At 60.0% G+C, this 57,671-nt stretch carries 49 protein-coding genes and 2 pseudogenes (1 of these 51 running past the window's edge); 31 read left to right on the top strand and 20 right to left on the bottom strand.

The features are described from left to right. The 7 genes in view from C6558_RS35850 to C6558_RS35820 are tightly spaced (at most 19 nt apart) and all read right to left on the bottom strand, a layout consistent with a single transcriptional unit that may run on beyond the window. Positions 1 to 554, bottom strand: partial view of an NtaA/DmoA family FMN-dependent monooxygenase gene (locus C6558_RS35850; RefSeq protein ID WP_107028550.1) — the 5' end (the start) only. It extends 754 nt beyond the left edge of the window; the window shows 554 of its 1,308 coding nt (coding positions 1–554); the start codon lies at positions 552 to 554; its stop codon lies off the left edge, out of view. 15 nt (positions 555 to 569) lie between these two features. Beyond that, positions 570 to 1,220, bottom strand: coding sequence for an NAD(P)-dependent oxidoreductase (locus C6558_RS35845; RefSeq protein ID WP_107028549.1), 651 nt, complete (start codon positions 1,218 to 1,220; stop codon positions 570 to 572). A 19-nt stretch (positions 1,221 to 1,239) separates the two neighbouring features. Then, positions 1,240 to 2,490: an NAD(P)/FAD-dependent oxidoreductase gene (locus C6558_RS35840; protein ID WP_107028548.1), complete on the bottom strand. Its 1,251-nt coding sequence runs from the start codon at positions 2,488 to 2,490 to the stop codon at positions 1,240 to 1,242. Between the two features lie 5 nt (positions 2,491 to 2,495). Next, positions 2,496 to 3,386: an NmrA family NAD(P)-binding protein gene (locus tag C6558_RS35835; protein WP_107028547.1), complete on the bottom strand. Its 891-nt coding sequence runs from the start codon at positions 3,384 to 3,386 to the stop codon at positions 2,496 to 2,498. Beyond that, on the bottom strand, positions 3,383 to 4,417 hold the full coding sequence (locus C6558_RS35830) for an ABC transporter substrate-binding protein (protein WP_057209634.1): 1,035 nt from the start codon (positions 4,415 to 4,417) through the stop codon (positions 3,383 to 3,385). The genes C6558_RS35835 and C6558_RS35830 overlap by 4 nt, the downstream gene beginning before the upstream one ends. A 10-nt stretch (positions 4,418 to 4,427) precedes the next feature. Beyond that, positions 4,428 to 5,660, bottom strand: coding sequence for an acyl-CoA dehydrogenase family protein (locus C6558_RS35825; RefSeq protein ID WP_057209636.1), 1,233 nt, complete (start codon positions 5,658 to 5,660; stop codon positions 4,428 to 4,430). A gap of 12 nt (positions 5,661 to 5,672) precedes the next feature. After that, entirely contained in the window at positions 5,673 to 6,713 is a 1,041-nt protein-coding gene (locus C6558_RS35820) for an ABC transporter substrate-binding protein (RefSeq protein WP_107028546.1), read from the bottom strand. Between the two features lie 293 nt (positions 6,714 to 7,006). On the opposite strand from C6558_RS35820, the gene C6558_RS35815 reads away from it, so the two are divergent. The 5 genes from C6558_RS35815 to C6558_RS35795 are packed head-to-tail and all read left to right on the top strand — an operon-like array spanning position 7,007 to position 12,000. Then, positions 7,007 to 7,993, top strand: coding sequence for an ABC transporter permease (locus C6558_RS35815; protein WP_107028545.1), 987 nt, complete (start codon positions 7,007 to 7,009; stop codon positions 7,991 to 7,993). Continuing rightward, complete coding sequence (locus C6558_RS35810) at positions 7,993 to 9,000, top strand: ABC transporter permease (protein WP_107028544.1); 1,008 nt, start codon at positions 7,993 to 7,995, stop codon at positions 8,998 to 9,000. Before C6558_RS35815 ends, C6558_RS35810 begins: the two co-directional genes overlap by 1 nt. Positions 9,001 to 9,002: 2 nt before the next feature. After that, positions 9,003 to 10,001 carry an ABC transporter ATP-binding protein gene (locus C6558_RS35805; RefSeq protein ID WP_107028543.1) on the top strand — a complete coding sequence of 333 codons (999 nt, stop codon included), beginning with the start codon at positions 9,003 to 9,005 and terminating at the stop codon, positions 9,999 to 10,001. Beyond that, positions 9,979 to 10,923, top strand: a complete 945-nt coding sequence (locus C6558_RS35800; RefSeq protein WP_107028542.1) for an ABC transporter ATP-binding protein — start codon at positions 9,979 to 9,981, stop codon at positions 10,921 to 10,923. Before C6558_RS35805 ends, C6558_RS35800 begins: the two co-directional genes overlap by 23 nt. 15 nt (positions 10,924 to 10,938) lie before the next feature. Continuing rightward, the gene (locus tag C6558_RS35795; RefSeq protein ID WP_057209644.1) at positions 10,939 to 12,000 is read left to right on the top strand and encodes an aldo/keto reductase; all 1,062 of its coding nucleotides are present in this window, start codon (positions 10,939 to 10,941) and stop codon (positions 11,998 to 12,000) included. Positions 12,001 to 12,087: 87 nt separating this feature from the next. On the opposite strand, the gene C6558_RS35790 is transcribed toward C6558_RS35795, so the two are convergent. Genes C6558_RS35790 through C6558_RS35780 form a run of 3 tightly spaced genes read right to left on the bottom strand, consistent with a single transcriptional unit; the run spans position 12,088 to position 14,136 of the window. After that, a complete protein-coding gene (locus C6558_RS35790; protein WP_107028541.1) occupies positions 12,088 to 12,759 on the bottom strand; it encodes an amidohydrolase family protein in 672 nt (223 codons plus the stop codon). Continuing rightward, on the bottom strand, positions 12,704 to 13,039 hold the full coding sequence (locus C6558_RS35785; RefSeq protein WP_107028540.1) for a hypothetical protein: 336 nt from the start codon (positions 13,037 to 13,039) through the stop codon (positions 12,704 to 12,706). Before C6558_RS35785 ends, C6558_RS35790 begins: the two co-directional genes overlap by 56 nt. Further along, positions 13,036 to 14,136 (bottom strand): LLM class flavin-dependent oxidoreductase, encoded by a 1,101-nt coding sequence (locus C6558_RS35780; RefSeq protein WP_107028557.1) that lies wholly within the window; start codon positions 14,134 to 14,136, stop codon positions 13,036 to 13,038. The genes C6558_RS35785 and C6558_RS35780 overlap by 4 nt, the downstream gene beginning before the upstream one ends. A gap of 436 nt (positions 14,137 to 14,572) precedes the next feature. Between C6558_RS35780 and C6558_RS35775 the strand changes: the two genes are divergently transcribed. Then, a complete protein-coding gene (locus tag C6558_RS35775; RefSeq protein WP_107028556.1) occupies positions 14,573 to 16,198 on the top strand; it encodes an ABC transporter substrate-binding protein in 1,626 nt (541 codons plus the stop codon). A gap of 66 nt (positions 16,199 to 16,264) precedes the next feature. Then, the gene (locus tag C6558_RS35770; protein ID WP_107028539.1) at positions 16,265 to 17,488 is read left to right on the top strand and encodes an acyl-CoA dehydrogenase family protein; all 1,224 of its coding nucleotides are present in this window, start codon (positions 16,265 to 16,267) and stop codon (positions 17,486 to 17,488) included. A 563-nt stretch (positions 17,489 to 18,051) separates the two neighbouring features. Here C6558_RS35770 and C6558_RS35765 read toward each other — a convergent pair. The 4 genes and pseudogenes from C6558_RS35765 to C6558_RS35750 form a co-directional block, all read right to left on the bottom strand. Next, complete coding sequence (locus C6558_RS35765; protein WP_107028538.1) at positions 18,052 to 20,385, bottom strand: glycosyltransferase; 2,334 nt, start codon at positions 20,383 to 20,385, stop codon at positions 18,052 to 18,054. After that, a pseudogene (locus C6558_RS35760) lies at positions 20,382 to 23,504 on the bottom strand (glycosyltransferase). Before C6558_RS35760 ends, C6558_RS35765 begins: the two are co-directional and overlap by 4 nt. Positions 23,505 to 23,563: 59 nt before the next feature. Then, the gene (gene glf, locus C6558_RS35755; protein ID WP_107028537.1) at positions 23,564 to 25,798 is read right to left on the bottom strand and encodes a UDP-galactopyranose mutase; all 2,235 of its coding nucleotides are present in this window, start codon (positions 25,796 to 25,798) and stop codon (positions 23,564 to 23,566) included. A gap of 147 nt (positions 25,799 to 25,945) precedes the next feature. Then, entirely contained in the window at positions 25,946 to 27,022 is a 1,077-nt protein-coding gene (locus tag C6558_RS35750) for a glycosyltransferase (RefSeq protein ID WP_245449301.1), read from the bottom strand. A gap of 855 nt (positions 27,023 to 27,877) precedes the next feature. Between C6558_RS35750 and C6558_RS35740 the strand changes: the two genes are divergently transcribed. Continuing rightward, positions 27,878 to 28,525 carry an MOSC domain-containing protein gene (locus C6558_RS35740; protein WP_245449299.1) on the top strand — a complete coding sequence of 216 codons (648 nt, stop codon included), beginning with the start codon at positions 27,878 to 27,880 and terminating at the stop codon, positions 28,523 to 28,525. A 157-nt stretch (positions 28,526 to 28,682) separates the two neighbouring features. Here C6558_RS35740 and C6558_RS41850 read toward each other — a convergent pair whose 3' ends face one another. Next, on the bottom strand, positions 28,683 to 29,006 hold the full coding sequence (locus C6558_RS41850) for a DNA-3-methyladenine glycosylase (RefSeq protein ID WP_199197112.1): 324 nt from the start codon (positions 29,004 to 29,006) through the stop codon (positions 28,683 to 28,685). A 348-nt stretch (positions 29,007 to 29,354) separates the two neighbouring features. Between C6558_RS41850 and C6558_RS35730 the strand changes: the two genes are divergently transcribed. Continuing rightward, on the top strand, positions 29,355 to 29,618 hold the full coding sequence (locus C6558_RS35730; protein ID WP_146160952.1) for a hypothetical protein: 264 nt from the start codon (positions 29,355 to 29,357) through the stop codon (positions 29,616 to 29,618). A 265-nt stretch (positions 29,619 to 29,883) separates the two neighbouring features. Here the strand turns inward: C6558_RS35730 and C6558_RS35725 are convergent, their stop codons facing one another. Continuing rightward, the gene (locus tag C6558_RS35725) at positions 29,884 to 31,122 is read right to left on the bottom strand and encodes an FAD-binding oxidoreductase (RefSeq protein ID WP_107028532.1); all 1,239 of its coding nucleotides are present in this window, start codon (positions 31,120 to 31,122) and stop codon (positions 29,884 to 29,886) included. 24 nt (positions 31,123 to 31,146) lie between these two features. Next, positions 31,147 to 31,971: a M55 family metallopeptidase gene (locus C6558_RS35720; protein ID WP_107028531.1), complete on the bottom strand. Its 825-nt coding sequence runs from the start codon at positions 31,969 to 31,971 to the stop codon at positions 31,147 to 31,149. A 111-nt stretch (positions 31,972 to 32,082) separates the two neighbouring features. Here C6558_RS35720 and C6558_RS35715 point away from each other — a divergent pair, with 111 nt between their 5' ends. From C6558_RS35715 to C6558_RS35675, 11 genes and pseudogenes are all read left to right on the top strand, one after another. Further along, positions 32,083 to 33,540 (top strand): M81 family metallopeptidase, encoded by a 1,458-nt coding sequence (locus C6558_RS35715; RefSeq protein WP_057220885.1) that lies wholly within the window; start codon positions 32,083 to 32,085, stop codon positions 33,538 to 33,540. A gap of 315 nt (positions 33,541 to 33,855) precedes the next feature. Further along, positions 33,856 to 34,488 (top strand): helix-turn-helix domain-containing protein, encoded by a 633-nt coding sequence (locus C6558_RS35710; RefSeq protein WP_107028530.1) that lies wholly within the window; start codon positions 33,856 to 33,858, stop codon positions 34,486 to 34,488. Positions 34,489 to 34,579: 91 nt separating this feature from the next. After that, positions 34,580 to 36,151 (top strand): ABC transporter substrate-binding protein, encoded by a 1,572-nt coding sequence (locus tag C6558_RS35705; protein ID WP_245449297.1) that lies wholly within the window; start codon positions 34,580 to 34,582, stop codon positions 36,149 to 36,151. Between the two features lie 142 nt (positions 36,152 to 36,293). Continuing rightward, a pseudogene (locus C6558_RS41845) lies at positions 36,294 to 36,515 on the top strand (ABC transporter permease); the annotation flags it as partial. Beyond that, a complete protein-coding gene (locus tag C6558_RS41840; RefSeq protein WP_371412333.1) occupies positions 36,448 to 36,753 on the top strand; it encodes an armadillo/beta-catenin-like repeat-containing protein in 306 nt (101 codons plus the stop codon). The pseudogene C6558_RS41845 and the gene C6558_RS41840, both read left to right, overlap by 68 nt. Next, positions 36,639 to 37,307, top strand: a complete 669-nt coding sequence (locus tag C6558_RS35700; protein WP_371412332.1) for an ABC transporter permease — start codon at positions 36,639 to 36,641, stop codon at positions 37,305 to 37,307. The genes C6558_RS41840 and C6558_RS35700 overlap by 115 nt, the downstream gene beginning before the upstream one ends. 2 nt (positions 37,308 to 37,309) lie before the next feature. Beyond that, a complete protein-coding gene (gene ddpC, locus C6558_RS35695) occupies positions 37,310 to 38,218 on the top strand; it encodes a D,D-dipeptide ABC transporter permease (RefSeq protein WP_245449295.1) in 909 nt (302 codons plus the stop codon). Further along, on the top strand, positions 38,218 to 39,240 hold the full coding sequence (locus tag C6558_RS35690) for an ABC transporter ATP-binding protein (protein WP_245449293.1): 1,023 nt from the start codon (positions 38,218 to 38,220) through the stop codon (positions 39,238 to 39,240). The genes ddpC and C6558_RS35690 overlap by 1 nt, the downstream gene beginning before the upstream one ends. Further along, positions 39,237 to 40,229 carry an oligopeptide/dipeptide ABC transporter ATP-binding protein gene (locus C6558_RS35685; RefSeq protein ID WP_107028526.1) on the top strand — a complete coding sequence of 331 codons (993 nt, stop codon included), beginning with the start codon at positions 39,237 to 39,239 and terminating at the stop codon, positions 40,227 to 40,229. Before C6558_RS35690 ends, C6558_RS35685 begins: the two co-directional genes overlap by 4 nt. Before the next feature lie 356 nt (positions 40,230 to 40,585). Further along, complete coding sequence (locus tag C6558_RS35680; protein WP_107028525.1) at positions 40,586 to 41,410, top strand: creatininase family protein; 825 nt, start codon at positions 40,586 to 40,588, stop codon at positions 41,408 to 41,410. A gap of 61 nt (positions 41,411 to 41,471) precedes the next feature. After that, entirely contained in the window at positions 41,472 to 43,091 is a 1,620-nt protein-coding gene (locus tag C6558_RS35675) for an ABC transporter substrate-binding protein (protein ID WP_107028524.1), read from the top strand. A gap of 115 nt (positions 43,092 to 43,206) precedes the next feature. Here C6558_RS35675 and C6558_RS35670 read toward each other — a convergent pair whose 3' ends face one another. Further along, a complete protein-coding gene (locus C6558_RS35670; RefSeq protein ID WP_107028523.1) occupies positions 43,207 to 43,596 on the bottom strand; it encodes a nuclear transport factor 2 family protein in 390 nt (129 codons plus the stop codon). Position 43,597: 1 nt separating this feature from the next. Beyond that, positions 43,598 to 44,683, bottom strand: coding sequence for an aldehyde reductase (locus C6558_RS35665; RefSeq protein WP_107028522.1), 1,086 nt, complete (start codon positions 44,681 to 44,683; stop codon positions 43,598 to 43,600). 98 nt (positions 44,684 to 44,781) lie between these two features. On the opposite strand from C6558_RS35665, the gene C6558_RS35660 reads away from it, so the two are divergent. Beyond that, positions 44,782 to 45,393: a TetR/AcrR family transcriptional regulator gene (locus tag C6558_RS35660; protein WP_107028521.1), complete on the top strand. Its 612-nt coding sequence runs from the start codon at positions 44,782 to 44,784 to the stop codon at positions 45,391 to 45,393. Positions 45,394 to 46,026: 633 nt separating this feature from the next. Here the strand turns inward: C6558_RS35660 and C6558_RS35655 are convergent. Further along, a complete protein-coding gene (locus C6558_RS35655) occupies positions 46,027 to 46,773 on the bottom strand; it encodes a FadR/GntR family transcriptional regulator (protein WP_107028520.1) in 747 nt (248 codons plus the stop codon). A 471-nt stretch (positions 46,774 to 47,244) separates the two neighbouring features. On the opposite strand from C6558_RS35655, the gene C6558_RS35650 reads away from it, so the two are divergent. The 10 genes from C6558_RS35650 to C6558_RS35605 all read left to right on the top strand — a co-directional run. Continuing rightward, a complete protein-coding gene (locus tag C6558_RS35650; protein WP_107028519.1) occupies positions 47,245 to 47,718 on the top strand; it encodes a RidA family protein in 474 nt (157 codons plus the stop codon). Positions 47,719 to 47,742: 24 nt separating this feature from the next. Then, positions 47,743 to 48,498 (top strand): amino acid ABC transporter ATP-binding protein, encoded by a 756-nt coding sequence (locus C6558_RS35645; protein WP_057209677.1) that lies wholly within the window; start codon positions 47,743 to 47,745, stop codon positions 48,496 to 48,498. 15 nt (positions 48,499 to 48,513) lie between these two features. After that, positions 48,514 to 49,182 (top strand): amino acid ABC transporter permease, encoded by a 669-nt coding sequence (locus C6558_RS35640; protein WP_057209675.1) that lies wholly within the window; start codon positions 48,514 to 48,516, stop codon positions 49,180 to 49,182. A 10-nt stretch (positions 49,183 to 49,192) separates the two neighbouring features. Next, the gene (locus C6558_RS35635) at positions 49,193 to 49,843 is read left to right on the top strand and encodes an amino acid ABC transporter permease (protein ID WP_107028518.1); all 651 of its coding nucleotides are present in this window, start codon (positions 49,193 to 49,195) and stop codon (positions 49,841 to 49,843) included. Between the two features lie 41 nt (positions 49,844 to 49,884). Continuing rightward, on the top strand, positions 49,885 to 50,730 hold the full coding sequence (locus tag C6558_RS35630; RefSeq protein WP_057209672.1) for a transporter substrate-binding domain-containing protein: 846 nt from the start codon (positions 49,885 to 49,887) through the stop codon (positions 50,728 to 50,730). Between the two features lie 176 nt (positions 50,731 to 50,906). Next, positions 50,907 to 52,997, top strand: a complete 2,091-nt coding sequence (locus C6558_RS35625; RefSeq protein WP_057209670.1) for a hydantoinase/oxoprolinase family protein — start codon at positions 50,907 to 50,909, stop codon at positions 52,995 to 52,997. Between the two features lie 14 nt (positions 52,998 to 53,011). Continuing rightward, positions 53,012 to 54,649, top strand: a complete 1,638-nt coding sequence (locus tag C6558_RS35620; RefSeq protein ID WP_057209669.1) for a hydantoinase B/oxoprolinase family protein — start codon at positions 53,012 to 53,014, stop codon at positions 54,647 to 54,649. Between the two features lie 71 nt (positions 54,650 to 54,720). Continuing rightward, complete coding sequence (locus C6558_RS35615) at positions 54,721 to 55,923, top strand: pyridoxal phosphate-dependent aminotransferase (RefSeq protein ID WP_107028517.1); 1,203 nt, start codon at positions 54,721 to 54,723, stop codon at positions 55,921 to 55,923. Between the two features lie 82 nt (positions 55,924 to 56,005). Further along, the gene (gene kdgD / locus C6558_RS35610; protein ID WP_107028516.1) at positions 56,006 to 56,911 is read left to right on the top strand and encodes a 5-dehydro-4-deoxyglucarate dehydratase; all 906 of its coding nucleotides are present in this window, start codon (positions 56,006 to 56,008) and stop codon (positions 56,909 to 56,911) included. A 78-nt stretch (positions 56,912 to 56,989) separates the two neighbouring features. Next, a partial coding sequence (locus C6558_RS35605) for an aldehyde dehydrogenase family protein (protein ID WP_146160951.1) occupies positions 56,990 to 57,671 on the top strand: 682 nt, incomplete at its 3' end.

The following is a 57,671-nucleotide window of genomic DNA, read 5'->3' as shown; positions in this document are numbered from 1 at the left end:
CTTGCCGCATCCCAGAACCGATCGTTGGGGACGCTGCCCTCGCGGGCAGGATCCCAGCTTGCCCAGAGTTTCTTGGCGACATCGAGAAACTCGGAAGCCTTGGCGTAGCGCTCGTTGCGCGGTGGCAGGGGTGCCGAGCCGAAATTGGCGGCGACATTCGGGTTAAAGGACGAGACGATGTTGATGATCAGCCGGCCGCCGGAAGTGATATCCGTCGACTGGGTGCGGCGAGCCAGATTGTAGGGTGAGTTGTAGGTGGACGACATCGTCGCCACGAAGCCGATGTCGGGCACCTGTGCCGCCAGGGCCGTACAAAGGATCAGCGGGTCGATCGTGTGGAACGGCCGGCTGTTCGGGTCGGTCATCATCGCCGGATGGTCGGAGAAGAACACGGCGTCGAACAGCCCCCTGTGCGCGAGCTCGGTCAGGCGGCGGTAATAGTCCGGATCGTAGATGTCGTGACGGTCGCCAGTGCGGTATTTCCAGGCGGCCGGCAAATAGCCTGTCGTGTTGATGCCGACATTGAGGTTGAGCTTGCGCGTCTTGCGGGACATGCCAATCACTGTCCTTCAATAGGCTGCGGTGAAGCGGCGGCGGATGAACTGTCCTTGGTCCAGCTCATCGAGAATGGCGATGGCGAAGTCGGCCTCCGAAATGCGACTTTCGCCCGCTTCGTCGCGCAACAGCCAGTCTTCGCCAAGCCTGTAGGTGCCGGTTCTCTCGCCGGCCTTGATCGAAAGCGGCGGAGAGACATAGGTCCAGTCGAGATCGTGTTCGCCGCGCTTCAAGCTGCGCAGGATCTCGCGGTTGCGCAACGTATGGGCCTTGTGTTCGACGGGATAAAAGTCGCTGTCGACAACGTCGACACCGGGGCTCGCCTCCAGGCTGCCCACGCCGCCGACGATGATGATGCGGCGGACGCCCGCTTGCTTCACGCCGACAAATAGCGCCGCGTGGGCATCTCGGATCAGTTCCGCGGCCTCTTCTGCGGAATGACGGCGCAAACCTGGGCTATAGGCACTGATGACGGCATCGTGTCCTTTGACGATGCTTGCGACCGCGCTCGCGTCGGCGATATCGGCCTTGCGCAGGGTGAGGCGCTCTTCGGGTTCGATGTCGGTAGACCGGGTGACGGCTGTCACACGACGGCCACGCGACAGCGCCTCCCTGCGGATATTGCTGCCGATGTTTCCGGAGGCGCCGAAGACGACGATGGACATGATCAGAACTTTCCTGGGATTAGAGTGCGGGCACCGACTTTAGCGGCCGGTTTGCCCCGACATTGCGTTGCATGGCTGAGAGCGAGGAGCGGACGGCCTCGTAGCCGTGTTCCCGCATAGCGTTCTCATAGTCATGAACGGCTGCGATCAGCGGCTTGCCATGGCGCCGCGCAGCGACCAGCTCGCGAACCAGCAGACCGGTGTCGTAGAGCGCGGTGTTGCCGCCGAGAGCGCGGAAATAGGTCATCGCGTGGATCGCATCGCCGAGCAGCGTGACCGGGCCGGGTTGCCATTTCGCGCCGGGCGTCGAGCTTTTGACCTTGAGGAAGGCGACCGTCGACGGATCGCTGTGGAGGATGAGCTTCAGGATGCGCTCGTCCCAATGGCCGATACGTTGAAGTAGCGCTTGCAGCAGGCCGGCGCCATCGAGCGTTTCAAGGAGTTCGTCCGGTCCCAGTTCGTCCGTATCGTAAGCGGTGTTCCACCAGGTGTAGCTGGTGGTGTTGTTGAAATGGAAACCGGGGATGTTGCGATGATCGGGGTCTTCGGCGCCAATGAAATCGTGCCGGGCATAGGCGGCTGGATCGACTCGGTGGCTGGTGATCATCAGGCCACGGCCGTCGCTCGGGCGGATATTGGTGTTGAACTCGGTAAGAAGCGGTGAGATGCCATGGTGCGCAGCCGCTTCAAGGCTGATCTTGCCCGCCAGGCGCCGAACACCGGTATCGATGCTCTTCAGATCCGGCAGCAGTTGGCGGCGAACGGCCGACCCCGCACCGTCGGCACCGACCAGAAGGTTGGCGCGGACAGTCGAGCCGTCAGCAAAATGCCCGATAACCGTGCCGTCTGGGAGCGGTTCATAGCGCTCGAAGCGTTTGCCCGTATGGAACCTGCCCTTCAGCCCGGAAAGAAGGATCTGCCGCAGCGTGATCCTGCTCACAGACTTTTCGATATGCGTGTCTTCGGTCTCCCGACTTGCGGGCCCGGCATTATCGAGACGCTCGAAGCCCTCGTCGAGGGTCAGGTTCTCGGTCGGGGCAAGCCCGAGCGTGTCCAGAAAGACCTGGAAGAGATGCGTCGGCAGATTGGCCTGAAGTGCGTCGATGCCACGCTGGCGGATGCGCATGCGAAAGCCTTGCACGTAGTCGGCCCGGCCCGGATCGCGTTCGAACACGGCGGCATCGATGCCGTTCTTCTTCAGACCCTGGGCCAGCGCAAGGCCGCCTGGGCCCCCGCCGATAATGGCGATGTCAACAAAAGAGATGCTCATGACTGTTACTCGGTGAGCGCTGCCTCTGCGGCTGCATGTTCGGAGATGAAGGCTGCGACACTGCGCGGTGGTCGGCCCAGCAGCGATTTCACGACATCGGTCGTCGTGGCCGCACGACCGGCAGCGATCAACCTCGCGAATTGCGCTATGGCACGGTGTTCGAAGTCGGCATCGCCTGATGCCGCCAAAGGGGGCTTCTCGACGACGGCAAACCGCCGCTTCAAAGTCGTCGAGAGCAGATCGGCGAGCTGGCGCGCGCTGACGATGTCAGGACCGGTGAGATTGAGGGTTCGCCCAGTGACGGTGTCGGCGAGAAGCTGATCGACGGCGACATCGGCGATATCTCGTGCATCGATGTAGCCGACACCGGCGTCGGGATTGGCCGCTGCCACCTTATCGGTAGCGATTGCCTGGCGGACGGTGTTGGCGAGCGAGACCTGCATCCAAGCGTTCGGTCGAAGCGAAACGGTATCCAGTGCAAGACTGTTGAGGTGCCGCTCGACAGCGGCGTGGGCATCGCCGGAGATGGAATGACCGGGCGGGTCGATGGTCCAGTCGGAACCTGAGATCTTGACGATGCGCCGGACGCCGGCCGCTACGGCGGCATCGACTGCGCTGATCTGATCGGTGACGAGCCTGGCGCTGATGGGTGACAGGAGCAGGAGCCGTGCGCCGTCGCGTACCGCGGTATCGAGCGAAGTACGATCGCCGAAGTCGCCGACGGCAATCTGTACGCTTTCGCCAAACAGGCGGCGTGCGGCATCGGGCCGGCGCGTAAGGATGCGAACCGGTTGTTTCAGAGCGGCCAGCCTCCGAACGATGAGCTGGCCGAGCTTGCCGGTGGCGCCGGCGATGATGGTTGTCGCACCGGTGACAGGAACTGCTGCTTTGCTCATGCGGCCGCCCGCCGTGATGCGGCCTCCAGCGGCCGGTGATCGATCCAGCCAAACACGTCGAAGTCGGCCGGAAGGAAGCCCCATTCGAGCAGGAAGCGTTTGAAGTGGTCGAAGGCAGCCAACTGCTCATCGTCGAGTGTCAGCTTGAGATGGCTGTGGACATCCGGACCATTCGCAGCCCGGATCGCGTCTTCGCCCACGCCGATTTCATTGGCGATGAAGCGCACCGCTTCATTCGGGTTCGCCTCCGCCCATTCGGCAACACGTGCGACCGTTGCGACAAGGCCCGTGACAAGGTCGAAATGCTCGTCGAGAAATTTGAGGTCGACGGTCAAGGGCCTCGGCGTACCGTTGTTGATGCGGATCTTTGCATCAGAGTGGAAGCCGAATTCCGAGACGACGACGGCGCCGATCTGATTGGCTAGCACCAAACCTTCGGCACCCTTGACGAAGAAGGCATCGATCTTGCCGCCCGCCAGCGCCAGAAGCTCGTCGCCGTAGGGATAGCGGCGCTTCAACCCGAGAAACGCGGCATTGCCCCTTTCGATCAGGTTTGCCTCGCTGCTGTCGAGATAGACCAGTTCGACATCGCGATGGGTGAGCCCCTCAAGCTCCAATGCGGACACGATGCCTTTCAACGCGGTGGCGCGCTGGAAGTCGACGATGGCTTCATTCGGTTTGCGCGGCACCCCGATGCGCCGGCCCTTCAGATCCGAGCCTTTGGCGATGCCTGAGCCGGGAAGCGCGATGATCGCCTGGAATTCGTCCGTGGTCGTAATGCCGACCACTCGGGTCTGCCGTCCGCCCGATCGTGCCCAAAGGGGCGGGATGTTGCCACCCTGGCGGAACGAGTGGTCCAGCGTATGGGTGAAATGGCTCTCGCGGACGGTCTGATCCTTGCTGTCGCGGATCGATCGAACCGCGACACCGGTGGCTTCGAACTGCCGATCGACCCAGCCGAGTTGGTGGGCGATCGACAGGGGCGTGGGGGCCGGGCAACGGGTGTACCAGACGGAATTGAGTGATGACATCGCGAGGCTCCTAGCTGCGGCCGACAACGGCAAGGCGGGGTTGTTGATGGGTGCGAACCGGCACCGGCTCCAGCGGCAGCGCCGGGGCAGCGGCGTGCCGGCTGAGTGCCGCCTTGGCGAGCATCGTGCGGATCAGGTTGTTCTGCGGCGCATGGGCCTTGCCGGACAGCGCATCGCGGTGGTGACGCTCCAGCGGGTTGTCGCGGCTGATGCCGGGATTGCCGCCGAGTTCCAGTGCAAGCGTGGTTGCGGCGATCGCATTCTCGATGACGGTGTGCTTGACCGCCGCCGCATCCGGGCCGAATGGCCGACCGGCGTCGAAATCCTCGGCAATAGACCGGAGCAGCCGGCGATTGACCGTCAGCAGGACCTCGATCTGGCCGAGCCCGTCCTGGATGCGCGGCACGGTGGAGAGCGGTGCGCCGAGGCTTGTGGGTGCCCGCGTGGTGGTGAACTCGATCAGCCAGTCGCGGGCGCCGCGCGCAGCACCGTCGTAGATCGCTGGCACAAGGCTGAAGTACCAGGCGCCCATGCGTTCGTCGCGTTTCAGGCCTTCGCTCGCGGGCGCTATATCAAGCACATCCTCCACCGGAACGGCGACGTCGTCGAGGATCAGATCGTCGCTGTTGGTGGCGCGCATGCCGGTGGCGTTCCAGGTCTTTTCGACGCGAATGCCGTCGGCGGACGTCGGCACGAGAAACGACCCGAGGCGCGGCACCGGCTCGTCGGTGACGGCGAGCACGGCGACCCAACGCAACAGCGGAATGCCAGTCGCATAGGTCTTGTGGCCAGTAATCCGCCAGTGATCGCCGACCCGGCGCGCGATGGTCTCCGGTAAAGAGCCGTGTGACGGAGATCCGACACGCGGTTCGACCTGCGCAGCATTGATCAGCGCCACGCCCTCGCGGTTGGCCTTGATCACCCGTTCGACAAGATGCTCCGGCCATTTGCCCGAGGTGCGCAGCGAATAATGCTGGTTGTAATGCATCGACAGAACGAGCGCTGTGGACGGCTCGCCGCGGGCAATCGCCGAGACGACCGAGAGTGCTTCGGTCAATCCGCCGCCCAGACCGCCTTGCTCCGTCGCGGTCACGAGGCCGAGCAGCCCGGCTTCGTGAAGCGCATCGAAATTGGCGAAGGGAAATTCGCCGGTTTCGTCATAATGCCGGGCGGTCAGCGCAAAGCGCTTTCCCAAGTCCTCGGCCCTTTCAATCGCCAACTCGATTTCAGTTGCGGCGGTCATCGGCTTCTCCGGTCAGGCAACGGCGCGTGTTTCGAGATCGGCCCAGGGACGACGATCAACCCAGGCTTCGATGTCGAAGTTCTGGGCAAGGAAGCCCCACTCGTGCAGGAAGTCCTTGTAGTGACCGATCGCGTCCACCAGCTCAGGCTCGAGACCGATCCCAAGATGGCGATGCAGGTCCGGGCCGTTGGCGGCGGCGACGACCTCTTCGGATGCGCCGACTTCGCGGGCAACGAAGCGGCGCACGTCATCCGGATGCGCTTCGGCCCAGGCGCTTGCGCGCTTGAGGGTCTCGATCAGCTTTGTCACCAGATCGGGCCGGTCCTCTGCCAGCCGCTCGTCGACCGTCAGGATGCGTGGTGAGCCTGAATTGATGCGGATTTTGGGGTCGGGGTGGAAACCGAACTCGGTCACGGTATGGGTGGCAAAAAGGTTGGCGACGCTGATGCCGGGCGTGCCCTTGACATAGATTGCATCGACATCGCCGCGAAGGAGCGCTGCGATTTCAGGGCCATAGGCCTGCCGGTTGCGCAGGCCGTAGAGCTGAGGTCCGTCTCGATTGTCGAGCACGGTATCTTCAAGCGGGATGTCGACGATTTCGACATCCGTATGCGTCAGCTCTTCGAGCGACAAAGCAGAGACAAGGCCCTTCAGAGCGGTAGCCGCCATGAAGTCGACGATGCCGGGAGGGCGCCGGGCAATGCCGAAGCGACGGCCGACAAGTTCCCGCGTCGTCTTGATGCCCGTTGCCGGCAAGGTGATGATGGCCTGGAACTCATCGGTCCAGGTAATGCCGACGAGCCGCGTCGGATTTCCTTCCGAACGGGCGCGGATTGGCGGGACGTTGCCGCCGTGGCGAAACGAGTAATCCAGATGATGGTTGAAGTGGCTGGACCGGATCGTCCGGTCCTTGCTGTCGATGATGGAGTTGAGGGTGATGCCCTCGCTGGCAAAGGCTTCGTCGAGCAGACCCAGCTGGGTCGCAAGGCCGACCGGGGTCGGGACCGAGCAGCGGGTATACCAGATTTGTGAGATAGTGTTCTTGCGCGTCATGGATCCTCTGCCGTCCTCAAGATGATATCAGGAAGCCTTTTCCGCTCAGGGCGCGCTTTGTAGTGAGCTGTTGCCGAGCGGTTCGCATTTTGAGAATAATCCACCGAAATCAGTGTCTTTTGAGAGCTGTATGGAAAACTGGTTCTCGCAGATCGCCGTTGTCGGGTCGAATTTACCAAAACAGGTTTGACAAAGCCTATAGAGTTAGTCAACAATAAAATCATCGGCGTGGGAAATCCGGGGCCGACGACACGTTTCGCCTTGTGCGAATTTTCAAGTGAGAGACGACAGGCATGCCGGCTTTGGTCAGAATTGTCAGAACGCTGCGACGCACGCTGGTCCAGGCAATTCCGACGCTGCTCGGGATCATCATCCTCAACTTCTTCCTGCTGCAGCTGGCGCCGGGAGATGCTGCCGACGTGCTTGCCGGCGAGGCGGGTTCGGCAACCGAGGAAAGCGTGGCAGCGCTCAGGGCCCGCTTCGGGCTGGACAGCCCGGTGCTGGAGCAACTGGCAACATATCTCAACAATCTCGCGCATTTCAGGCTGGGATTTTCGCCGCGCTACGGCATGCCAGTCGCCGACCTGATCGCCCAGCGCCTACCGGGCACCTTGACTCTGATGGCGGTGGCGCTCGTCATCGCGATCTTCCTCGGCGTCGTTCTAGGATCCTTGATGGCGACATTTGCCGGACGTCTTCCCGATCGGCTGCTCTCGGTCTTCTCATTGCTGTTCTACTCGATCCCGAGCTTCTGGATCGGCCTGATGCTGATCGTCTTCTTCTCGGTCAAACTCGGCTGGCTGCCAAGCGGCGGCTCAGGCACCATCGGCTCGCGGCTCACAGGCTGGCCGGCACTGCTCGACACGGCGCGCTATATGGTGCTGCCGGCGACGTCGCTCGCGCTTTTCTACGTGGCGATCTATGCCAGGCTGACGCGGGCCTCCATGCTCGAAGTCAAAAACCAGGATTTCGTCCGCACCGCCTATGCCAAGGGACTGACGCCGTTCGGCGTTACTGCCAGGCATGTGCTGCGCAATGCCCTGATCCCGATCACCACCATGGCCGGCATGCACATCGGCGGCATGCTTGGCGGTGCCGTTGTGGTCGAGACGGTTTACAGCTGGCCGGGGCTCGGCAGGCTCGCCTTCGAAGCGGTCATGGGCCGTGATTTCACGGTGCTGCTCGGCATCCTCCTGTTGTCCTCGCTTCTCGTCATCATCGCAAACGCCGCCGTGGACCTCGTTCACGCCTGGCTCGATCCTCGAATTGGAGCACGCTGATGTCCTCGACCGGTGTCGGAGCACTCCGCAATATTCCAGGCGCCACCTATGCGCCTGCGACAGAAAATGAGCAGCCTGCCGGGGTTGCGCCGACGGAGGGCCCGGCCTGGTCCAACGTGAAGGCGCCGGACGCGCGCTCCCAGCAAAGTGCGACGATCGCAATCACCAACGGGCGACGCGCCCTGAGGGTTTTCTTCGCCAATCCGAACGCGCTGTTCGGTACTGGCTTTCTCGGCCTCGTCATCGCCGTCGCGCTTCTGGCGCCCGTGTTTTTCCCCGACGACCCGCTTTCGATGGTGGGGCGGCCGTTCCTGTGGCCGGGACAGGATCCGGCCTTTCCTCTCGGCACGGATTCGCTGGGACGCGACGTGCTATCAGGCATCCTGCACGGCTCGCGCATTTCGCTGTTTGTCGGGCTGACGGCGACCGCGCTGGGGCTGACGTTCGGGGTTCTGGTTGGCGCAGTTGCCGGCTATTTCGGCGGCTGGGTCGACGATATTCTCGTCAGGCTCGTCGAGATCTTCCAGACGCTGCCGAGCTTTGTCCTTCTTGTCGTCCTGGTGGCGATCGCCCAGCCCTCGGCGACCACCGTGACGCTCGCGATCGCCGTCATCTCCTGGCCGACCGTGGCACGGTTGACCCGCGCCGAGTTCCGCGCAATCCGCGAGAAGGACTTCGTCATGGCTGCCCGCAGCCTTGGTTTCGGCCATTCCCGCATCATTTTCCGCGAGATCCTGCCGAACGCCTTGCCGCCGATCATCGTCACGTCGTCGGTCATGGTCGCGACCGCCATCCTGATGGAATCGGCGCTGTCCTTCATGGGGCTCGGCGATCCGAATGTGGTCAGTTGGGGCTCGATGATCGGGACCGGCCGAGAGCTGGTCAGAACCGCCTGGTATCTGACGGCACTGCCTGGGTTTGCGATTGTCTTCACGGTGCTGGCGCTCAACCTCATCGGTGACGGATTGAACGACGCCCTCAATCCCCGCTTTTCGCAGGATCGTTGACGATGGCTCCCTTGCTTCGGGTCGAAAACCTCACCATCGGCTTCCCACGTGCAGAACCGGTTCGCAACCTCTCCTTCGAGGTTGCTCAGGGCGAGACGCTTGCGATCGTCGGGGAATCCGGATCCGGAAAATCCCTGACCGCGCTGGCTTTGATGCAGCTGCTGCCGCGCGCGGCAAGGGTGACGAGCGGCCGTATCACGTTCGGCGACCGCGACCTGCTGGCACTCGATGCGCGCGAGTTGCGGCGCCTGCGCGGGCGCGAGATCGCCATGATCTTTCAGGAACCGATGACCAGCCTCAATCCGGTGATGACGATTGGCGGTCAGATCGGCGAAGTGCTGAAGGTTCACGAAAGGCTTTCGGGAAAAGCGGCGCGGGCGCGCACTATCGAACTCCTGCAGCTGGTCCGTATTCCGGGAGCCGACAAACGGGTCGACGACTATCCGCACCAGCTGTCCGGCGGCATGCGCCAGAGGGTGATGATCGCGATGGGGGTCGCCTGTCGGCCGAAGCTACTGATCGCCGACGAGCCGACCACCGCCCTTGACGTCACGATCCAGGCGCAAGTGCTCGATCTGCTCGACACGCTCAGGCGCGAGCTACAGATGGCCGTTGTGCTCATCACTCATGATCTGGGTGTGGTTGCGCAATGGGCCGACAGGGTAGTGGTGATGTATGCAGGCCGTAAGGTGGAGCAGGCACTGCCGGCAGACCTCTTCAAGGATCCGCTGCACCCCTACACGCGCGGGCTGCTTGCCGCTTCGCCGCGGTTGAAGAACGATTTCCACTATCGCAACGGCGCTTTGACCGAAATTCCAGGATCGATCGTCTCGGCGGTGGGCGAGGCGGGCTGTCCCTTCAGGCCGCGCTGCGCCCAGGCGCGGGCGAGCTGCGGCCACCATCTCCCGCCCTTGACCGTCCCGGCACCCGATCGCCTCGTTGCTTGCCCCTTCACCTCGTCCATCAAGGCCGTGCCCGATGCCCTTGCTCTCAGCCACTGACCTCAAGACCCACTACCAGAGCCGTGATGGGCTTCTGCGCTCTGTCGATGGCGTCGATCTCCGCGTCGAGCGTGGGGAGACGGTGGGGCTGGTGGGTGAAAGCGGCTGCGGCAAGTCGACCCTCGGCAAGACCCTGCTTCGGCTGGTTGATCCGACCGAGGGGCGGATCGAATTCAAGGGCGAGGACATCACGCTCATCGACCAGCGGCGATTGAGGAGCGTGCGCAAGTCGATCCAGATGATTTTCCAGGATCCGTTCGCGTCGCTCAATCCGCGCCACACGATCGGTGAAATTCTCGAAGCGCCGCTGGTGGTGCACAGGGCAGGCGGGAGCATGGAGCGACGGCGGATCGTCGCCGGCATCGTATCGAAAGTCGGGTTGCCGGCCGATGCCATCAACCGATATCCGCACGAGTTTTCCGGCGGCCAGCGACAAAGGATCGGCATCGCCCGCGCGCTGTTGCTCAATCCGGAGCTGATCGTCTGTGACGAACCTGTCTCGGCCCTCGATCTCTCGATCCAGGCTCAGATCCTCAATCTTCTGGTCGAGATGAAGAAGGAATTCGGCCTTTCCTACATCTTCATCAGCCACGACCTTTCAGTGGTGCGCTACTTCTGCGACCGGGTGATGGTCATGTATCTCGGCAGGATCGTCGAAAGCGCAGACAACGAGACGCTGTGGTCCGATCCGCGCCATCCCTATACGCGTGCTTTGATGGAGGCGGTGCCCGATCCATCGCGCCCGCGCCACGCTGCCCCGCTTGGCGGTGATCTGCCGAGCCCCAGCAACATTCCTTCCGGCTGTCGGTTCCACACCCGATGCCCATTGGCGGCGGATCTGTGCCGCACCGCCGAACCCGAATTCCGCTTCATAGCACCGGGCCACGAGGTGGCCTGCCATTTTGCGGACAGCATCAACTGAAATGGAGATTTTTAAATGGTTGAGTATCGTTATCTCGGGCGCAGTGCCCTCAAGGTGTCACCGCTGACACTCGGGTCCATGATGTTCGGTAACCAGACGCCTGATGATGTCGCCTTCCGCATCATCGACAAGGCACGCGAACAGGGCATCAACTTCATCGATACGGCCGACGTCTATCACGACGGCAAGTCGGAAGAGGTGGTCGGGCGTGGCATCAAGGCCGACAGGGATCACTGGGTGTTGGCGACCAAATTCGTCAATTCGCACAAGAAGGGACCCAACCTCGGCGGCTACTCGCGCAAATGGGTTTACCAGACGGTCGAGAACTCACTGCGCAATCTCGGTACCGATTACATCGACATCCTCTATTTCCATCGCGCCGTGTTCGACGCGCCGCTGGAGGAGCCGGTCAGGGCCATCGCCGATCTGATCAAGGCCGGCAAGTTGCGGTATTTCGGCGTCTCGAACTTCCGCGGCTGGCGCATTGCCGAGATCGCGCAGCTCGCCGATGAACTCGGCATCGACAGACCGGTCGCAAGCCAGCCGCTCTACAACATCGTCAACCGCACGGCGGAGGCAGAGCAACTGCCGGCCGCTGCCGCCTATGGGCTCGGCGTCGTCACCTACAGCCCGCTGGCGCGCGGCGTTTTGACCGGCAAATACAATGTGGGCGAGGCACCTGGCGCTGATACGCGGGCGGGCCGCGGCGACAAGCGCATGCATGACGTCGAATTCCGCGACGAATCCATCGCGATTGCCAAGCAAATCGCTGCACACGCTCAGGCGAAAGGCATTCCCGCCGCGGATTTTGCGCTCGCCTGGGTCCTGAACAACCGTCTCGTCACCTCGACCATCGGCGGACCGCGGACCGAAGAGCAATGGGACGGCTATGTCCGTGCGCTAGACGTGAAGATCGATGCCGATGACGAAGCCCTGGTCGACCGGCTGGTCGCTGCTGGCCACCCGTCGACCCCCGGTTTCACCGACCCTGGCCATCCGCTCGAAGGCCGGCTGCCGCGCTTTGGCGCGGCGGAGGCAGAGATCATTCCGCTCACACGGGCGCAGCGCGTCGCCTGAGGCGGCTTGCCCGGCTGTCTGCCGGGCAAGCTCCGCTCAAAAAAGGAAGCCCCGGAAGAAAATCCGGGGCTTTTTGTTGTCGGGTGTCTATTCGGCGGCGGCAGCTCTTGTCTCTCGAAGGCCGAGGAGGCGCCTGGCATTGCCGCCGGCGACAAGTCGGGAATCCCTATCGTTTAGTCCGGATTCCGCTAGGCTCTCGGTCAGGCTCTTGCCGTCGAGTGCGGCAAGGATCGGCCAGTCCGTTCCGGCCAGCACCCGCTCTGCGCCGAGGAAGCCGGTCAGGCTGCGAATGATCTCGGGATCGTGCCCCATTGTGTCGAAATAGATGTTGGGGCGTTTGCCGGCCGCGCGCTCGGTCCGGCTGTAGATGCCGCCGCGTGCTGCCTGCACGATCGCGCCGAGGCCGAGTGTCGCGAAAATCAGGTGCAGGTCCGTAAGCTCTTCGAGCAGTCTCGACTGGGTGACCGACAGGAAGGCGACGCCATTCATCAGACCGCGGCCCAGCGAATTGCCGAGCGTGCCTGCGCCGTCGATCAGCATTTGCGAATTGGGGTGGGCAACCGGATGGACGAAAACCGGAACCTTGTAGTGCGCAGCGACTTCGAGCGTCGGACGCACCGCGGGATCGGCGAGGAACTTTCCATTCCGTGCGGAATCGATGACGAGGCCGGAGAGCCCGAGTTCGACAATCGCGCGCTCGGCCTCACGCGCGCCTTCCTCGCCTGCAAAGGCGTCGACGACGCCAAAACCGGCCAGCATCGGATGATCGCGCGACAGGGCCGCCAGCCAGTCGTTGGCTTCCCGTAACGCGGAGTGGCACGGTGCCTTCAAGGCCGAACAGGCTCTCGATCGTCGCGGTGACGACCGCAAGCGATATGCCGGCAGCCGCAAATTCGTCAACCAGCGCATGCGGAGTGGTGATCTTGCGATAGATCTCCGGTGAGAAGCCGCCGGCGGGCTTGGTGTATCTTCCGCCCGGTCCCCAGGCCGGCGGCCAGAGATGGACATGGATGTCGACGATATCGAGCGGTGCGGTCATTCGGCGGCTACCTTTCTGGCTTCGCGCTCGGCAATGCCGGCTTTGACGAGCGGCACTACGTCCCGTCCGTAGGTCACGGTGTCCTCGGTCGGGTAGAAGCCGCGCACGAGGAAGTTGGAAACGCCAGCGTCGTAATAGTCGAGGATGGCGTCTGCCACCTGTTCCGGCGTCCCGACCAGAGCGGTCGAGTTGCCACCCGCCCCGCTTGCGTCGGCGACCTCGGTCCACAGCCGCTTGTCCAGCACCTTGCCGCGTTTGGCAGCCTCGCGCAGGCGCACGGAGCCGACGTTCGAGGGTAGCTTCTCACCGTTGCCGCCGGCCGAACGCGCTATCTGCGACTTCACCTTCTCAAGGATATCGCCGGCCTTTGCCCATGCGGCATGTTCCGTCTCGGCCACGACGGTGCGGAAGGCGAGGGTGAAGCGGACGTCACTGGCCGACCGGCCATTGGCAATAGCGGCTGCACGCACCTTGGCGATTGTCTCTTTCGCTCCGTCCAGCGGTTCCCCCCAGAGCGCATAGATATCGGCGTGTTTGCCGGCGACCGCGATCGCGGCATCCGACGAGCCGCCAAAGGAGATCGGAATGCGCGGCTTCTGATAGGGCTTGACCTGGCTGAACGCGCCCTTGAACCTGTAGAAGTGTCCTTCGTGGTCGAAGGGCTCGTCGCTCTCCCAGGTCTTCTTCAGCACCGACAGATATTCGTCGGTGCGGGCATATCGGGTGTCATGATCCTCGAAATCGCCATCGCGAGCCTGGTCGCTGTCGGAACCGCCGGTGATGATGTGCACCCATAGGCGACCCTCGGAGAACTGGTCGAGCGTTGCGAGCTGCCGGGCGCCGAGCGTCGGAGCCATCAGGCCAGGCCGATGGGCAAGTAGCGCCCCGAGCCGCTGTGTCTGGCCGAAGACGAAGGCGGCGATCTGGTTGTTATCTGGCCACTGTGCGAACTGGCCGATCAACAGCCGGTCTATGCCGGCGGCTTCCGCTGCCTGCACGTGACTGCGAATATACGCCTTGTCGATGATCGGTCCGGTCGCCGGAACGATATCGGATCCCTCCCTGTTGGACGTGTGGCCGATGAATTCTGATGACATCGAAAACTCCTTGAAACTCACAGTCAGCGTGCTCCTTAGTCTATTTAATAGATCGATAATGTCGATTGCGTTTTGGGTGCCGATCTTGGGATGAGTTTTCAACGGCTTGCCAATGTCGGGATTTTTCGTTCAACCTCCTGCCCCGGGACGGTGGCCCATGCATCTGGTACCAGGAAGGAGATGGACATGCCCGCCGATGACCGTCGCCGCCATTCATCAGAGGATGTCCAAACCTCGTAAATTTGAGAGAGCATGGCTCCGACGTGAGATATTCCGTCGCGGTGTCCGCGGCCGTGCAGCATTTTCCAAAAGCCAGCGTGACTTTAGAAATCTATTATCACCATAAATTTGATAGATTATATATCGTGAAACGGATCACCCAATGATGGGTGCACGAAAACAAACCAGCGCTCTGCGTCTGCTTGGGGATATCCAGATGACATCAACACCTATCAGCCCACCGAAACCGACACGCCGCGCCTTTCTGCTCTCGTCCGTTGCGTTGGCGGCCGTCGTCGTCGTCGGGGCTAATCCGGTGATCTCGTTTGCCGCGGAAGAGCCGACACGCGGCGGTAGCGTTTCGATCAACATCGGCACCGAGCCGCCCGTGCTCGTGCTCATCGCCCATAGCGCCGGCGCCGCCTACTATATCAGCGGCAAGGCGACTGAGAGCCTGCTGACCTATGACAAGGACTTCAATGCTCAGCCGTTGCTGGCGACCGAATGGACGGTGAGCGAAGACGGTCTGCGCTACTGGTTCAAGCTGCGCCAGGGTGTTCGCTGGCACGACGGCAAGGATTTCACCGCCGAGGATGTCGCATTCTCTATTTTGGCGCTCAAAGAGAACCATCCACGCGGGCGAGCGACGTTCGCACATATTCAGAAGGCAAACGTCCTCAATGCCCATGAAGTGGAACTGATCCTTTCCAAGCCTGCTCCCTATCTGCTCACCGCCTTTGCGAGCTTCGAGGCGCCAATCGTGCCGAAGCACCTCTACGAAGGCACGAAGATCGCGGAGAACCCGCACAATGTCGCGCCGGTTGGCACCGGACCCTACAAGTTCGTCGAATGGGTGCGCGGCAGCCACGCGCTCTTCACACGCAACGAGGACTATTGGGGATCTCCGAAACCCTATCTCGACCAGATCATCTTTCGCTTCATCATCGACCCGGCGGCAGCGGTTGCCGCGATCGAGACTGGCGAAGTACAGGTCTCGACAGCCAACCTGCCGCTGACCGATATCGAACGGCTGAAGGCGAACCCCAATCTCGTCGTCGACACCGATCCGGCGCCCTATTCGCCGAGCATCGCCCGAGCCGAGTTCAATCTCGAGAACAAGTATCTGGCCGATATCAAGGTGCGTCACGCGATCGCCCATGCAGTCGATAAGGACTTCATCGTCAACACCGTCTATCTCGGCTATGCGACGCGACTGGACGGTCCCGTCAGCGCCGACCTTGCGAAATTCTACACGCCGGACCTCCCGAAGTACGAGTTCGATCCTGCCAAGGCGGAGAAGCTCTTGGACGAGGCCGGCTACGCGCGAGGCGCCGACGGTTTCCGCTTCAAGCTGTTCATCGATCCCACTCAGCCCTCCGGCCCACCCAAGCAGACGGCGGAGTATATTGCCCAGGCGCTTGCCAAGGTCGGCATCAAGGTTGAACTGCGCACACAGGACTTTGCGACCTTCGTGAAGCGGGTCTTCACCGATCGCGATTTCGATATCGCCATCGAAGGCATGAGCAATCTTTACGATCCGACCGTCGGCGTGCAGCGCTTATACTGGTCGAAGAACTTCAAACCGGGCGTGCCGTTCACCAACGGGTCTAAATATTCCAACCCTGAAGTCGACCGGCTCCTCGAGACCGCCGCCGTCGAAATCGATACCAGGAAACGGGTGGAGCTCTTCAACGCGTTCCAGAAACTGGTCGTGGAAGATCTGCCCACGCTCGACATCGTCACCCCGGCGGTGATCACCGTCTACGACAAGCGGGTGAAAAACCTCAAGCTGGGTGTCGAGCATCTCTGGGCCAACGGTTCCGACATCTATCTCGACGAGTGATCGATGGCGCGGTGCAGTCTGCGGGAGATCCGGCTGCACCGGTTTCTTCAGTCTCGGAGTTGACGAGTGACACTAACCAAAGTGCAGACTGCTTCACGCCCGACACGTGCGGAACTTCTTGCGCGCGTTCCTGGGTTCGCGGCGGAAGTCGCCACGGGCGCGGCCGAGCGCGACCTGTCGCGTGAACTTCCTTTCAAAGCCTTCGAGCGCTTTCGCCAGCTGGAACTTGGAACCCTGCGGATTCCGGTGGCGCTCGGGGGGCCAGGCGGTTCGGTTGCCGACTATATCGAGATGATCGCGGCGATCGGCGCTGCCGATTCCAATGTTGCGCATGCGCTCCGGTCGCACTTCAACTATGTCGAAAACGTCATTCTGAGTGAACCGCGGGAGAGGGATGCGGGTGCGATCGAGCTGATCCTCTCGGGAAAGCTCTTCGGCGGCGCCCACACCGAACAGGGTACCGCTCGGCCCGGCCAGGTGACGACCACGATCGTCAGGCAGGGCGATACCTATAGGCTCAATGGCCGCAAGTGGTATGCAACGGGAACGGCATTCTCCGATTTTGCCTCGTTCAGTGCGCTGGACGAGCACGGGCAGGCGGTCGGCGTTCTCTTGCCCGTCGATAGACACGGCATCACCATTCTCGACGATTGGGACGGAATGGGTCAGCGGCTGACCGCCAGCGGTGGCGTGATCCTCGAAAATGTCGAGGTGTTCCCGCACGAGTTTACCCGGCGCTCGCTCGACAATCTTGTCGGCCGCCATTGCTCGACATTGCGCCAGTTGCATCTCGCGGCAAGCGCTGCCGGTGCCGTCCGCAATGTTCTTTCCGACGGGCTTAGCTACGTCAGCCGCCAGGCGCGTTCCGCCGCCCACAGCATGGCGGAAACCGCGACCCAGGACCCCTTCGTCCAGCAGGTCATCGGCGAAATCGCCGCCAATTCGTTTGCCATCGACACTGCGGTGGCTGCGGCCGCCAGCGCCCTGGATCGGACGGTTGCGGTTTTAAACCGGGGCAACGAAGCGGAGATCGAAGATGCCCTCATCGCAAGTGCGCTTTCAACCGCCCGCGCTCAGCTTGTCCTTGGCCAGCTTGGTCTGCGAAGCGCCGAGCGCTTGTTCGATCTGGGTGGCGGGTCAGCGACGTCCCGTAACAACAACTTCGACCGGCATTGGCGCAATATTCGCACGGTGCTCAATCACAATCCGCTGCTGCACAAGGCGCGCGTCGTCGGCGACTATCTCCTCAATGGTACGACCATCCATCTGAAGGAAGGGAAGGTCTTCTGAGGGGATTACTCCAATTGACCGCCACACCGGACATCAGCTGGAGGGGCAGTGCATCGCGCGCGGCAGTCGACGCCGGTTAGGCCCCGAAGGCTAGGCAGAAGAGCCCATAATGTGGGGGTATGCAAAAAATCCGAGCGAGGGAATTGCCGTCATCGATACGCAGCTTCAGTAGCAGGTGCGGATGATCGAAAGATTGCCGTTTGGATGCGGATACCGGACAGCGCGTCAATGTCGTGGCCATCTCCGGAGGAAAAGTAGGTCTAAATTCTGCGGCCGAATGGAGCGCGGCGTTTGACGATCGTTCCAAAGCGTTCAACCAGAGTGGCGCATTGTCGCCAAGGCGGCCTATTTGGGCAAACAAGACTTTGCTTTTGGCTGCTGTGGCGGAGTTCGAGCAGACCGTAGCGGCGATCCGAATCGAAGACCGCAGGCAGCATAGCGCGGACCTTTTTGGACCGAAGACTGCCCGAGAGCTTTGGAGTACTTCTTTATATTGAATTCTCAACTGAACCGACACGCCTCTTCCGGCAGTTCGGGACTACTGGAAGAGGTCCAGCGTGGCGTCAAATTGCCAATGGTCCCTTCGTGTGGCTAATGTCTTCCAGGCGGGCCCGTTTCATTGAATCCCCAGGTATGCGTTCGATAAAGGCCTCGGTCACCTTTATTTCATGCCCAATCTGGCGCGCCAGGGGAGAGTAAAGCGTGCGTCCCGTAGCCGTCGGTTCCATCGACAGCAATCCGTTCTCGCATGGCCGATCGTCGTCCCATCCCAAATGGTCCAGGATTGGGTAAAGACACACGCCTTCTACAGGTACTCCCGCCTTTATTGCGGCTCGTGTCTCTTCCGCCACATATTCGAGCCAATCCGGACGACGCTCACCCTCAATGCCGGTTTCAGCAATCAGCATCGGTCTTCCGTAACGGGCATAAGTTTCGACAAGGATTTTCCGGAGCGGCTTGTGGAGCGGGTGGTCGACGTCAATGTGAGAGCCGCCGTGGATCCATTGATTGTTGTGATAGTAGTTGACGCCGATGATATCGAGGTATCGTTCTGCGCCGCCGAGCTGCGGCCACAGGCGGCCGGCGATCATGTCCCACCCCTGGAATTGAGAGAGCCGATGCCCCTCGGCAGCGCCGCGGTCCTGCGGTCGATCAGGTGCTGCGACAATATTGATGACGGGGTCGCAATGGACGAATCGCGCGCGAGGGTCAACGCCCAAAATGGCTTTCATAGAAGCAAGAGATGACCGTGCGAGTTGCGCCTTCAACTCAAAACCCCTGCGCGTTGCCCACGGGTTGAGGTAGCCAACCTCGCCGCCAGCCCAGGACAAGAATGAGATTTCGTTAACTGGCGCATAATATGGGGGAGCTTCGATTTCCTCTCGCATTACTTTGGCGACGGCGCCGGCAAAGAGGGCAAAACGTTCGACGAAAGCGGGCGACCAGATGTCGATATGATCCGGCCAACCGTAGTGGAGTAGATCCCATACGACCTGGGTGCCAGTGCGCCGGTTGGCCCGAATCATCGGCAACGCACTGTCCCACTCGTATCGTCCCGGCGATGGCTCGATGAGATGCCACCGCAATCCATCACGGACAGTGCGCATTCCGAGCGCATGCAGTTGGCGATAGTCGTTCTCCACGTAAAGGTCGTGTTTCGTTGATGCAATTACGTCGAGCCTTCTGTCGGGCTGCCCCTTGCTCTTGGCTCGTATTCGATGCGTCGAGCATTCGAAACCGGCTTGGAAAAAAGACGAAAACAAACCGGTTGGCCCGCGTGCAATTCTATCGTCGAGTACGTCGGCGAGCAATTTTTCCCACTGGGGAATGACCGCCTCCACGCTATAAAACTCTTCGACATGGGCGCGAAGCCGACGGCCGAGCCGGGTGCGCAGGGCGGGCGAGGTCGCGAGAAGCATGATCTTTTCGGCGACCGCCTGCGGATCATCGTGCGGCACGAAGTACCCGGTGACGCCATGTTCGATTTGCTGGATCGAGCCATTATCCGCCGTTGCGACGACCGGGAGGCATGCGGCGCCTGCTTCTGCGAGGACATGAGGCATGCCTTCGCCACTAGAAAGCCAGACCAACATGTCGATCGAGACCAAGATGTCCGACACATCGGCTCGATCGCCGAGGAATGTCAAAGCGGAATCCAGCGCAAGTCCGTGGGTTAGGGCGCGCAATCGCTGCGCATATTGCGGAAAGAATGCATCCGGGCCGCCAACGATCAGGAAGCGAACATGAGGGCAATGGTCACGAACGATCGAGGCTGCACGTATGAACGTCTCGACGTTTTTCTTCGGATCGAGGCGTCCCACCCACCCGACGAGGATCTCGTCATCCGAAAATCCAAGCTGACGACGCATTGCGGATCGCCTCACCGGATTGAACTCCTTCAAATCGACCATGGATGGGATTTCAATGGCGTGATGTTCTCGTCCAGGCATTCTGGAGGCTGCTGCCTCGCGGATGGTGCGACATACCCCTACATACCGGCTGGTGAAATGCTTCGGACCACCCAATGCTTCTGAAACCAGCCCGCCATGCTCGATCAAGGGCGGACGCAAGTGAAGGCGTTCAAGAGCTGGGTAAAGGTCGGCAACGTTTTGACAGGAGACGACGATATCGTAGGACGGGATCTTGTCGGCGAGGTAGACGACGGTATCCTCCAACGAAAGCCCGTAGGGCGTCGTGTCCACTTCGACGCCCATGGCACGAAGCTGCTCGTGCGTTTGCTCGGGCATGTCGTCCTTTCGCAGACATGCAACAACTTCGATCTTGTAGAGGGAATGGTCGAGGTTGGCGGCAAGCAGGCGGACCTCCGTCTCTTCCCCGCCAACGACAAGCCATCCAAAGACGAAAAGCACGGTTTTCGGGCGCTCGGGCTCCTTCATTTCTGCACCTCGAATACAATCTGCAGGAACTCGAACTGCCGCGCCAAAACGCTTGAAAGAAATGCTGGAGCATCGTTGAATGGCACCACGTGAGTAATCAGATGTTCCTTGATCAGGGCGCCTTCATTGCGCAATAGCTTGATCGTCTCTTCGGCGAGACGACGCCGATCCCAGTGAGGAGAAAGCCCGCGAGGAACACGATTGATTTGCGCGCAAAGGATGTTCAGTCCGTTATGGTGGAATTCCTCGCCCAACCGCAGCGCGTCTGCGCCCGACTGGTAAAATGCGAGATCAATCACGCTTGCCTGCGGCCTTAGAGCTTTCAAGGCGACGTTGAGGCTTTCCGAATGCGCCCGTGTCTGGAAGACCAAATCGGCGCCCCGGTCACCACCGCCGTTGTGCCATCGTGCTTTTGCATACTGCCAAGCGTGATCCTCACTCATCCCACGAATGCCTAAGGCCTCCGCTTTGCCGCGACGAAACTTCGACGGGTCGGCGATGACGATCTCCGTAGCACCAAGCGACTTGGCAAAGAGCGCACTCAACAGGCCGACGGTCCCGGCTCCGACAACGAGAATCCGTCGCCCGGCCAGGCCGCTTCCGAGCGAAGGAACAAAGGTCCCGAAAGAAGCCGCATCGGCATGCAAGATGCCATTGGCGGCGATGGGACCCATTTGTGCGACGAATATCCCAAGAATGGGTTCAATCGCGGGGGGAAGAGGAACGAGAAGATCGTGATACGGGTTGGCTGTGTGGCCGGTCTTATGCGCGTAGGTCGTCGCCACGACATCGCCTTTTGCAAAGCCCACAGACTTGCTGTCGGCGACGCGTGCCACTTCCATGTAGCCAAGAAATGGAACCGGATACTGAAGTCCAGGCTCGTTGGAAATGAATGAACACCGATCATTGTCGAAGCGGGAGAAGAAGTACGGGTTGGTGTTTTTGAGAAACGTCAGCTCGGTACCGGCAGAAAAGCCGGTGAACAGCGTCTCAAGTTGCACCTCCTCGTCGCCGGGGGGCCCCTCCTCATAGTCCAGGAAGTACAATTCGCCAGGGCCCGCGACACCAAGCGAGCGAATAGTACGGCTCGTCATCGTTGGAACCTCCTAGAACGTGTTGAGATCGATTGGCAGGCCACTCTCCGCTGACCTGGCGATCGCCACGGCAATGCGGTGGGTCGAGAGCGCCTCTTCATATGCACAGCGGATCTCATTGTCGCCGCCGCTTATCGCATCGACGAACGCGCGATCCTCCAACCACACAGGATCTCTTTCCGCACGGCGCACAGGGCGGCCTTCTCCGACATCCACCATGATGTCGCGATCCGTCAATTGAATCGCCAATCCGTCGGCAAACAGGTTCAGTCCTATGTGATGTCCCCACCGTAAAGCGCATGTGGAAGCGATGTTGCCGATGGCACCGGATGCGAATGCGAGGCTGGCTGTGCTTGAAGTCGCGACGTCGAGTTCGGGAAAATCGTCACGCCTCCTGTGTGCCGCCTGTCCGAACACGCGCGTGACATCGCCAACCAGGTAGCGGGCGAGATCGATGATGTGGGTGGCTTGTTCCACCATCTGGCCGCCTGAGGTCTCCTTCTTCCACCACCATTGCGGAGGGGGCGTCTGATCCAGCCAATAGCCGGAAAGGAGTTGGGCTGGGTTTTCGCTCAAACGCCAGCGCGCTTCCTGAACGATATCCAGATACCGCCAATGGTAACCGACCGCTGTGATCAAACCAGCGTCGGCGATAGCGGCAGCCAGTTCCGTGGCAAGCTCAAGGTCCAGTGTGATCGGTTTCTCGACAAAGAACGGAATCCTGCGGGCAATCAGTTCACGCTCGACCTTACCATGGGCGAACGGCGGGATGCAGATATAGGCGGCATCGATCTCCTGGTTCGCCAGCATCTCTGGACACCCCGGGAAGGCTTTGGCGCCAAACTGAAAAGCGGCTTGCCTTGCCCGATCGAACTCCGGGTCGCAGAATGCGACGAGGTGCACGTCGTCGAATCCCGCCAGAACCTCAAGGTGGCGTCTTGCGATTCCGCCCACCCCGACAAATCCGATGCGCGTACGTTCCATGGGTCTGTACCCTCTCTGCTTGCCCGTTTCTGTTTTGGAAGTGGCTCGATAGATTTCTTCCGTTTGCGCGACCATCCTGGCTGCTGTGAAAAGTCGTTCGAACCTCGCTCGTTCTGCCCGTCCTGTGCGGGCTGCCGCGATCGGGTCACTCATGACCGAGCAAATTGCCTCAGCCAAAGCATGGGGCCGCCCCGGCTCCACGAGGTAGGGATGATCGTGCCCGAGAGCCTCGATGGTTCCCCCGATTGCCGTGGCGACGACAGGAACCCCCGCCGACATCGCCTCAAGAACGACCAGCGGAAGCCCCTCGAACCGAGAGGCCAGAACGAAGACATCCGCCGAGGCCAGCAGGGACGCGATATCATCCCGCTGTCCGGCAAATCGCACCGCCTCTTTGATGGCGAGCTCGGCCACCAGATCTCTGACGGCAGCCATTTCGGGGCCGCTGCCAACCAGCAGTAAAACCGCATCTGGATATCTTGCCAGCACAGCCGGCATTGCTCGCACGAGCGTCGCGTGATCCTTTTGCGGTGAAAAACGGGCAATCGAGACGAGTGTTCTTGCCGAGGGCGAGCCCCACTGCGCGCGCGCGTCCTTGCCATCGTCCAGAGACAAGATGCCATTGCGAATGACGCAGATCTTGTCGGGGTCAATGTCGGCCTCCAAGAAGGTGGCCCGTGAGGCATCAGAGACGACGATCAGTCTCGCCACAGCACTGAGGCCCTCCCGAAACTCCGATTTCTGCCTCTCATCGGTAAGGAGAAATGGCAGGTGCTCCGTTCGTATGACGGGAATGCCGGCTGCCTTGCCCGCATGGGCCAGTGCATGTCCTTCCCATCCGATCCCGGCGTGAATATGCAGCAGCTCCGTGCCGCTTGATCGCAGCCAATGGCCGAAACTATGGATGTCGCCGAGGGCTTTTACCGCGAGTCCCAAGGCGATTGCCTTCTCCACGAATGCGCCATCGCCGAGTGGCGCGGCCACCGTAATGTCGTATCGGTCGCGCAGCCGATCGCCGAGCACCAGCATGTGGGCTCCCATACCGGAGGGATCGCAACTTTCCGTTGCGAGTACCAGTCTCCGCCTCTGTGGGAGCGGGCTCACCGGACACCCAACCCCGCGTTCACCTTTTCTTTGTTTTGCAATCTCTTAAATGCCGTCAAGGCCTGTCCGACGACCTGATCCATATTATAGTAGCGATAGGTGGCCAGCCTTCCGACGAACGTCACGTCCGTGCGCGAACGCGCAAGCTCAGCATATTGGCTGAAGAGTTTCTGATTTTCTGATCTGGGGATTGGGTAGTACGGATCGCCTTGCGAACAGGCATATTCAAAGCAGGCAGACGTCTTCGGATGGATTTGTCCGGTGATATGTTTGAATTCAGTCAGCCGTGTGTAAGGTACGGCTTCGGAAGGAAAGTTGACCACGCCGACAGGTAGCAGGCGCCGCTGATCGTACGTCACGTGCTCGAAGCGCAAGCTCCTATAGGGAAGACGGCCAAACTCGTAATCGAAGAATTCATCGATTGGTCCGGTGAATATCACGTGGGCGTCCGCAAACCGGGGACGAATATCGCGAAAATCTGTCTCCAGCAGGATCTCGATGTTTTCGCCAGCCAGCATGTTCTCGAACATGTCCGTGTAGCCGTTCTTCGGCATCGCTTGAAAAATGTCCTGGAAATACCGGTCGTCGGTGTTCGTGCGGGTCGGAATTCGCGCCGTCACTGCCTTGTCGAGCTGCGAAGGGTCCAGTCCCCATTGCTTGCGGGTGTAGCCTTCGAAAAATGTCCGATAAAGATCCGTTCCAACCTGGGCGATAACCACGTCCTTCGAGGTGCGGATCTCTTCAGTTGGCTCGGCCTTCCCGGCGAGGTATCGCGCGGCGGCAGCGTCGTCCTCAAGATCAAGGCTGTACAATTGGTTTAGGGTCGTCCGGTTGATGGGTATCGGCAACAGCTTGCCGTCTACCTGGGCTAGCACCCGGTGCTCGTAGTGCCTCCAGGCCGTGAAGCGCGACAAATAGTTAAAGATCGCTTCGCTATTGGTATGGAAAATGTGCGGTCCATATTTGTGAACCAGGATACCGTTTTCATTGTAGAAATCGTAGGCATTGCCTCCGATGTGGGGGCGCCGGTCACATACAAGAACTCTCTGCTTGCCCTCGTTGGCAAGACGCTCGGCCAAGACCGCCCCCGCAAATCCCGCCCCGACGATCAGGTAATCAATTCGGTGGTGCCTCGAGCTCTTTCGTGACGTCTTTCCCACGTGACGCAAAAGGGGCCCCGGCGCCCGCACAGCAGGATCCAAGACCTCATGAATTAGCCGATCCATACGATGGTGAGTGTCATCCCAGGAAAGTGTTGCCAGTCGTTCGTCGACGACCTTCAGCCAGTCCCCATGCTTGGGTCCCAATTGAAGCGCTGCCTCGCACGCCTGCACGAAGGCCGCGGCATCGGCTGCGACGAATAAGCCATTGATGTCTCCGTATTGCCTCACGACATCTGTGATCGGCGTGCTCACGACGGGAAGTCCTGCGGCAAGGTATTCAGGTGTCTTCGTCGGACTGATGAAACGGGTGGCGTCGTTGCGGGCAAACGGCATCAACGCGACATCCCAGCCGGCAAAATACGCAGGGAGCCTCGCATAATCCTTCTGCCCCAAGTAATGGATGTTGGGTGCCCGCGGCAGTTCCTCCGGTGCGATTTTGGCGATCGGCCCGATGAATACAATTGACCACCACGGACGCTGATCGGCCAAGGCCGCGACGAGGTCCAGATCGAGACGTTCATCGATAACCCCGCAGAAACCGAGTATCGGGCGTGCAATCGGCGCTTGATCCTCGGGGATGTCCGTTAATGTGCGCGCCGACTGGAAATGACCCACGTCGACGGCAGAAGGGAAGGGATGTATGTTATCATGGAGAAGCCGCTTGGCTTCATACAGGCTATAGCCGCCCGTGAATACGACGTCGGCCCGGCGCATCAGCTCTTGCTCCAACTCGCCCACGAGCGGCGACGCAAATCTGAAATTCGCGAGTTCATCCATGCAGTCGTAGACGACAGCGGCGGCGGCGACATGCCGAGCCAATGGGAACATCATCGGCGTGTAAAACCACAGGATCGGCGGCTTTCGCCCGATGAGTTCGAGTAGGTCGTCAAGCAGCTCGGTCAATCCAGCCTGGCGCTCCGCTTTGCTCCAACGATCCGGCACTCTCGGGCGCACGGCTCTTACCTTCGAGCCGGCGAAGGAGTGAAATTCAAGATAGGGCAAATGATGATTGGTCGGGATAAACTCCTCGAAGAAGTATACGTTGCGCTCCCGCGAGAACCGCTGCATCAGATGTTGCGGCCGTTGCAGCACGAAATCCCACCGAAGATGGGAAAAACAGATTAGCGGTACATCAGAATTTCGGTGGATCTCATCTGTTGATAAAGAATTTGGCAATATATTCATAAATCAACCGCGCTTCAGACGTTCGAATGATCAAACAATCTCTGAGTCCCGCGCGCTCCTCTCTTGGTTTGAAGGATGGGCTGCAATCAACTGTTGAAGTTTTCTGATCGAATGGTGCCACGTCCATTGACGCAGGACCGCCGCGCGAGGGGTGAAATCCTCAAGCCGCGTCAACATGTCGGCGATGCCCAGATGAAACCGGTCCGCTGTGGCCACGGCGCCGGTCTCTGGGGTGATGTATTGGAGTCCGCAGCGCAACGCAGCATTGGCAAGAACGGGCAGATCGGCCAGCATGTATTCGGTGAGCACCGCGGGCGCTCCGTCATCGACACCGCAGACAACGCCCATGCGCGCTCGGTTCATCAAACGGTTAACCTCCGCGAAGGGCACGGCCGGAGGTCCGACGAAATCGGCGTTTAGTCCGAGCTCGGCCGCATCTTGACGCAATGCCGCTGCGTCCTCGCCATAACCGAATACGCAGAGCGTGCGCACGGTTCGTGGCAAACGGCTCAATGCTGCAAACAGAATGTCGTGGCGTTTGTAGGGTTGAGCAGCGGCTACATAAATGACGTCGTAATCCTTCGGCCCTTCGATTGGATAAAACGTGGTGGGGGACGCGAACTCGGGTCCGATCGGAAGGATGGCGATCTGCGTCTCTGGATGGCGCGCGCCGATCTCGTCGCTCTGCTCTTTGGAAGCCGACAGGATGAGATCGAAGTGACGGCTTGTGTTGGACGGAATTCGCAGGGCGGGCGCATCTATCGAGTTATAGATTTTGAAGCTGCGATGGCTGGCGAGAAGTATTTCCTCACTGACACCCAGCCCTAAGACGCAAAGGATGGTAGGAGCGCCATAAACCTCAATGTGAGCAAGCATATCATCAGAGGAGAACGGATGATCCGGGCCGTTCAAGATGAAGACGCGTCGCTTCAAATGCGCCTCAGCAGGACATTCATTGGGTGGGGCGTTGTTACGCCAGTGGCTCCAGATTTCCGCGCGATCAACCATTCCTTGAGCGAGGCACGCCAAAGGGAGTCGCTCCAGATAGCCGCCCTCTACCACGATTTCATGGTCCCCAGACCGCCACTCCTCCTGCTCTTCCTTCAATCGCGTTGTCCAGGTCAGTAGACGTTCGGCCCTGGTGGCAACCGCAGAAGCAGGAGGCCAACCGTCCTGAAAATCGCTGATGACAACTACTTTCCGCATATCTGAGTTCACACGCATGTTTTCATGAGCGTCCTATCGACGATCATGGCGGGGATCGATTGGTTATTAGGGTTCCGTAAGTCGCGCTTTAACCAGCGCGGTGCGCATTTGTTCCGAAGGCAGGCAACTTCATGTGTTTTTATTCTAATGTTCAAAAATGAAGGGTGAGGACGCGGGAAAGGGAGCCGCTCGCGTCGCCACGCTCAGGCAAGTCTCATCGTCCCCAAGCCCCGCTTTGGCAGGCTTACGGCGCCTACGTCCGCAAAGGGCGATTGATCACGCCCGTTTCACTTCGAAACTCCCGTGCGAATAACACCTCAAATGATGGCGCCAGGCACTCGTCACAAATACCGCAGCCATCGGCGTCCATTCGCGAGGCCGAGCGCACTTCTTGACAACAAAGGCATACGGTTGTGTTTCCCGCGGAAACTTCATCACGCGCGGGCGGGATTACTTCGATCTCGGCGTCGGGAACGCCATTTGCTGCAAGCTCACCCATCTCGAGGCTCCATGTCGAGGACGCTACTTGAGATAGGAAGCCTCAAGACGAGCGGCAAGATGCTCGCGTGCGCGCCAAAATAGCCTTGGGAGCGGGAGGCTTGAACCATCACACAAGCCGCGCGTTAACTTGTCTACTGACGAGGTGATATCATGGCACGAACCTTTAAAAGCAACAGCAGCGCAGCGCACTTTCTTCACGTCGGCGTAGCAGTACTTGCGATGGTGGCTATCGCAATAATGATCGCAATGCTCTAAATGCCGGGCGGGATTCGAGAACTGAGAGTGCTGGCGGTGTGCACCGGGAAAGCGGAAGTAAGACCGGGCAACCGGAGGAAAACCGGAATCAACAAACGTCCGACCCGCCACAGCCCGTTAGTTGGATGTGAAGGACTTGAAGACGACGCTGTCTGCAACCGGAAGCACCACGGCGGCCCCGACCAGGCCATCTACATCGAGGGAGATGTGAGCCGTGCCTGGTGGGAAAAGAAACTGAACAGATCCATTGCCTACGGACTTTTCGGCGAAAATCTCTGCCTTGAAGGACTGGACAATCAAGTCGTAGCGGCCGGTGATCGTTTCACCAGCGGCGATCTCGTGATGGAAGTGACAGCACCTCGGATGCCATGCCGAATCCTTTGCGAAAGAATGGATGACCCTTGTTTCTCAAAAATGTACATCCATGCTGCTCGACCCGGCTTCTATTGTCGTATCATCAAACCCGGCCGTATCGCTGCAGGAGCGTTGGTGAGGTACGAAGCGTTCGCGGGAGAGCGCATTTTGATGCCAGAAATGATGGCGCACTATGGCAAGAAGGCATCGCCCGATTTGATCGAGCGCTACCGGTCGGTACCGGTGCATTACAAGCTGCGGGCTTCTCTCTCGCATGGCGTCATCAAGTTCTAGGGGAGATGATAATTGCCCCGGAACAGATGTTCGTTCTCAGCTACGCCCGCCTGACCCGGTGAGCCGCCAAGCGGACCACGTTAACGGAGAGCGCGCCGATACCAGCTGGGTCTCATTCTCTGTGCCGCACCTTACGGACCTTGGATGTGCCGCGCGCTTAGCATCGGTCAATAAAGGCCTCCGTTGCTTCTTGAGGAGCAGGCTCGGGAAATCGCTGGTTTAGATGGACCGATCCCCGTTCTCCGAAACGCCATAGCAGCTCGATCGCGCTGCTAATCCCTATCCGCGGCCCCCGGCAGACCTCCACGGCTGTGAGCATCAGTAAAGCGAAGGGGCTGGCCAACAGTGATCGGCCAACAAAGTGCCGTGTGATTGCAAGAGCCTGGCAAAGACGGCCCGGTCCCGCACACAGAACTGTTTTCTGCCACCGCTCCACGCCTGAGCCGCATGGTTCATACCCAGTCTCCGGCTTGATGGCCATGGATGGCGAAGAGATCATTACGGTCCACCCGCGGGGAAGGCCGACGCCCTGGCTCTCGCCGCCGGCGCATTCGCAGGGGTTGCGCAATCGTCAGCATGACCTTGCTGCCGGTCTCTGGGTGAGGCTGGCTGTTGGCGGCGCGGCATTCCGGGAGCTTTGGCCTGCCCTCGCCAAGCGTTGCGAGCGCGGTGGATCAGGGATGCGCGAAAGGCCTTCCATTCCTTCGAGTGCGTTCCGCCGCCGGGGTAGAGCTCATGCGATCGGATCTGATCGGCATCAGAATGCCTCCCCATACGGAACATTACCGATGGCTGTCGGTTCACATTCCAACAGGAAAGGAGTCAGATGATGAGCGATCCGAAGGAACAGACCTGGACATCGAGCCCTCCCGAGACGATTCCGTTGCCAGACCGGTCCGGCGAATCCCCTTTGCACGATGCCGATAATCCGCCGGCCGATCAGGGCCGCGTGCCGCCGGTTCCGAGCCGGGATGAAGCCAATATGGACCCAGATGAAGCGTTGCCGGAAGACAGCGAGGAGGAGATCCTCGACGACGACCCGGGGCGCGAAAAGACCCGTTTCGACGAAGAGCTTCCTAAGAGCAGCCGATAGGCGTTGCTGTCGGTTCGACATCACGCTGGTAGTTGACCCGGTCAGTTGGCCACGGCGCGGCAAAAATGCATGCGGGCTCTCGTCAACAATGAATTGCCCTCGCGCAGGCTGCGATTGTCGCTCCGCCGGAGGGAGCCGAAAAGGAAAAGGCTCCGATGGAGTGGGCTTCGCTCTTCGAGCGGGAGGTGTTTTGAATCGGTCAACGTCAATGATCAACATCCCAAAATCCACCCCAACACAATCCGTCGTGGTCTTTGCGGCTGCGTTACGCCCAACCTCGCGCTGACGGCAGCAGGGGGAGAGTAAGGGGATGCGAGCGGCCCATTGCCATGAACTCTGCCAGGAGGAATGCGGTCGTCGGGCCCAATGTGAAGCCCTGATGGCCGTGACCAAAATGGAACCACAAGCCCTTATGCCGGGTCGGGCCGACGACAGGCAGCATGTCGGGTATGCAGGGGCGGGTACCCGACCATGGCGTCGGTTCGATGGGCTCGCCCAGCGCAAAAAGCTCGCGCGCAGCGCTGGTCGCGTGTCGAATCTGTCGCGAGGCAGGCGCTGCTCCCGGGGGCGCAATATGCGCGCCGGTCAAAACCCGCCATCCCGCATTCATCGGCGCAATCAGCGTGGAATTGTCGACATCGAGCATTGAGACGCGCGGCCCGTCCGGGCCTGAAAAATGCCTGTGATAACCGCGCTTGAACACCATCGGTATGCTATAGCCGAACATCTTCGCAAGCGGCGGCGACCATGGCCCCAGGGCAATGACCGCGTTTTCAGCGCCGACAACGCCATCCTCAGACAAGACCCGCCAACCGGCACCATTCTGCTGCAACGTCATGGCGTCACCCCGAGCCAGCGTCCCGCCGCGCGCCACGAAGAGAGCGGCGTAGCGCGCAACCAGTTCGCCCGGGTCACGGCAGGTCCAAGGCGAGGTCCAATGGACAGCACCCGCAAGCCGACGCAGCAGCGCGGGTTCGCTCGCCGCAAGTTCGTCCGCACCAAGCACATCTGAGGGCACGCCGTAGACACGCCTCAGCCGCTCCGCGGCCGCGGCAGCTGCTTCGAAATTCGCGGGCGTACGATAGACAGCGCGCCATCCCCGCCGCACGATCAGTTCACCAGCACCCGCGGGCTCGATGAAGCGCGCGTGATCGTCGCTCGCGCGCAGCGCGAGCTGGGAATAGGCAGCAATTGTTCTCGCGTAAGGCGCAGCCGCAGACTGTGTGAAATAGCGCCAGAGCGGCCCCGCCAGACGTCGCATATCGCGAAGCCGCCAATCGACGTCGTTGCCGCGCTTGAGCGCCACCCTGGCAATTTCGTTCAAGCTGCGTGGGAAGGCATAGGGCTCGACGGCTTCAGTTTGAATGATGCCGGCGTTGCCATAGCTTGTTTCCCGCCCTGGTGCCTGGCGATCCAGCAGCACCACCTGGTGCCCGCTCTCCTGCAATGCAAGCGCGGTGGAGACGCCGACCATGCCGGCGCCGAGGATAATGGAGGTGGTCATGGCGGGATTCCGTAGAGGAGTTGGTCAGAAAGTCAGGCGTGAATTGTAGCCGACCACGAATTGGATGAAGCGCGAGACGTCGATCATGTCGTCGCCCTGGTAGCGGATCGTATAACCGTCGGTGCGCTCGACGCCCTTGAGGTAAGAGAGATATTCGGCCGGCAGGCGATTTCGGAACACGATCTCCAGGACAGGGTTTTCCAGCTTGAACGGTTTCGCCCCGCCGGCTCTCGCCAGCGCCGTCTTGACGCCCTCCCGAATCCGGCGATGCGCGACGGCCGGCGTCAGCGAGATCGCCGATTGCGTGCTGTAAACCTGCTTCACCGGCACCGTCACAATATCGCCGATACGCGCTTTGATCTCGTCCAAGGCGATGTTGTCGCCCGAGGCGAGCAGGACCGGCACGTCGAAATGCCCGGCAATGGCGGCATTGATGCCGGCCTCCGGCATGACGACACCGTTGATCCGCACCTCGGCAAAGGCTGTGCCGCCGATCGTGTGCGACAGCACGCCACCCGGATGACTTGCGCCGGCATGGTAGCCGAGAAGCATCGCACCGACGAAGGAACCGAGCTCGACGCCCTGCATCATCATCAGCGGCCGCGGCCAGCTGCGGACGACCTGGACATAGTCGGGCAGGCGGTCAATCAGGATGCTCTCGCCATTTCCGTGGGAATCGCTGAGGATGACCTCCTCCACGCCTTCCTCGTGTGCAGCCTCGCAGGCGTGAACCACGGTATCCGTCATCCAGCGGCGCGCGTTTTCGTATTCGAAACCTTCCGGCATCAGCTGGTCGCGGCTGACGACCCCGACTATCCCCTCGATATCCGCGGAAATATAGATGCGCATTCCTGCCTCCCCGGCCAGCCGCGCGATGGCGCGAATGATGCATTTGACTTTCCGACGATAAACATAGTTTTATGATTAGAAAATATCTTTCTTTGTTGGCGAGAGGCAAAAATGAAACTGTTTATTGCGGGGCTGGACACCGAAACCAATACGTTTTCGCCGATGCAGACGGGCCTTGAGGCCTTCCGGGAAAACCTGATCGCCTATGGCGACGCCACCAGCAGGCCGCTCACCTGCTGCTCGTCGCAAATGTCTGTCTGGCGCAATGGTGCCGACGAAGAAGCCTGGGACGTGGTGGAGAGCCTCTGCGCCGTGGCTGAGCCCGGCGGCAAGACCACGCGGGCGGTCTATGAAAGCTTCCGCTCCACCATCCTCGGCGACCTCGAGGCGGCGATGCCGGTCGACGCGGTCATGCTTGCCCTGCACGGCGCCTGCGTTGCCGAGGGCTATGACGATGTTGAGGGGGATCTGCTCGAGCATGTGCGCGGAGTGGTCGGGCCGAATGTCCCGGTTGCTGCCGAGCTTGATCTGCATTGCCACATCACCGATCGCATGCTCTCGAGCGCGACCATGATCTCCACCTACAAGGAGTATCCGCACACCGACATCGAGGAGGTCGCCGACCAATTGTTCCGGTTGATGAAGCGAACCCTTGCGGGCGAAGTGCGGCCGGTGATGGGCCTCTATGACTGCCGGATGATCAATACCTTCCACCCGCATCGCGCGCCGTTGCGCGGCATTGTCGACCGCATGAAGGCGATGGAGGGGCAGGATGGCATTCTCTCGGTCTCCTTCGGTCACGGCTTTCCCTGGGGAGACGTCGAAGATGTCGGCGCCAAGATGCTCGTCGTGACCGACAACGATACAGGGAAGGCGGCACGGACCGCGGAGGCCTTTGGCAGAGAGATATTCGATGCGCGTGAGGAAATGCGCGGCACCTACCTCGGTATCGATGACGCGCTGGATCGGGCCGTCGCCGCGAAGAGCGGACCGATCGTGCTGGCGGACGTCTCCGACAATGCCGGCGGCGGGGCGCCCGGAGACTCGACCTTCATCCTGCGCCGCATCATCGAACGCGGCATCGAGGACGTGGCGACCTGCCTCTACTGGGACCCGATTGCGGTGCGCATGTGCCGCGAGGCGGGAGAAGGGGCGACGCTGGCGCTGAGGATCGGCGGCAAGGTCGGGCCGGCCTCCGGCGACCCCCTGGATCTGACCGTGAATGTCAGGCGCATCACCTCCGGCGTTACCCAGCGCTTCGGGCCGACGCCGCTCGGGATCGGCGACGCGGTGTGGGTTACGGCAGGCGGCATCGACATTGTGCTGAACACCGTGCGCACACAAGTCTTCCACCCGGAATGCATGACGGCGCTGGGCTTGAACCCGGCGCAGAGGAAGATTGTCGTGGTGAAGTCGAGCAACCACTTCCGCGCCGGCTTTGAACCGATCGCCAGCGAAATCCTCTATGTCGGCGGCCCCGGCGCCTTGCAACCCAGCTTTGAACAGCTGCCCTTCACAAAATTGAGACGCCCCTATTGGCCGAAGGTCGGCGACCCGTTCGCACAGTAGAAAGGATGCCATTTGGCGCGGCTCAGCGCGGCGAAGATTTGGCAGCCATTGGGTCGTGCCGGTGACGCCTGGGTGCAAGGGTGTCGCTCGGCGCTCTAGCACTTTGATTCTAGGGCATCTTATCCGCCTTCGGCGATTCCACGTGAAAGCGGGATGCTCTAGTATGGGATTGCTTTTCTAGCCGATGTTGATTTCGGCCAAGTATTATAGGAAATGGTTTTCCTATCATGCCAGTCGGATTCTGCCCGCGTCGCGGGCTGAGCCGAGAGCGGCACGCGGTCCGGAACGGCTGCAGGTAAATTGGAGACGCCAACAATGACCGATGCGAAATCCAGCCTCGGCGATATCCTGAAGGAGATTCGCAACCGCAATCGCTGGACGCTGGCAGAGGTGAGCTCCATGACCGGGCTTGCGGTCTCGACCCTTTCCAAGGTCGAGAACAACCAGATGCAGCTCACCTACGACCGATTGATTCAGCTCGCCCAGGGCCTCAAGGTCGATATCGTCGAGCTTTTCGGGACCACGGCGGGTGCTGAGGAAGCCCCCAGTATGCTGGGGCGTCGCACTTACACCAGATCTGGCGATGGGCGACAGATCATCACGCAAAACTACGACTATCTCTATGTTTGTACAGAGATTTCGAAGAAGTCTATGGTTCCAATCGTGGCGGTGGCCCGCGCTCGCACACTAGAGGAGTTCGGGCCGCTTATCCGGCACAAGGGCGAGGAGTTCTTCTACGTTGTCGAAGGCGAACTTGAACTTCATACCGAGATCTATGCGCCCTTGCGGCTCAAAAAGGGCGATTCCTGCTATTTCGATGCCATGACGGGGCACGCCTATCTCAGCGTGAGCGAAGAACCTGCGCAAATCCTGTGCGTTTGCTCGACCCCGGAAACCGAATTGGTCTCCACCCTGGCAAACGCACAGACGACCAAGCCCAAAAGCTGACACAACTAAAACAAGTACGATAAGAAAAAAATATTGCACTTAGGAAAATCGTTTCCTACTCTAGTGCTGCGGCTGGTGCCGGGAGGGCATCGTGCGCAGCAGTTCTGGGGAGGACTACGAGATGAACGCTTCCAAGTGGAAATCGATTGGCGTTGCCTTGCTTTTGGCATCAACGCCTCTTTCCGGCGCGATCGCTGCGCAGGACGTGCTGGTGCTGGCGCGAGCGGAAGATCCGCCGACCGCCGATCCTGGTGTTGAAATCAGCAACAGCGGCTACACACTGATTTACGCTGCCTATGAAAGGCTCGTCGTCTACAAAGGCGGGACAACGGAGGTCGGCCCCGAACTGGCTGAAAGCTGGACTGCCGACGACGCCGGCCTCGTGTGGACTTTCAAGCTCGCCAGCGGCCACAAGTTCGATGATGGTGCACCGGTCGACGCGGCTGCAGTGAAATTCAGCTTCGATCGATTGATGAAGCTGAAGGCGGGCCCCTCCGACGCGTTTCCGGTGCTGAAGGAGGTCGAGGTCATCGATCCGCAGACGGTGAGATTCCATTTGACGGCGCCATTTGCGCCCTTCATCTCGACGCTCGCCGTCTCCGGTGCGGCCATCATCAATCCCAAGGTGATGGAGCACGAGAAGGACGGCGACATGGCGAAGGCCTGGCTTGCGGAGCACTCGGCAGGTAGCGGTCCGTACCGTATAGCTTCCTGGGAGCGCAACCAGAGCATCGTACTCGACCGCAACGAGCACTACGCGGGCACAAAGCCGGCGCTGAAACAAGTCGTCATCCGCATCGTCGGCGACGTCTCGGCCCGCCGCCTTCAACTGACCTACGGTGATGCCGACATCATCGAACAGCTCCCGCTCGATCAGGCGGAGGCGCTGCAGAAGGACGCCTCCGTCGTGGTCGAGAGCAATCCCAGCATGTATGTGAACTACATCTACATGAACAACCGCCAGCCGCCGCTGGACGACGCCAAGGTTCGCCAGGCGATTTCTTATGCGGTCGACTATCAAGGCATCATCGACGGCATCATGCTTGGTCAGGCCAAACAGATGCGCGGCGCGGTGCCGAGCGGTATGTGGGGGCACGACGCGCAGGGTTTCCAGTACACATACGATGTCGAGAAGGCCAAGGCTCTGCTCGCCGACTCCGGCAAGAGCGACATTCGCCTGACTTACACCTTCTCCCAGGCCGATCCTGCCTGGGAGCCGGTCGGGCTTGCGCTGCAGGCGTCTCTTGCGGAAATCGGCATCAAGCTCGATCTGCAGGCTGTCGCCGACACGACCAAACGCGAACTGGTGGCCAACGGCAAATTCGATATGGCTCCCGGCGCCTGGACGCCTGATTTCGCCGACCCCTACATGTTCATGAACTATTGGTTCGACGCCGACAAAATGGGCGGTCCGGGCAACCGTTCCTTCTACGACAACACCAAGGTGACCGCGCTCGTGAAAGAGGCGGGCTCCATCGTCGACGAGGGGAAGCGCAAGGAACTCTATGTCGAAGCGCAGAAGCTTTCGACTGAGGACGCGCCCTATCTCTACATTATGGAAAAGAACGACATCTTCGCCCGCCGCGCCGTCGTGCAAGGCTATGTCTACAACCCCATGCTGATCCAGGTCTACAACTTCGCAACGATGTCGAAAACGGAATGACGGAGCCGGATCAGACCGATCCCGCGCCCTTGATGGGTCTCATTCCACGCAACACCTGCCGCCAGCCTCAACGGCTGTGGCGGCAGGGTTTCATCGTTTCCCAAGCAAGGTCAGGGTTCCCCTGCCGGAAGGGCTGACGTCCATGGCAATCACCCGCATCATCATCCCGCGCCTGGTTCTTTTGCTTTTCGTTGTGTTAGGCGTCGCCGTCATCACCTTCACGATCTCCCATCTCATACCGGGAGATCCAGCACGCATGATCGCGGGCGACCGGGCGAGTGCCGAAACGCTTGAAAATGTCAGGCGCAATCTCGGCCTTGATCGACCTGTTGTCGAACAGTTCACCATCTATATCGGCAACCTGCTGCAGGGCGATCTGGGGACGTCCCTGCGCACCAACCGTCCGGTCGCCGGCGATATCCGCACCTTCCTGCCGGCGACGCTGGAGCTGGGGGCCGTCGCACTCTTCATCGCGATCTGTCTGGGAGTGCCGCTCGGTGTGCTGTCGGCGGTCTACAAGGATGGTCCGATCGACCAGATTGCGCGCACGGTCTCGGTCTGCGGCATTTCGATGCCGGTGTTCTGGTTCGGTCTTATCCTGATCTATTTCTTCTACGCCAAGTTTCAGATACTGCCCGGCAGCGGCCGTCTGGCCATGGGCATCGTTGCGCCCGAACGCATCACCGGGTTCCTGTTGATCGACTCGTTGCTGCAAGGCCGCTTCGATGCGTTCCGCAGCGCCGTCTACCACATCATCCTGCCGGGCTTTGTGCTGGCCTTCGCCAATATGGGCGTGATCACGCGCCAGATTCGCGCCTCGATGCTGGATGTCCTGCAGGAAGATTACATTCGCACCGCGCGCGCCAGCGGCTTGCGCAAGGGCATGATCATCTTCAACTATGCGCTCAGAAACGCGCTGATCCCATCTATCACTCTGTTGGGGCTGGCACTTGGCGATCTCCTATATGGCGCGGTGCTGACCGAGACGATCTTCGCCTGGCCCGGCATGGGCACCTACGTCGTTACCTCCATTCAGACGCTCGATTTTCCCGCCATCATGGGTTTCACGATCGTCGCTTCCATTGGGTATGTGCTGATCAATCTCCTGGTCGATCTCGCCTACATGCTCGCCGACCCCCAGATCAGGGAGGTCTGATCATGTCTGCCGTCATCCCCACCGATCCTGTCGCGGCGAGTTCCGCAATGCGCAGGACCAGGTCCCTATCCGAGCGGCTGCGTTATCTCTGGTACCTCAGCCGCCGGAGCCCGCTGACCCTGGTTGGCGCTGCCATCATCCTGCTCGTCCTCATCATGATCGTCGCCGCGCCGGTGATCGCGCCCTACAACCCGGACAAGGTCTCGCTGACGGCGCGTCTGCTGCCACCGAGTGCTGCCCATTGGTTCGGTACCGACGAGGTCGGCCGCGACCTGTTCTCGCGCGTCGTGTATGGGGCAAGGGCATCCTGCGGGGCCGCCTTCATGATTGTCCTGATCTCGATGTCGGTTGGGGTGCTGATTGGCTGTTTTTCCGGCGTGGTCGGCGGACGGGTCGACACTGCCGTCATGCGGCTGATGGACGTCGTCCTTGCCTTGCCGGCGCTCGTGTTGGCCATGGCGCTGGCCGCGGCCCTTGGGCCCAGCCTCTTCAACTCCATGCTGGCCGTGGCGATCGTGCGGATTCCCGCCTATGTGCGCCTGGCCCGCGGTCAAACGCTGTCCTTGCGCGAGCAGGTCTTCGTAAAGGCGTCGCGCACTTTCGGTGCCTCGCCGCTCTATATTCTGCGCTGGCATATCCTGCCAAACGCCATGTCGCCGATCATCGTGCAGGCGACGCTCGATCTTGGCGGTGTTGTCCTGATCGCAGCCGCCCTCAGCTTCATCGGCCTCGGTGCTCAGCCGCCCACCGCCGAATGGGGCGCGCTCGTCAGCAGCGGCCGCAGCTACATGCTCGATCAGTGGTGGTACGCGACCTTCCCGGGTCTCGCCATTCTGATCACGGCCATGGGATGTAACCTCGTTGGCGACGGCATCCGCGATATGCTCGACCCGCGCTTGAGGGGCAGATGATGACGACCGGTATCGTTGAATCTCGCGGTCAGGCGCTGGCCATTCACAATCTGTCGCTGGAGTTCCCAACCTTCAGCGGCGCGATCAAGGCGCTCGACAATGTGTCAATCAATGTCGCAAAGGCTGAGATCGTCGGGATCGTCGGCGAGTCCGGCTGCGGCAAATCGGTGACGACCATGGCAGCAACCGGGCTGCTGCCCAAGGGGCGCTACAGGATCACCGGCGGCTCCGTCAGGATCTTTGGTCATAGCACCCTCGCCATGAACGAGAGCCAGCTGCAGGATGTGCGCGGCAAGATGGTCTCGACCATCTTCCAGGAGCCGATGAACGCGCTCAACCCGACGATCCGCATCGGCAAGCAGCTGACTGACGTCATCATGCGTCACGAGGAGGCAAGCTTGACGGATGCCAGGCGCATTGCCCGGGATATTCTTGCCGACATGCTGATCGGCGAGCCCGAGCGGGTCATGAAGCTCTACCCGTTCGAGCTCTCCGGCGGCATGCGGCAACGGGTTCTGATCGCGATGGCATTCTCCTGCAATCCCGGGCTCATCATCGCCGACGAGCCGACGACTGCGCTCGATGTCACCGTCCAGGCCGTGATACTGCGGCTTATCCAGAACCGCGCCCGCCGGACCGGGACGTCGGTGATCTTCATCTCGCATAACGTCGCGGTCGTGTCGCAGCTCTGCGATCGACTTTACGTGATGTATGCCGGAAGGATCGTGGAGGAGGGCGGGACGCGAGCCGTTCTCGACGCGCCGCAGCACCCCTATACCCAGGCGCTGCTGCGCTGCCTGCCGGAACGGGTGGCGCCGAAGCAGGAACTCGAAGCGATCACCGGCGCGGTACCGAGCCTGATGCACCCGCCTGGCGGCTGCTATTTCCAGCCACGATGCAGGGAAGCGGTTGATCTCTGTCGATCCCGGTCTCCGCAGTTGGAGGGGGCCGATGGCCGACAGGTGGCCTGCTGGCGGCGTGGTGTCGGAGCGGAGATATCAGAGCAGGGGGGCCCGCAATGACCGAAGGTATTGATACGATAGGCCGGCCGGTTCTGGACGTTTCCGATCTCAACGTCCGCTTCCCCGCGTCCCGCGACTGGCTCGGTCGCCCCACCTCGCATGTGCACGCCGTCAACGGCGTAACTCTTAGCGTTCGCGGTGGTGGAAGCCTTGGTATCGTCGGCGAGTCCGGTTGCGGCAAGAGCACGCTCGCCCAGGCGATCATCGGGCTTGCGCCTTACGAGCAGGGCAGGGTGACGATCGACGGCCAGGATTTGCAGGCAGCGAAGGGAAGGCAAAAGCGCGATCTGCGGCAGAAGATGCAGATCGTTTTCCAGGATCCGCAATCCTCGCTCGATCGGCGGCTGCCGGTCTGGCGGCTGATCAGCGAACCGCTGCACATTCGCGGCGGACACAGCAATGCCGAGTTGCATGCGAAGGCGGAGCAACTGGCCGCTGCCGTCGGCTTGAGGCCGGAACATCTGGATCGCCTGCCCCACGAGTTTTCAGGTGGCCAGCGCCAGCGCATCGCAATCGCCCGCGCGATCAGCACGGATCCCGATCTCATGGTGTTGGACGAGCCGACATCGGCGCTCGATGTGTCGGTGCAGGCGCAGATCGTCAACCTGCTTTTGAAGTTGCAGCGGGAGCGGGGGTTAACGTACCTCTTGATTTCGCACGATGTCGCGCTGGTGCGCCATTTTTGCGACGATGTCGCTGTGATGTATCTCGGCCAGATCGTTGAATCAGGTCCGGCCGACGAGGTTCTTGGCAATCCTCGGCACCCGTACACTCAAACGCTTCTGGCCTCAGCTCCGAGTTTCGCAAGCCCCTTGCCGACTCTTGCCGAGGTGCGGATCGGGGAGCTTCCAAACAACCGCAAATTGCCGACCGGTTGCTTCTACAGGGAACGATGCGGCATGGCTGCTGCTGGCTGCGAGGTGCCGCAGGTCCTCCACCGCCTCGGCGATGACGCGCGCAACGCGAGGTGTCATCTGGCCCAGTGTTGAGGCGCAGACGAGCGCTATAGGGCGTTCCGCCTTCCGTCCGCATGGCGGCGCATGGCGGTTCGATGAATTGATGCTCGAGGTCGGTATTTTAAGAAATATAAGTTTCCTATCCGAAAAATAATTTGATTGATATTTCCGACTGTGCAAATTTGGAGCTGTTCGCTCGGCGGAGCGAAGGCGAAGCCCGACCCACTGCTTGCCGGAGATAACAGTGACGCGAACCAACGCAAATCGGCGCCCCTCTGTCGGCCGCCGTTTCGGCATGTTTCGGAATGCTGGTCCGACGCAGTCAGGCGTGTGGCGGTCCAGGCGCCTGCGATCCGGACATGAATGTGATCTGATGAAAGAGGCCTGACATGACGAAGGAAGTTGAATGGGCGCGCATGACCGCACCCAGCCTGCGCGAAATTGCCGGCAAGCCCGGGGCGCTCGCCATTCTGCCGATCGGCTCGCTGGAACAGCACGGCCCGCATCTGCCGGTTATTACCGATACCGCCAGCGCATCGGCGGCGGCCATTCGCGCCGCCCGTCTGGTTGCCGATGATATCCCGGTCGCCGTTCTGCCTGGCCTCTGGCTTGGCATGAGCGAACACCACCTGCCTTTCGGCGGAACCATCACGCTCGACTACGATACGCTCAGCCGCGTCATCCGCTGCATCGTGCGCTCGCTGAAGACGCTCGGCTTCCAACGGCTCTTCATCGTCAATGGACACGGCGGCAACATGGATCCGCTCGCGGTTGCCGTGCGTGAGCTGGCGGTCGAGTTTGCCATGCCGATCGTCGCCACGACGCCGTGGATGCTGGCGCCCGAGGAGGCGGGGAAAATCTTCGAGGTCGACACCGGTGCGCATCATGCTTGCGAAGGCGAGGCATCTGTCATGTTGGCAATCGTCCCGGACGCGGTAAAGACCGAGATGTTCGGGCAGGCATATGGCAACCAGCAGCATCCCGTCGATGTGCCGGTGGACGTGTCGCGCTTCTATTCCTTCGCCGAGCGTGCGCCGGTCACCGGCACCTGGGGCGATCCGCGCAGTGCAACAGCTGACAAGGGCGAGCGCTTCCTCGACCTGCAGGCGGGTGAACTGGTGAAACTGATCCGCAACGATGTGCTCTGGACCGCGCCAGACCCTGTCTGGACGCCCGGTCGCGGCCTCGGCACGACGGCCGGCAAAGCCGATTGACCTGTGCGCGCGAGCCATTCGCCGGGCATCTCGCATTCCATTCCTGAGGGAGGATAAGCCAATGACTCTAAAATTCGCACGGACGCGCAAGACCGTTGTTTCTCTGTTTGCAGCAACGATGCTTTCGGGCGTCGCCCTGACACCGGCCATGGCAAAGACGCTCGTTTATTGCTCGGAGGGCGCGCCAGAGGGGTTCGATGCAGCGCTCTACTCGGCCAACAGTACTTGGGACGCTTCGGCGGAGACGATCTATGATCGCCTGACCGAATTCGAAAGCGGTACGACCAAGGTTATTCCGGGCCTCGCTGAAAGCTGGACAATTTCCGACGATAATCTCGAATACACGCTGAAACTGCGTGAGGGCGTGAAGTTCCAGTCGACGGATGACTTCACACCGACGCGTGATTTCAACGCCGACGACGTGCTCTTCACCTATAATCGCCAGTTGGACAAGAACGATCCCTGGAACAGCTATTTCCCCGGTGCGAACTGGGAAATGTTCAATGCGATGGACATGCCATCGGTCATCAAGGCCATCGTCAAGGTGGACGAAAAGACCGTCAAGTTCGTCCTGAAGCAGCCGGATGCATCGCTTCCGTCAAAGCTTGCCCTGAACTTCGGCTCGATCATGTCGAAGGAATATGCCGATAAGCTGGCGGCTGAAGGACGGCGCGAGGATCTTGACCGTAAGCCGGTCGGAACCGGGCCGTTCCGCTTTGTCGATTATCAGCAAGATGCGGCAATTCGCTTTGCGGCCAATGCAGACTATTGGGCAGGCGCGCCGAAGATCGACAACCTCATCTTCGCGATCACTACCGATCCGACGACACGCATGCAGAAGCTCCAGGCGGGAGAATGCCATGTCGCTCCATACCCGGCGCCGGCTGACGTGGCCGGGCTGAAGGCAAATCCGGACCTTACTGTTCTGGAACAGCCAGGTCTCAACGTCTCCTATCTCGCGATGAACACCTTGATCGCGCCGTTCGACAAGCTGGAAGTACGCCGCGCCATCAATATGGCGATCGACCGCAAGGCGATTGTCGGTTCCGTTTATCAGGGCATGGGACAGGTCGCCAAAAGCGTCCTGCCGCCGACGATGTGGGGCTATAACGGCAAAATAGAGGGCTACAGCTACGATCCGGAAATGGCAAAGAAGCTGCTGGATGGGGCCGGCGTCAAAGATCTGAAGATGAAGATCTGGGCTATGCCTGTCAGCCGTCCCTATATGCCGAACGCTCGCCGCGCGGCAGAGCTGATGCAGGCGGACCTTGCCAAGGTGGGCATCGGTGTCGAAATCCTTTCTTACGAATGGGGCGAGTATCTGAAGAAGGTGCGCGACGAAGCGCGCGATGGCGCCGTCATCTTGGGCGGCACGAGCGACAACGGCGATCCTGACAATTTGCTCAGCTATTTCTTCAGCTGCTCTGGCGTTGGCGGCAGCAACAATGCCAACTGGTGCTACAAGCCGCTCGATGAGATCTTCCAGAAGGCGCGTACCAGCTCGGATCAAAGCGAGCGGACGAAACTGTACGAAGAGGCACAGGCCATCATCAGCGATCAGGCACCTTGGGTTCCGATTGCCCACTCCACGGTTGTGCTGCCGATGTCGAAAGAGGTGAAGAACTACGTGATGGAGCCATTGGGCTCGCATCGCTTCGAGCAGGTCGACATCGAGGACTAACCCCGCAACTCTAGGCGACGCATGGCCCTTCCGTTGGTCCTGAAGGCCCGAAGCGGATCACTCGACCGCTTCTGGCTCGAAGGGCTTATGGGAACGGCTACCAGTCTCGATTTGACTAGCGGCTGATGGTCGTGGCCTGAGACCATACAACTATCCAGCGGCTGTTGCGCTCTTCATAAGTGTCTGTGTGCCAGTAGTCTGCGGCCGGCACGAGATGTCCGTTGAAGATTACTTCCAGGCGAGCGCGGTAGCGTATGACGGCGGCCGAGCCATAAAGACGGACGGCAATATCGCTTGGCTCCCATGCGCGGTATTTGATCTGGCCGGCGGCGATGGCACCGAGATATTCTTCCCGCGATAGAGCTACGCCGATGGGGGTGATTAACTGGAAGTCATCGGCATGAAGAGGTGCCGCCGCAGTGATATCGGCGGCGACGAGCGCACGCAATCGGCTGCGTTCGCTTTCACGGATGCGGTCTTCTTCGGTCTTAACATTGTTTATCATTCTAATCTCCTGGATGTTTCGTTGGCTCTTCGCGGCGAAAGTCAAATCCTCGGCCAGCGGTGCGGGCGGTCACCAGTCCTTTTTCGATCAGACTTTGACCGCAGGCGCGGATGGTTTCTTCTTCGGGACGCGGCCGCCATTGCAACACGCATTCTGCTTTTGAGGTGTCGATGCGGAGGTCCCTTCCAAGCTCATGCACGATCGTCCCCGCGTCGGCGTCGATGAGAGCCAGAATTCGAACCAACCAGTTTGGAAGTTCCGCAGTTGGTATCTGGGAAGTGTAGGCTGGAAAGGACTGGGCAAGTACGTGCGCAATGTCCCTCATCCAGAAGACGCGGCCTCCGACGATGAACCTGTGTCCAGTGGCCCCGGGCTCGACCATCGCACGGACATGGGCGAGCGCGACATCGCGAACGTCAGCGATTGCGCAACCGTAGCGCGGCAATCGCGTGAACTTGCCGTTCATCAATTTCCTGATTAGTCCGACGGACGTGCCGCAGTCATTGCCTAACAACGGACCAAGGATGAGACCCGGATTGATCACGGTCAAGGCCAGATCATGTTCTTCGGCGAACGCCCAAGCGGCGCGCTCGGCCAGAGTCTTGGATTTGTAATAGGGTGTCGCGCGTTTGCTCTCTGTGTCCGTCCAGTCCTTTTCGCTGAACGGTGCACGCCCGCTGCCATGATTGGTGGCTGCGATTGATGAGGTGAGGACGACCCTTTTCGCCTTGCCTGCATGGGCCGCCCGCAACACGCGGAGAGCCCCTTCCTTTGCTGTCCGGATCAATCCTGTCTGATCGCGCACCGCGCCACTCGGAAATGGAGATGCGGTATGGATGATGTAATCGCAGTCCGAAACCGCTTCCGCCCAGCCGAGGTCGTGATCCAGATCGGCTTCGACGAAACCGAGATTTTCGGTGAACGGTTGAAAGCGGGACATCGTTGCAGCGGCTGACGCCATCCGTCTTAGGGTTCCGCGAACACGATAACCCTGTTGCAACAGCTGCAGCGCCACATGCCCGCCAAGGAAGCCGCTGATCCCCGTGACTAGCACTGTGGTTTGTTGTGGCGGTCGCGCCTCTTTCATGATCGTGCTCCGATGCGAGTTCGGCTAATTGGACAAGTGGACTAATATTGTCCAATTGTCACTTTGACATTTCAGACAGGGGGCGTCAACATGTCCAGATGGAAAATGAAGATCGCAAGTCAGCTCTAATTTTGGATTCTGCGCTGCCGGTGTTCGCCCGGTACGGCTTTCAGAAGACCACCATGGCGGATATCGCCCGTGCGACAGGGATTTCGCGCGCTTCCCTCTACCTTGCCTTCAACAGTAAGGAGGAGCTTTTTCGGGCCGGCTCGGCGCGTGCGCATGAACGGACAATGTCTGAGGTTGAGGACGCGCTTGGCCGCACGGGAGATGTCGTGGACCGTATCGCGGCGGCGATCTCCGCCTTCCAGGAAGGACTGATCGCTCCGTTCAGCAAAAGCGAAAACGCCAAGGAACTCTTCGACACCAATTTGAAACTGGCAAAGGATATAACGATTGCCGCCAGATCGAAGCTGCTTGACCTCCTGGCAAACGCCCTGGCGGCAGCTCAAGCTCAAGGGGAGATCGACCTGAAGGCATTAGAGGTATCACCCGCAGACCTCGCCGCGCTGATTGCGGCTGCGATGGATGGCATCAAACACAGCTTCAGCGCCGATGGGCCGTCCGATGACGCGTTGCGGTTATTGATGCGTGTTTTGAGGTTAGCGCTCAAACCAGAAGAAAAAAATGCTGATGGAGCAACTGGATAATGTCCCGTTCACGTTGGGGCAACGTGGGGGGTGGCCGGATGTACGCGAGCGAACGGTCTCTCGCAGAGCTGCTGTGGCCGCTTAGGATGGTGACAATTTTCCCGAGCTGCCGGCGGCGTCGGCGGTCGGCAACGCTTGCAGTCCTGGTTGGATGGCAAACACAAATATGCTGCGTGTGACGCTTTGGTCGGGTACAGGGTCTGATCTGGGCAATCGCGGCCCAGTACGGCGCGCGCCCTGAATGGACTGATAAGAAACCAAACTTGCAGCCCACACACCCGCACCGTCTGGTGCGCGAGAATGCTCTTAAAAAAGAGTGCATTTCGAAACAAGCCTGCGCGATTTTTTCTCATTGGGGCGCTGGCGGCTGCGCACGCTGTGAGCATTCCCGAATACCGCCGGATGGCGGGTAATTCCAGAAATACGGCCCCTGAGCAGGAGACATCAGAGGCCGTGAGCGATATGTTGCATTCAACGCCGCGGATTATACTCTCTTATTGCGTCGGCCACCAGAATCGATTGCTCAGTGCCAGGTGGTCGGCGGGATTGTGAGCCATTGTTTTCGTGCCGGTGTTTCTGGTCTGCCATTAGACTTCAATAGGGCTTGGCGCCGATTCAATGTAGCGCATCGGCTCATGGCGATTGGGCGAGATTGCTTAACGGGGAAGTTTCTCCGTCTGAAAAGCCGCGGTAGCGAAGATGGCTCCGGTTTAGATGGGCGCGCATGGCTTCGCGGGCCTGTTCGGAGTTTCCGCTGCTGATCGCTTCGCAGATGGCCCTGTGTTCTCTCACAGTGTTTTGAATGTACTCGGGCGTGATGAGCGCTGGATTGAGTTCCTTTGAGAACGCCGGTTGCGGGAGTATTTGAAGGCTCATCAAGTTGAAGAACTCTATAAAGGCACCATTATTCGTCGCGTCTGCGATCGAGCGATGGAAAACAAAGTCCAGATTGTCGAGGGCGGTTTCGTCGTCGATCGATGCCTCGAATTGGCGGGCAGCGTTCCAGATATTTGATTCCTGTGCCCAGGAGCGGCGGGTCGCAGCAAGACCCGCCGCATGAACCTCGAATGCCATTCGCAGTTCCAGAAGGTCGATGAATGACGTCTTCAGGCGGCGAAGCGGCGCCAGTGCCAGCTCGGAATCATAGCCGGTCAAATCTTCCGGCGCGGGCACATTCCGTACAAACACGCCGACGCCATGACGTGCCTCTACTACTCCATCAGACCGCAATGCGGATATTGCTTCGCGAATGACGGTCCGGCTCACGCCAAAGCGTTGAGAAAGGTCATTAAGCGATCCAAGCTTATCGCCCTTGTCGAGTTCACCCTCGATGATATGAGCCTTGAGTGCTTGTATGGTCCGACTTGTCAGTGTGTCCAAGATTCACCCGTTACCTAGCGTCACCCTTTACCGGTGCTTTTGACGATTAATAGGGTTTCGGTGTCCTTCTGACAAGATAGCACTACTTCAAGATGTGGTACTACCTGTATGTCGGCGATTGCGCTCAAAGTGTGCGCACACAGGCTTCGATGAGCATATCGGCGAGCCTTATTCAAAGCCCTTTATGGCAAATGACTCAAAAATATTTTCGACGCTGATTAGCAACACGCACCGACAGAGACCTAAAAAGGCGCTGTAAGTAGCGGAATTAATACGATTATCGTGATGTAAATGCGTCAGCCTCTTGAGAGGTAGTATCTCTTGTGTCGGTATTGACATGAGATACTATTTCAATAATCTTTGGTCTCGGTAAGTGAGCCAGCGATACCTTGTCAGTCGAGACGAGGCGAATGGCTCCGGGAACGAAACAAGCGCTTTAAAGCGCTCGCAGAAAATCAGGTGGAATTTGCTATGGGTGTCGTCTCTGAACGCATCTCCAAGCTCGGCATCGTGTTGCCTTCTAATGCGCCGGCCTCCGGAAACTACGTTGCGCACCGGCTCGTGGGATCCCTTCTCTTTGTCTCAGGACAGATCCCGCGTATCGACGGTATCGAGCATTTCGTCGGCGTGGTGGGGCAGGACATCTCGCCTGAAGACGGCTATCAAGCCGCTCGTCTTTGCGCTTTGAACCTTGTGGCCCGGGTAAGTGCCGCCCTCGACGGGGACCTCGACCGAGTAATTGCGTGCGTGCAGCTTCGCGGTTTCGTGAACGCGCCGCCGCACTTCCAGGGACATCCCGCCGTAATTGATGGCGCTTCCGATCTTCTTGTCGAAGTCTTCGGAGAAAATGGCCGCCACGTCCGTACGGCGCTCGGCGCCGGATCGCTTCCTCGCGGCTCGTCCGTCGAGGTTGATGCCGTGTTTGAAGTCGCAATGAAATCCTGACGATAACAGGAAGGGGAACGAGGAATGAGCGAAAGCGCGAAGTCCGAAAAAGCCATAGATATGGTCGGCGTCAACAAATGGTATGGCCCTTTGCAAGTGTTAAAGGGCATAAATCTGAACGTCGCTCGCGGCGAGCACATTGTTCTTTGCGGTCCGTCGGGCTCTGGCAAGTCGACGCTTATCCGTTGCATCAACCACCTGGAGGAAATTCAGGAAGGCACAATCTTCGTCAACGGCACACGGCTCAACCAAAGCGGCGCGAATGCCGACCATATTAGACGCGACGTCGGTATGGTGTTCCAGCAGTTCAACCTTTTCCCTCATCTAACAGTGCTTGAAAACTGCATGCTGGCACAGCGGCGCGTTCGCAAGGCGTCGGGGGCAGAGGCCAAGGAAAAGGCCATGCGCCATCTCGAGCGCGTCCACATCGTCGAGCAGGCGCTGAAGTATCCAGCTCAGTTATCGGGCGGTCAGCAGCAGCGTGTCGCCATCGCACGCGCGCTCTGCATGGATCCAAAGATCATGTTGTTCGACGAGCCGACCTCAGCGCTCGATCCCGAGATGGTCAAGGAGGTGCTCGATACGATGGTGTCGCTCGCCGACGACGGCATTACCATGATCTGCGTCACGCACGAGATGGGCTTCGCCCGAGCCGTTGCGCATCGCGTCATCTTCATGGACCGCGGTGAGATCGTCGAAAGCGCCAAGCCCGACGTGTTCTTCAGTAACCCGAGCCATGAACGCACCAAGACGTTCCTCAGCCAGATCCTCAATCACTAGGGCAGAGGTGTATAGATGCAATATTCCTTCGATTTCGCCCCTGTTTTTGCCGCTTGGCCCATGTTTCTCGAGGGCGCCATTCAAACACTAAGGATGTCTGCCATCTCAATGGTTGCCGGCCTTTCGCTGGGCATTGTCTTCATGTTGATGCGCATGAGTAAACTTGCCGCCGTGCGGATGATTGCGGTGGGCTATATCGAGCTTATCCGCAACACACCGTTTCTCGTCCAGATCTTCTTTATCTATTTCGGCATGCCGACGCTCGGTATCAAGTTGGACGGCGAAGAGGCAGCGATCCTCGCAATGTCACTCAACTGCGCGGCATATGCCGCGGAGATCGTTCGCGGTGGCGTGCAGTCGATCCGGCCTGGCCAGATCGAGGCGGGCAGGGCGCTTGGCCTGCATACGATCGACATTTATCGTTTCATCGTTTTTCGACCGGCAATCCGTGCGGTCTATCCGGCGCTCTGCAGTCAGTTCATCCTGATGATGCTGAATTCGAGCCTTGTTGCGTCGGTCTCCGCGGAGGAACTGACCTACATGGCGCAGACGCTGGACGCCCAAACCTTCCGCAGTTTCGAGATCTATTTCGTCCTCGGTGCGGTCTACCTCCTGCTGTCCCAGTTCTTCTCTGTCGCATTGCAGCTGGTCGGCAGAACCTACTTCTCCTATCCGACAAAGTGAGGCCAAATCGATGATCCGTGAATTTGGTTTCGGAGAGTTTCTATTCCTGTTGGAAGGTGCTCGCTGGACAGTCATCCTCTCTCTTCTCGCGTTCACTTTTGGCGGAGCGCTCGGTCTCGCAGTAGCGCTCGGTCGTACCAGCAAATGGGCGGTCCTGCGCGGCCTTATGGCAACCTACATCCAGATCTTCCAAGGGACGCCGCTCTTGGTGCAGTTGTTCTTCGTCTATTTCGGAATGCCGGTATTTGGCCTCAAGGTCGATATCTGGGTGGCGCTGACCGTTGGCCTGTCGCTGCACACCAGCGCGTTTCTCGGCGAGATCTGGCGTGGCAGCATCCAGGCCGTGGCGCCGGGTCAAAGCGAGGCCGCCCGCGCGCTTGGTATCGGCTATGTCTACCGCATGATCGATGTGGTCCTGCCCCAGGCCTTCCGGATCGGTTTGCCCGCCACCATCGGCTTCCTGGTGAACCTTATCAAGGGGACTGCTCTTGCTGCACTCCTGGGCCTGACTGAGCTTACCCGCTCGGGCCAGCTAATGGCGAACATCACGTTTCAACCACTGCAAGTCTACGGGGCGGTCGGGCTCGTCTACTTCTTCATCTGCCTGCCCCTGACCTACTTCAGCGCAAGAGTCGAACGGCGCCTCAACGCCGCGAGATAACAAGAAGAACGCATGATCAAAACCAACCAGAGGTAACCAACATGTTCAATTCAGCACCGACCATCTCGCGTTCCAGGTTCCTGTCCGGTCTTACGGCGGTCATTCTGACGGCGACTGCCTTTGCCAACACTGCAGGGGCTGTGACGCCGGAAGAGATCAAGGCAAAGGGCACGGCCGTCATTGGGGTTCAGATGGATCAGTTTCCCTGGGGCTTCATCGACCAGAACGGTCAAAACGAGGGTTTCGACATCGAGCTTTCCAAGCTGATTGCCCAGGAACTCGGCGTCGAGGTGAAGTTCGAACGCATCACCGGCCAGAACCGCATTCCTCTGCTCGTCAACGGCAATGTCGATTTCCTCGTGCCTTCTATGACCATTACGCAAGAGCGCGCCAAGGTCATCCAATATGTCATTCCCTACTCGTCGAACGACATCACCGTCTGGGCAAAAAAGGATGCTGAAATCAAGGGTAACGAGGATCTCGGTAAATACGTAATCGGCGTCAACCGAGGCAGCGTGTTCGAACCGGTTTTGGTCAAGGCTGCGCCGCCGGAGACAGAAATCAAGCGCTTCGACGATGATGCGACGACAGTGCAAGCACTGCTTTCAGGCCAGGTCGATGCGATCCTTGGGAGCGTCACATACGGCCTGGTAATCAAGGAAACAGGACACAGCGCCGAATTCGAGCGCAAGTACAAAGTTGCCGACAATTTCCAGGGAATGGCGGTGCGCAAGGGCGATCAGGATATGCTCGCCTACCTCACAGATTTTGTGACCCGGCATACCGCGGACGGATCGCTTGACGCGCTCTACAAGAAATGGATTGGCGTGGATCGCGCCGCGCTTCCGACGACATTGCCGGGTGTCGATTTCACCGGCAAGCAATAACGCTTAAGCTCTGCGCGTTCATTTAGCCGTCGCGCAGCGCACCCGAAACATCAACCACTGAAGAGCTTTTTGCCCCCGCCTGTCTGTGCGGGCGGGGAGTGCCGCCGCACGTCGAAAAACAAGCCTTCCCGGGCGCGGCGCAACAACAGCTCGTTTACGGAGCATGAGTGAAGAAAATGGCGAAAGATGGCAAGCAAATTAGGGTCGGCGTCGATATCGGTGGAACCTTTACCGATGTCGCGATGGAAGTGGGAGCCACGCTCCATTCGATCAAAGTGCTGACCGACTACTCGTTTCCCGAAAACGCAATCGTTGAAGGCATTCGACAGGTCGCTGAGGTCGCGGGCGTGGATCTCTCCGAGATCGATACGATCATCCACGGCACCACGCTCGCCACCAATGCCTTGATCGAGCGCCGGGGTGCGAAAACTGCCTTCATCACCACCAGGGGGTTCCGTGACGTCATCGAAATGCGCACGGAGAGCCGTTTCGAACAATATGATCTCGATATCGTACTGCCCGCACCACTGGTTTCGCGCAACGAGCGCTTTGTACTTGACGAGCGCATCGGCGCCGACGGTTCGGTGCTCAAGGCGCTGGACCTTTCCGAAGTCGATGCCCTCTGCGATCGCATTGTTGCTGCCGGTTATCAAAGCGTCGCGATTGGCTTCATACATTCCTACTTGAACGGCGCGCATGAAAAAACCGTTCGAGACCGGCTACTTGCCAAAAACCCGGACATCTCGGTGTCAGTGTCGTTCGAGGTCTCGCCGCAAATGCGCGAGTTCCAGCGCTTCAACACGGTGTGCGCCAACGCCTTCGTCAAGCCCCTGATGGCTTCCTATCTCAACCGCCTCGTTGGTCGCTTGACGGATGAGGGAACCCGATGCCCGATCTTTATGATCCATTCTGGCGGCGGGATCATCAGCGTCGAAAGCGCCATCGAATTCCCGGTTCGCCTTCTTGAATCCGGTCCCGCAGGCGGCGCAATTTTCGCCGCTCATATCGCCAGCAGCTACGGGCTCGACCAGGTCCTCTCCTACGACATGGGCGGGACAACGGCCAAGATCTGCCTGATCGAAAAACAGACGCCCAAGACGTCTAAGACATTCGAGGTCGCTCGCACCTGGCGCTTCAAGAAGGGCAGCGGCATGCCCATATCCATTCCGGTCATCGAAATGGTCGAGATCGGCGCCGGGGGCGGTTCGATTGCAACCGTCGACAGCATGCGCCAGATCCGCGTTGGACCCCACAGCGCCGGTTCCGAGCCAGGGCCCGCCTGCTATGGGCGTGGCGGTAAGAACCCGACCGTCACTGATGCCGATCTCATTCTCGGTCGTCTTGACCCCGACGAGTTTGCCGGCGGTGCAATGAAGCTCGATCGCTGTGCCTCTGACAAGGCAATGGATCAGGATGTGGCGTCTAAGCTTGAGACCAATGTTGCGACCGCTGCTTACGGGCTTAGCGAAGTGGTTGACGAGAACATGAGCAACGCCGCGCGAATGCATGCCGTTGAAAACGGCAAGGAGCTTTCGGAGTTCACGATGATTGCCTTCGGCGGTGCGGCACCTATCCATGCCGCCCGGCTGTGCGAAAAGCTTGGAATGTCGGATCTTTTGATTCCACCAGGCGCTGGTGTCGGCTCGGCAATCGGTTTCCTGAGGGCTCCATTCGGCTTTGAATCCGTTCGAAGCGCCTATAGCCGTCTAAGCCGCTTCGAGGCGAAAGCGATCAACACCACCATCAGCGACTTGATCGCTGAAGCGACATCCTTCGTGCGCTCAGGAGCGCCGGACGCGGAACCGGGTCTCGAATGCACTGCCTACATGCGCTATGTCGGTCAGGGCTGGGAAGTACCAGTCACCATTGAGGTGCGTGATTACATCGATAGTGACGGCGCACTGTTTCGCAAATTGTTTGACGAACAGTATGAGCAGTTCTTCGGCCGCGTGATTGACGGGCTTGATGTCGAGATCGTCAGTTGGTCGCTGCGTGCCACTTCAAAGGTGATCCCGCCTGAGCGGATCGGCAAGACCGCTAAGGGAGCAGCCGCCGAGGTTCGCGGCACGCGTGAAATCTTCGACGTGCAGGAAGGCAACTTCCAAAGTGCCGCGATTGTCTCCCGCAATGACATGAAGCCAGGCGATTGGGTCGCCGGTCCGGCGGTCATCACCGAACGCGAAACCTCGACCATCATCACAGCGAGCCGCGAAGTCGTCATGCAGTCCGATGGCTGCCTGCTCGTGCGTGCCAAGCAAGCTGCCTGAACAGAGGGAAAACCATGAAAACCAATGCACTTTCTGACGTCCACATGCAGATCATGTGGAACCGGCTAATCTCCGTAGTTGAGGAGCAAGCGCTTACGCTGATCCGCACCGCGTTCAGCACCAGCGTGCGTGAGTCGGGTGACCTGTCTGCCGGCGTGTTCAACCGCGGCGGAAAGATGATAGCTCAGGCCGTGACCGGTACACCCGGCCACGTCAACGCTATGGCGGAAGCCGTCGGCCACTTCATCCGCGACATCGGCCCTGAAAGCATCTTCGAGGGTGACGTCTATATCACCAACGACCCGTGGAAGGGCACGGGCCACCTGCACGACTTCACCGTCGTCTCGCCGAGTTTTCGGGAAGGGGATCTGGTTGGCTACTTCGCCTGCACCGCGCACGTAGTCGATGTAGGCGGTCGCGGTTTCGGGCCGGATGCCAACGAGGTCTACGAAGAAGGCATCTTCGTCCCGATCATGAAGTTTGCCGAACGCGGCGTTGTCAACAAGGACCTCGTCAACATCTTGCGCAACAATGTGCGCGAGAGCCATCAGGTGGTCGGCGATGTCTATTCGCTCGCAGCTTGCAACGAGATCGGTCATCGCCGGCTCATGGACATGATGGACGAATTCGGTCTTACGGATCTCGAAACCTTGGCCGACTTCATCTTCAAGCGCAGCTACGATGCGACGATCGAACGGATTGCGGCCCTGCCGAAGGGTTCCTATTCCAACGTAATGCGGGTCGACGGCTATGGCTCGCCGATCGACATCGCCGTGCGCCTCGATGTGGCGAACGATCATATCCTTGCGGATTTCGAAGGGACCTCGCCGCCCAGTCCGAAGGGTATCAATTGCCCGATCATCTACTCCGCAGCCTACGCCTGTTACGGTCTCAAATGCTCGATCGCGCCGGAGATCCCGAACAATCACGCCTCCCTGCTACCGTTCCGCGTCATGGCTCCGCAAAACTGCATTCTCAATGCGCAACATCCCGCACCGGTCTCGGTGCGCCACGTCCTCGGGCATCTCGTTCCGGACGCCGTACTTGGCGCCGTGCACAAGATGCTTCCTGGTCGCGTACCGGCGGAAGGGGCGGGTGCCTTGTGGAACCTGCACGTCAGCGTGCGGCCGTTGCAGGGTGAAAGGGCGCCGGCTGATGGCGGCCAGCGCGCAGAAGTCCTGCTCTTCAACAGTGGCGGCGCCGGTGCACGTTCCACGCTTGACGGTTTGAATGCCACGGCATTTCCAAGCGGCGTGCACTCGATGTCGATCGAGGCGACAGAGCACGTCGGTCCGGTCATCTTCTGGCGTAAGGAACTGCGCGACGGTTCGGGCGGCGCCGGCCAGTTCCGAGGCGGCCTGGGGCAGGTCGTGGAAATCTCGCCGACCGAAGGTCACGAGATGCATTTCAACGCCATGTTCGACCGCGTCGAACACCCCGCGCGCGGCCGCAATGGCGGCGAGAACGGCGCTCCTGGAGCAGTGTTGCTCGACGACGGAACGCGCTTGGCCTCGAAGGGTCGGCAACATGTTCCCGCTGGTCGCCGGTTAATTCTCCAGCTTCCTGGCGGCGGCGGCTATGGCCTGGCAGACACGCGCGATCCAACAGCCGCTAAGCGGGACAGCGATTTCGACTACGTCCCTACCAGATAATCCTCCCGGGGGCCGGGCGGGGCGGAAGCTTCGTCCGGCTTTAAATGTCAATCAGTCCAAGGAAGCCGGAGATGAACTTCGAGAACAAGCGCGCAGCGGGCATAAAGTCATCGCCCAGCATGGCGATCGCAATGGCTGCGAAGAAATTGATTGCCGAGGGCCGCGATATCATCGACCTGTCGCTTGGCGAGCCGGATTTCGAGCCGCCGGCACACGTTGCTGAGGCGGCCTGCGAAGCCATTCGTCAGGGGCGGGTGCGCTATGGCGTGCCGGCGGGTATGGAGAGCCTGCGACAGGCGATCGTGAGCAAGTTCAAAACGGAAAATCAGCTGAACTATGCCGCTGACGAGGTGATGGTCGCCAATGGCGCCAAGCAAATCCTGTTTGACGTATTCCTCGCCACGCTCGAGCTTGGCGATGAGGTCATAATCCCGACGCCTTGCTGGGTGTCCTACGGCGACATCGTGTCCCTGCACGGAGGCGACCCAGTCTATGTGAGTTGCGGGCCCGAGGTCGGTTTCAAGATCGACCCTGAGCGGCTGGAAGCATCGATCACGTCCAAGACCCGATGGTTGCTGCTGAACTCGCCATCTAACCCCACCGGAGCTATCTATTCGGCGCAGGAGTACCGAGGACTTGCCGAAGTGCTCGCCCGCCATCCGCAGGTGTTGGTGCTTTCGGACGAAATCTACGAGCACATCCTGCTTAAGGAGGCACCCTTTATATCCTTCGCGTCTGCCTGCCCAGAGCTTCGCGACCGAACACTGATCGTCAACGGTGTGTCCAAGGCATATGCGATGACCGGTTGGCGCGTTGGCTATGCTGCCGGCCCAAAAGCGCTCATAGCGTCGCTTAATAAGATGCAGTCGCAGAGCGTGACGTCCGTCTCGACTGTAGCGCAAGCAGCAGCCCTCGCAGCGCTAAACGGCGATCAGGATTTTGTTGCCAAAGCCGCGCGAAACTTCGCTGAACGGGCGAAAATCATGTCGCAGGGTCTCGCGGACATCGACGGGCTCGCATTCACTCCGCCGGAGGGTGCTTTTTATGCCTTCATTGGCGTGGGGAGGCTGCTCGGGCGGGAATTAAGCGGAGAGGTGATTGCAGACGACACAACGTTTGCCGCGCACCTTCTCCAGCAGTTCGGCCTGTCGAGTGTGCCAGGTGCGGCTTTTGGCGCGCCCGGTTTCATTCGTCTGTCAATCGCCGCCTCCGACCGTGAGCTAACCGGTGCCTGCGAACGCCTGGCCACGATGGTGCGATCGCTGGAAGCCTGAAGAGGCGCACACCCAATCCAATCAAATCAAATCAACTAGGAGCATCGCTATTCGGTGCTTCCTTCAAAGGAGGGCTACACCCATGAGAACTGAAGAATTGAAAAAGGTGCTTGGCGCCGGTTTACTTTCCTTCCCCGTCACGCATTTCGATGCGGAGGGAAAGTTCAATGCCAAGAGCTACGGTGAGCACGTCAACTGGCTCTCAGGCTACGATGCAGCCACGCTGTTTGCCGCGGGCGGCACGGGCGAGTTCTTTTCGCTCGCGCCAGAGGAAATCCCGCAAATCGTGCGCGTTGCCAAGGAAGCTGCCGGCAAGACGCCGATTGTTTCAGGCTGCGGCTATGGCACGAATATGGCCGCCTCCATTGCAAGGTCTGTTGAAAAGGCCGGGGCCGACGGAATTCTCCTCCTTCCGCACTACTTGATCGACGCTCCGCAAGAGGGACTCTACCAACATATCAAGGCCGTTTGCCAATCCACCGGTATGGGCGTGATGGTCTACAATCGCGACAATTCAGTGCTCCAGGCCGATACGCTCGCGCGGCTTTGCGACGAATGCCCCAACCTCGTCGGCTTTAAGGATGGTACCGGGGACATCGCTCTTGTGCGCCAGATTACGGCGAAGATGGGTGACCGATTGACCTACCTTGGCGGTATGCCGACCGCCGAGCTCTTCGCAGAAGCCTATCTCGGAGCTGGGTTCACAACCTACTCGTCCGCCGTGTTCAACTTCGTGCCCGGTCTGGCAATGGAGTTCTATAAGGCGTTGCGCGCCGGCGAACGCGCGAAGTGCGAAAAGATCCTTCTCGACTTCTTCTACCCCTTCATGGCGATCCGCAACCGCGCCAAAGGCTATGCAGTTTCGGCAGTAAAAGCGGGTGTACGCCTACAGGGCTTCGATGCTGGTCCTGTCCGCTCACCGCTTCACGACCTGACGGTGGAGGAAATGTCCATGATGGAAACCTTGATTGGTCAGCACAAGCGTTAATGGCCAAACGGTCGCCCTTGTAGCGTTATGAGGGCGACCCTATTCATTGATTAAATAGCCATCTAGCGGGAGGTCCCCATGACATTGCACCAGAACCTGATTGCCGGCGAATGGGTTGGCGGTGATGGCGTTGCCAATATCAATCCGTCCGACACCAACGACGTGATCGGGGAATATGCCCGCGCCTCGGCCGAGGATGCGAAGGCGGCGATTGCTGCGGCCAAGGCGGCCTTTCCGGCCTGGTCACGCTCCGGCATCCTCGAGCGTCATGCGATCCTTCGAAAGACCGCAGACGAGATCCTGGCGCGCAAGGACGAGCTCGGGCGACTGTTGTCGCGCGAAGAGGGCAAGACGCTGGCAGAAGGCATCGGCGAGACCGTGCGCGCCGGCCAGATCTTCGACTTCTTTGCCGGCGAGGCGCTCAGGCTGGCCGGCGAAGTCATCCCCTCGGTGCGCCCTGATATCGGCGTCGAGATCACCCGCGAGCCGGTCGGCGTCGTCGGCATCATCACGCCGTGGAATTTCCCGATCGCCATTCCCGCCTGGAAGATCGCGCCGGCGCTCTGCTATGGCAACACCGTTGTCTTCAAGCCGGCCGAACTGGTGCCCGGCTGCTCCTGGGCGATCGTCGACATTCTCCATCGCGCCGGCCTGCCGAAGGGCGTGCTGAACCTGGTGATGGGCAAGGGCTCGGTCGTCGGCCAGACGATGCTCGACAGCCCCGACATCCAGGCGATCACCTTTACCGGCTCGACCGGCA

Source organism: Ensifer sp. NM-2 (genome assembly GCF_003024455.1).
Classification (GTDB): domain Bacteria; phylum Pseudomonadota; class Alphaproteobacteria; order Rhizobiales; family Rhizobiaceae; genus Ensifer; species Ensifer canadensis.
The sequence above is the reverse complement of the archived record's forward strand: the minus strand, read 5'-3'. Positions and strand labels throughout refer to the sequence as shown.

Excerpts from the sequence above, each read along its gene's own strand:
- C6558_RS35845 (WP_107028549.1), bottom strand. The coding sequence starts at position 1,220 with ATGTCCATCGTCGTCTTCGGCGCCTCCGGAAACATCGGCAGCAATATC.
- C6558_RS35840 (WP_107028548.1), bottom strand. The coding sequence starts at position 2,490 with ATGAGCATCTCTTTTGTTGACATCGCCATTATCGGCGGGGGCCCAGGC.
- C6558_RS35835 (WP_107028547.1), bottom strand. The coding sequence starts at position 3,386 with ATGAGCAAAGCAGCAGTTCCTGTCACCGGTGCGACAACCATCATCGCC.
- C6558_RS35830 (WP_057209634.1), bottom strand. The coding sequence starts at position 4,417 with ATGTCATCACTCAATTCCGTCTGGTACACCCGTTGCCCGGCCCCCACG.
- C6558_RS35825 (WP_057209636.1), bottom strand. The coding sequence starts at position 5,660 with ATGACCGCCGCAACTGAAATCGAGTTGGCGATTGAAAGGGCCGAGGAC.
- C6558_RS35820 (WP_107028546.1), bottom strand. The coding sequence starts at position 6,713 with ATGACGCGCAAGAACACTATCTCACAAATCTGGTATACCCGCTGCTCG.
- C6558_RS35815 (WP_107028545.1), top strand. The coding sequence starts at position 7,007 with ATGCCGGCTTTGGTCAGAATTGTCAGAACGCTGCGACGCACGCTGGTC.
- C6558_RS35810 (WP_107028544.1), top strand. The coding sequence starts at position 7,993 with ATGTCCTCGACCGGTGTCGGAGCACTCCGCAATATTCCAGGCGCCACC.
- C6558_RS35805 (WP_107028543.1), top strand. The coding sequence starts at position 9,003 with ATGGCTCCCTTGCTTCGGGTCGAAAACCTCACCATCGGCTTCCCACGT.
- C6558_RS35800 (WP_107028542.1), top strand. The coding sequence starts at position 9,979 with ATGCCCTTGCTCTCAGCCACTGACCTCAAGACCCACTACCAGAGCCGT.
- C6558_RS35795 (WP_057209644.1), top strand. The coding sequence starts at position 10,939 with ATGGTTGAGTATCGTTATCTCGGGCGCAGTGCCCTCAAGGTGTCACCG.
- C6558_RS35790 (WP_107028541.1), bottom strand. The coding sequence starts at position 12,759 with ATGCTGGCCGGTTTTGGCGTCGTCGACGCCTTTGCAGGCGAGGAAGGC.
- C6558_RS35785 (WP_107028540.1), bottom strand. The coding sequence starts at position 13,039 with ATGACCGCACCGCTCGATATCGTCGACATCCATGTCCATCTCTGGCCG.
- C6558_RS35780 (WP_107028557.1), bottom strand. The coding sequence starts at position 14,136 with ATGTCATCAGAATTCATCGGCCACACGTCCAACAGGGAGGGATCCGAT.
- C6558_RS35775 (WP_107028556.1), top strand. The coding sequence starts at position 14,573 with ATGACATCAACACCTATCAGCCCACCGAAACCGACACGCCGCGCCTTT.
- C6558_RS35765 (WP_107028538.1), bottom strand. The coding sequence starts at position 20,385 with ATGAAGGAGCCCGAGCGCCCGAAAACCGTGCTTTTCGTCTTTGGATGG.
- glf (WP_107028537.1), bottom strand. The coding sequence starts at position 25,798 with ATGCAGCGGTTCTCGCGGGAGCGCAACGTATACTTCTTCGAGGAGTTT.
- C6558_RS35740 (WP_245449299.1), top strand. The coding sequence starts at position 27,878 with ATGCCGGGCGGGATTCGAGAACTGAGAGTGCTGGCGGTGTGCACCGGG.
- C6558_RS41850 (WP_199197112.1), bottom strand. The coding sequence starts at position 29,006 with ATGGCCATCAAGCCGGAGACTGGGTATGAACCATGCGGCTCAGGCGTG.
- C6558_RS35730 (WP_146160952.1), top strand. The coding sequence starts at position 29,355 with ATGAGCGATCCGAAGGAACAGACCTGGACATCGAGCCCTCCCGAGACG.
- C6558_RS35725 (WP_107028532.1), bottom strand. The coding sequence starts at position 31,122 with ATGACCACCTCCATTATCCTCGGCGCCGGCATGGTCGGCGTCTCCACC.
- C6558_RS35720 (WP_107028531.1), bottom strand. The coding sequence starts at position 31,971 with ATGCGCATCTATATTTCCGCGGATATCGAGGGGATAGTCGGGGTCGTC.
- C6558_RS35715 (WP_057220885.1), top strand. The coding sequence starts at position 32,083 with ATGAAACTGTTTATTGCGGGGCTGGACACCGAAACCAATACGTTTTCG.
- C6558_RS35710 (WP_107028530.1), top strand. The coding sequence starts at position 33,856 with ATGACCGATGCGAAATCCAGCCTCGGCGATATCCTGAAGGAGATTCGC.
- C6558_RS41840 (WP_371412333.1), top strand. The coding sequence starts at position 36,448 with ATGTCAGGCGCAATCTCGGCCTTGATCGACCTGTTGTCGAACAGTTCA.
- ddpC (WP_245449295.1), top strand. The coding sequence starts at position 37,310 with ATGTCTGCCGTCATCCCCACCGATCCTGTCGCGGCGAGTTCCGCAATG.
- C6558_RS35690 (WP_245449293.1), top strand. The coding sequence starts at position 38,218 with ATGACGACCGGTATCGTTGAATCTCGCGGTCAGGCGCTGGCCATTCAC.
- C6558_RS35685 (WP_107028526.1), top strand. The coding sequence starts at position 39,237 with ATGACCGAAGGTATTGATACGATAGGCCGGCCGGTTCTGGACGTTTCC.
- C6558_RS35680 (WP_107028525.1), top strand. The coding sequence starts at position 40,586 with ATGACGAAGGAAGTTGAATGGGCGCGCATGACCGCACCCAGCCTGCGC.
- C6558_RS35675 (WP_107028524.1), top strand. The coding sequence starts at position 41,472 with ATGACTCTAAAATTCGCACGGACGCGCAAGACCGTTGTTTCTCTGTTT.
- C6558_RS35670 (WP_107028523.1), bottom strand. The coding sequence starts at position 43,596 with ATGATAAACAATGTTAAGACCGAAGAAGACCGCATCCGTGAAAGCGAA.
- C6558_RS35665 (WP_107028522.1), bottom strand. The coding sequence starts at position 44,683 with ATGAAAGAGGCGCGACCGCCACAACAAACCACAGTGCTAGTCACGGGG.
- C6558_RS35660 (WP_107028521.1), top strand. The coding sequence starts at position 44,782 with ATGGAAAATGAAGATCGCAAGTCAGCTCTAATTTTGGATTCTGCGCTG.
- C6558_RS35650 (WP_107028519.1), top strand. The coding sequence starts at position 47,245 with ATGGGTGTCGTCTCTGAACGCATCTCCAAGCTCGGCATCGTGTTGCCT.
- C6558_RS35645 (WP_057209677.1), top strand. The coding sequence starts at position 47,743 with ATGAGCGAAAGCGCGAAGTCCGAAAAAGCCATAGATATGGTCGGCGTC.
- C6558_RS35640 (WP_057209675.1), top strand. The coding sequence starts at position 48,514 with ATGCAATATTCCTTCGATTTCGCCCCTGTTTTTGCCGCTTGGCCCATG.
- C6558_RS35635 (WP_107028518.1), top strand. The coding sequence starts at position 49,193 with ATGATCCGTGAATTTGGTTTCGGAGAGTTTCTATTCCTGTTGGAAGGT.
- C6558_RS35630 (WP_057209672.1), top strand. The coding sequence starts at position 49,885 with ATGTTCAATTCAGCACCGACCATCTCGCGTTCCAGGTTCCTGTCCGGT.
- C6558_RS35625 (WP_057209670.1), top strand. The coding sequence starts at position 50,907 with ATGGCGAAAGATGGCAAGCAAATTAGGGTCGGCGTCGATATCGGTGGA.
- C6558_RS35620 (WP_057209669.1), top strand. The coding sequence starts at position 53,012 with ATGAAAACCAATGCACTTTCTGACGTCCACATGCAGATCATGTGGAAC.
- C6558_RS35615 (WP_107028517.1), top strand. The coding sequence starts at position 54,721 with ATGAACTTCGAGAACAAGCGCGCAGCGGGCATAAAGTCATCGCCCAGC.
- kdgD (WP_107028516.1), top strand. The coding sequence starts at position 56,006 with ATGAGAACTGAAGAATTGAAAAAGGTGCTTGGCGCCGGTTTACTTTCC.